This is a genomic window from Novosphingobium sp. FW305-C-111, from assembly GCF_058783565.1.
This window is the reverse complement of sequence record NZ_JBYSYP010000010.1, coordinates 1-57671: the sequence shown is the minus strand read 5'-3', so window position 1 is coordinate 57671 and position 57671 is coordinate 1. Positions and strand designations below refer to the sequence as shown.

The 57671-nt window shown below is 68.4% G+C and carries 40 protein-coding genes (1 of these 40 running past the window's edge); 19 read left to right on the top strand and 21 right to left on the bottom strand.

Annotated elements, in window-relative coordinates:
* On the bottom strand, positions 1-358 hold the 5' portion of the coding sequence (hppD, locus tag AC3WLD_RS12500; protein ID WP_492557294.1) for a 4-hydroxyphenylpyruvate dioxygenase. Its footprint begins 743 nt before the window's first position; only the first 358 of its 1101 coding nucleotides appear in the window; the start codon lies at positions 356-358; its stop codon lies off the left edge, out of view.
* Between the two features lie 135 nt (positions 359-493).
* On the opposite strand from hppD, the gene AC3WLD_RS12495 reads away from it, so the two are divergent.
* Both AC3WLD_RS12495 and AC3WLD_RS12490 read left to right on the top strand, forming a co-directional pair.
* A complete protein-coding gene (locus AC3WLD_RS12495; RefSeq protein ID WP_492557293.1) occupies positions 494-964 on the top strand; it encodes an Lrp/AsnC family transcriptional regulator in 471 nt (156 codons plus the stop codon).
* Between the two features lie 35 nt (positions 965-999).
* Positions 1000-2403: an FAD-binding oxidoreductase gene (locus AC3WLD_RS12490; protein WP_492557292.1), complete on the top strand. Its 1404-nt coding sequence runs from the start codon at positions 1000-1002 to the stop codon at positions 2401-2403.
* Positions 2404-2542: 139 nt separating this feature from the next.
* Here the strand turns inward: AC3WLD_RS12490 and AC3WLD_RS12485 are convergent, their stop codons facing one another.
* Genes AC3WLD_RS12485 through AC3WLD_RS12475 form a run of 3 tightly spaced genes read right to left on the bottom strand, consistent with a single transcriptional unit; the run spans position 2543 to position 13361 of the window.
* A complete protein-coding gene (locus tag AC3WLD_RS12485; protein WP_492557291.1) occupies positions 2543-4408 on the bottom strand; it encodes a ShlB/FhaC/HecB family hemolysin secretion/activation protein in 1866 nt (621 codons plus the stop codon).
* Positions 4405-10992, bottom strand: a complete 6588-nt coding sequence (locus tag AC3WLD_RS12480) for a two-partner secretion domain-containing protein (protein WP_492557290.1) — start codon at positions 10990-10992, stop codon at positions 4405-4407. Before AC3WLD_RS12480 ends, AC3WLD_RS12485 begins: the two co-directional genes overlap by 4 nt.
* Positions 10989-13361: a CHAT domain-containing protein gene (locus AC3WLD_RS12475; protein WP_492557289.1), complete on the bottom strand. Its 2373-nt coding sequence runs from the start codon at positions 13359-13361 to the stop codon at positions 10989-10991. Before AC3WLD_RS12475 ends, AC3WLD_RS12480 begins: the two co-directional genes overlap by 4 nt.
* A gap of 455 nt (positions 13362-13816) precedes the next feature.
* Between AC3WLD_RS12475 and AC3WLD_RS12470 the strand changes: the two genes are divergently transcribed.
* Entirely contained in the window at positions 13817-15862 is a 2046-nt protein-coding gene (locus AC3WLD_RS12470) for an oxidoreductase (RefSeq protein WP_492557288.1), read from the top strand.
* A gap of 114 nt (positions 15863-15976) precedes the next feature.
* On the opposite strand, the gene AC3WLD_RS12465 is transcribed toward AC3WLD_RS12470, so the two are convergent.
* The 8 genes from AC3WLD_RS12465 to AC3WLD_RS12430 all read right to left on the bottom strand — a co-directional run bounded on the left by AC3WLD_RS12465 (position 15977) and on the right by AC3WLD_RS12430 (position 28893).
* Positions 15977-16573 (bottom strand): TetR/AcrR family transcriptional regulator, encoded by a 597-nt coding sequence (locus AC3WLD_RS12465; RefSeq protein WP_492557287.1) that lies wholly within the window; start codon positions 16571-16573, stop codon positions 15977-15979.
* A gap of 31 nt (positions 16574-16604) precedes the next feature.
* Positions 16605-18092: a tryptophan halogenase family protein gene (locus AC3WLD_RS12460; protein ID WP_492557286.1), complete on the bottom strand. Its 1488-nt coding sequence runs from the start codon at positions 18090-18092 to the stop codon at positions 16605-16607.
* Entirely contained in the window at positions 18089-20119 is a 2031-nt protein-coding gene (locus AC3WLD_RS12455) for a glycoside hydrolase family 97 protein (RefSeq protein WP_492557285.1), read from the bottom strand. The genes AC3WLD_RS12460 and AC3WLD_RS12455 overlap by 4 nt, the downstream gene beginning before the upstream one ends.
* Entirely contained in the window at positions 20119-21747 is a 1629-nt protein-coding gene (locus AC3WLD_RS12450; protein ID WP_492557284.1) for an alpha-amylase family glycosyl hydrolase, read from the bottom strand. The genes AC3WLD_RS12455 and AC3WLD_RS12450 overlap by 1 nt, the downstream gene beginning before the upstream one ends.
* Positions 21744-23546: an alpha-amylase family glycosyl hydrolase gene (locus AC3WLD_RS12445; RefSeq protein ID WP_492557283.1), complete on the bottom strand. Its 1803-nt coding sequence runs from the start codon at positions 23544-23546 to the stop codon at positions 21744-21746. The genes AC3WLD_RS12450 and AC3WLD_RS12445 overlap by 4 nt, the downstream gene beginning before the upstream one ends.
* The gene (locus tag AC3WLD_RS12440) at positions 23543-25027 is read right to left on the bottom strand and encodes a tryptophan halogenase family protein (protein WP_492557282.1); all 1485 of its coding nucleotides are present in this window, start codon (positions 25025-25027) and stop codon (positions 23543-23545) included. The genes AC3WLD_RS12445 and AC3WLD_RS12440 overlap by 4 nt, the downstream gene beginning before the upstream one ends.
* Positions 25028-25165: 138 nt before the next feature.
* A complete protein-coding gene (locus AC3WLD_RS12435; RefSeq protein ID WP_492557281.1) occupies positions 25166-27973 on the bottom strand; it encodes a TonB-dependent receptor in 2808 nt (935 codons plus the stop codon).
* Between the two features lie 227 nt (positions 27974-28200).
* Complete coding sequence (locus AC3WLD_RS12430; RefSeq protein ID WP_492557280.1) at positions 28201-28893, bottom strand: DUF6445 family protein; 693 nt, start codon at positions 28891-28893, stop codon at positions 28201-28203.
* A 125-nt stretch (positions 28894-29018) separates the two neighbouring features.
* Between AC3WLD_RS12430 and AC3WLD_RS12425 the strand changes: the two genes are divergently transcribed.
* The 4 genes from AC3WLD_RS12425 to AC3WLD_RS12410 all read left to right on the top strand — a co-directional run bounded on the left by AC3WLD_RS12425 (position 29019) and on the right by AC3WLD_RS12410 (position 34592).
* The gene (locus AC3WLD_RS12425; protein ID WP_492557279.1) at positions 29019-30047 is read left to right on the top strand and encodes a LacI family DNA-binding transcriptional regulator; all 1029 of its coding nucleotides are present in this window, start codon (positions 29019-29021) and stop codon (positions 30045-30047) included.
* A 301-nt stretch (positions 30048-30348) separates the two neighbouring features.
* The gene (locus tag AC3WLD_RS12420) at positions 30349-31878 is read left to right on the top strand and encodes an MFS transporter (RefSeq protein ID WP_492557278.1); all 1530 of its coding nucleotides are present in this window, start codon (positions 30349-30351) and stop codon (positions 31876-31878) included.
* A complete protein-coding gene (locus tag AC3WLD_RS12415; RefSeq protein WP_492557277.1) occupies positions 31871-33247 on the top strand; it encodes an alpha-amylase family glycosyl hydrolase in 1377 nt (458 codons plus the stop codon). The genes AC3WLD_RS12420 and AC3WLD_RS12415 overlap by 8 nt, the downstream gene beginning before the upstream one ends.
* 22 nt (positions 33248-33269) lie before the next feature.
* Positions 33270-34592: a sugar porter family MFS transporter gene (locus AC3WLD_RS12410; RefSeq protein ID WP_492557276.1), complete on the top strand. Its 1323-nt coding sequence runs from the start codon at positions 33270-33272 to the stop codon at positions 34590-34592.
* Positions 34593-34628: 36 nt separating this feature from the next.
* On the opposite strand, the gene AC3WLD_RS12405 is transcribed toward AC3WLD_RS12410, so the two are convergent.
* Positions 34629-35252, bottom strand: a complete 624-nt coding sequence (locus tag AC3WLD_RS12405; RefSeq protein WP_492557275.1) for a hypothetical protein — start codon at positions 35250-35252, stop codon at positions 34629-34631.
* Between the two features lie 138 nt (positions 35253-35390).
* On the opposite strand from AC3WLD_RS12405, the gene AC3WLD_RS12400 reads away from it, so the two are divergent.
* Positions 35391-37049, top strand: a complete 1659-nt coding sequence (locus AC3WLD_RS12400; RefSeq protein WP_492557274.1) for a hypothetical protein — start codon at positions 35391-35393, stop codon at positions 37047-37049.
* Between the two features lie 58 nt (positions 37050-37107).
* Here AC3WLD_RS12400 and AC3WLD_RS12395 read toward each other — a convergent pair whose 3' ends face one another.
* The gene (locus AC3WLD_RS12395; RefSeq protein WP_492557273.1) at positions 37108-37557 is read right to left on the bottom strand and encodes a peptidylprolyl isomerase; all 450 of its coding nucleotides are present in this window, start codon (positions 37555-37557) and stop codon (positions 37108-37110) included.
* Positions 37558-37668: 111 nt separating this feature from the next.
* On the opposite strand from AC3WLD_RS12395, the gene mgtE reads away from it, so the two are divergent.
* Together mgtE and AC3WLD_RS12385 are read left to right on the top strand one after the other, a co-directional pair.
* Positions 37669-39111, top strand: coding sequence for a magnesium transporter (mgtE, locus tag AC3WLD_RS12390; protein WP_492557272.1), 1443 nt, complete (start codon positions 37669-37671; stop codon positions 39109-39111).
* Between the two features lie 123 nt (positions 39112-39234).
* Positions 39235-39630, top strand: coding sequence for a DUF1489 family protein (locus tag AC3WLD_RS12385; RefSeq protein WP_492557271.1), 396 nt, complete (start codon positions 39235-39237; stop codon positions 39628-39630).
* 124 nt (positions 39631-39754) lie between these two features.
* On the opposite strand, the gene AC3WLD_RS12380 is transcribed toward AC3WLD_RS12385, so the two are convergent.
* From AC3WLD_RS12380 to mutY, 4 genes are read right to left on the bottom strand one after another with little or no spacing between them, the layout of a single operon-like run.
* On the bottom strand, positions 39755-40441 hold the full coding sequence (locus AC3WLD_RS12380) for a DsbA family oxidoreductase (protein ID WP_492557270.1): 687 nt from the start codon (positions 40439-40441) through the stop codon (positions 39755-39757).
* Positions 40438-41319 (bottom strand): NAD(+) diphosphatase, encoded by an 882-nt coding sequence (gene nudC / locus AC3WLD_RS12375; RefSeq protein ID WP_492557406.1) that lies wholly within the window; start codon positions 41317-41319, stop codon positions 40438-40440. Before nudC ends, AC3WLD_RS12380 begins: the two co-directional genes overlap by 4 nt.
* Positions 41319-42623, bottom strand: coding sequence for a serine hydrolase domain-containing protein (locus AC3WLD_RS12370; RefSeq protein WP_492557269.1), 1305 nt, complete (start codon positions 42621-42623; stop codon positions 41319-41321). The genes nudC and AC3WLD_RS12370 overlap by 1 nt, the downstream gene beginning before the upstream one ends.
* A gap of 11 nt (positions 42624-42634) precedes the next feature.
* Positions 42635-43702, bottom strand: coding sequence for an A/G-specific adenine glycosylase (gene mutY / locus AC3WLD_RS12365; protein WP_492557268.1), 1068 nt, complete (start codon positions 43700-43702; stop codon positions 42635-42637).
* 29 nt (positions 43703-43731) lie between these two features.
* Here mutY and AC3WLD_RS12360 point away from each other — a divergent pair, with 29 nt between their 5' ends.
* The 4 genes from AC3WLD_RS12360 to AC3WLD_RS12345 all read left to right on the top strand — a co-directional run bounded on the left by AC3WLD_RS12360 (position 43732) and on the right by AC3WLD_RS12345 (position 49312).
* Positions 43732-44283: a DUF721 domain-containing protein gene (locus AC3WLD_RS12360; RefSeq protein ID WP_492557267.1), complete on the top strand. Its 552-nt coding sequence runs from the start codon at positions 43732-43734 to the stop codon at positions 44281-44283.
* Positions 44280-44990 (top strand): DsbA family protein, encoded by a 711-nt coding sequence (locus tag AC3WLD_RS12355; protein WP_492557266.1) that lies wholly within the window; start codon positions 44280-44282, stop codon positions 44988-44990. Before AC3WLD_RS12360 ends, AC3WLD_RS12355 begins: the two co-directional genes overlap by 4 nt.
* 95 nt (positions 44991-45085) lie before the next feature.
* Complete coding sequence (locus AC3WLD_RS12350) at positions 45086-45835, top strand: thioredoxin domain-containing protein (RefSeq protein ID WP_492557265.1); 750 nt, start codon at positions 45086-45088, stop codon at positions 45833-45835.
* A 39-nt stretch (positions 45836-45874) separates the two neighbouring features.
* Entirely contained in the window at positions 45875-49312 is a 3438-nt protein-coding gene (locus AC3WLD_RS12345) for a chromosome segregation SMC family protein (protein WP_492557264.1), read from the top strand.
* On the opposite strand, the gene soxR is transcribed toward AC3WLD_RS12345, so the two are convergent.
* The gene (gene soxR, locus AC3WLD_RS12340) at positions 49313-49753 is read right to left on the bottom strand and encodes a redox-sensitive transcriptional activator SoxR (protein ID WP_492557263.1); all 441 of its coding nucleotides are present in this window, start codon (positions 49751-49753) and stop codon (positions 49313-49315) included. It abuts the gene before it with no gap.
* A gap of 95 nt (positions 49754-49848) precedes the next feature.
* On the opposite strand from soxR, the gene AC3WLD_RS12335 reads away from it, so the two are divergent.
* A complete protein-coding gene (locus AC3WLD_RS12335; protein ID WP_492557262.1) occupies positions 49849-50220 on the top strand; it encodes a VOC family protein in 372 nt (123 codons plus the stop codon).
* 115 nt (positions 50221-50335) lie between these two features.
* A complete protein-coding gene (locus tag AC3WLD_RS12330; RefSeq protein ID WP_492557261.1) occupies positions 50336-52207 on the top strand; it encodes a caspase family protein in 1872 nt (623 codons plus the stop codon).
* Here the strand turns inward: AC3WLD_RS12330 and ubiA are convergent.
* Positions 52180-53094 (bottom strand): 4-hydroxybenzoate octaprenyltransferase, encoded by a 915-nt coding sequence (ubiA, locus tag AC3WLD_RS12325; protein WP_492557260.1) that lies wholly within the window; start codon positions 53092-53094, stop codon positions 52180-52182. The two genes, AC3WLD_RS12330 and ubiA, sit on opposite strands and share 28 nt — an antisense overlap.
* A 116-nt stretch (positions 53095-53210) precedes the next feature.
* A complete protein-coding gene (gene dapA / locus AC3WLD_RS12320; RefSeq protein ID WP_492557259.1) occupies positions 53211-54101 on the bottom strand; it encodes a 4-hydroxy-tetrahydrodipicolinate synthase in 891 nt (296 codons plus the stop codon).
* 101 nt (positions 54102-54202) lie between these two features.
* Here dapA and AC3WLD_RS12315 point away from each other — a divergent pair, with 101 nt between their 5' ends.
* From AC3WLD_RS12315 to AC3WLD_RS12305, 3 genes are all read left to right on the top strand, one after another.
* The gene (locus AC3WLD_RS12315; RefSeq protein ID WP_492557258.1) at positions 54203-56203 is read left to right on the top strand and encodes a lytic transglycosylase domain-containing protein; all 2001 of its coding nucleotides are present in this window, start codon (positions 54203-54205) and stop codon (positions 56201-56203) included.
* A 135-nt stretch (positions 56204-56338) separates the two neighbouring features.
* A complete protein-coding gene (locus AC3WLD_RS12310) occupies positions 56339-56824 on the top strand; it encodes a GreA/GreB family elongation factor (protein WP_492557257.1) in 486 nt (161 codons plus the stop codon).
* 66 nt (positions 56825-56890) lie between these two features.
* On the top strand, positions 56891-57394 hold the full coding sequence (locus AC3WLD_RS12305) for a YybH family protein (RefSeq protein WP_492557256.1): 504 nt from the start codon (positions 56891-56893) through the stop codon (positions 57392-57394).
* Positions 57395-57671: the final 277 nt, after the last annotated feature.

Below are 57671 nucleotides of genomic sequence, written 5' to 3'. Positions count from 1 at the left end.
TCCCGCGGATCGCGGGGAGGACCAGTTCCATCGGCCCGGCGCGGACCTCGACCGGCTCCGCCCCGCGCTCGACCGCCAAGGCATAGGCCTTGGCCGCGTCGCGCACCCGCCAGCCCATGCCGCACACCGAAATGCCGTGCTCGGCGGCGAAGTAGGCGGCCGGGCTGCGCGGTTCGTAATTGGCGACGAGGTTGATCGCCCCCTGCCGCCACAGCTCGACATCCTTCGAACGGTGGCGCGCGATCCGGGTGAAGCCCATCGCCGCGAACACCGGTTCGAGCTTGCCCTTCTCGGGCGAGGAAAACTCGATGAACTCGAACCCGTCGAGGCCGAGCGGGTTTTCGAACAGGTCGGTCATGTGGCGAGACTCCCGCAGCTGGCGTTTCCGCGATGATAGCGCATTCCGGCCTCACGGTGCGTGCATTGTTTGCCCATTGAGAACCCTCCCTGCACAGAATTTGCAGTATTCATCATTTCAGCGCATATTATACGCGTGCTGGACCGATACGACCTCAAGATCCTCGACACCTGGCAGGACCGCGGCGACATCGGGCCGGTGGAAATGGCCCAGGCCGTCGCGCTGTCGCCCTCGCAGTGTTCGCGGCGCATGCAGGCGCTGAAGAAGGCCGGGCTGGTCCGCGAGTTCCGTGCCGTGCTCGAGCCGGGCGCAGTCGGGGTCGGGATCATCGCCTATATCCTCCTCACCATGACCAGCCACGCGCCGCAGGCGGCCGAGCGGTTCCGTGCGATGGTCGCGGACCTCGACGAGGTGCTGGAATGCCAGAAGCTGACCGGCACCGCCGACATGATCCTCAAGGTCGCTACCCACGACCTCGCCTCGTTCAACGCGCTGCTCACCCACCGCATCCTCGCCGCACCCGAAGTGGCGACCGCGCAGTCGAGCATCATCCTCGAGGACATCAAGAGCACCTCGCGCCTGCCGCTGCGGTTTGCCGGGGGCTGATCGACAAGCGCCGCGCGGCGACTTAAGCCGGTGGCATGCCCGCGCTCCTGACCCCGGCGGACCGCCGCCCCATTCCCTCCGGCTTCCTCGACGATTTGCGCGCACGGTTCGGCGAGGCGCTGCAGACCAGCGCGGCGATCCTCGACCAGCATGGGGCGAGCGAGACGCATTTTTCGGGCATGGTCCCTGACGCAGTGGTTTTCGCGCAGTCCACCGAGGACGTGGTCGCGCTGGTCGAGCTCTGCGCCGAGGCGAGGGTGCCGATCGTACCGTGGGGCGCGGGCACCTCGATCGAGGGGAATGCCTGCCCGGTGGTCGGCGGGATCTCGCTCGACCTGACCCGGATGGACAAGGTCGTGGCGGTCAACGCCGGGGACTTCGACTGCCGCGTCCAGCCCGGCGTCCGGCGCGAGGCGCTCAACCTGCACTTGCGCGACCAGGGCTTGTTCTTCCCGATCGATCCGGGCGCGAATGCCACGCTGGGCGGCATGGCCTCGACCCGGGCGAGCGGGACCAACGCGGTCCGCTATGGCACGATGAAGGACGCGGTCATGGCGCTCGAGGTGGTGACGCCGCAGGGCAAGGTCATCCGCACTGCCCGCCGCGCGCGCAAGACCGCGGCCGGGTACGACCTCACCCGGCTCTACGTCGGGTCGGAAGGCACGCTTGGCATCATCACCGAGATCACCCTGCGCCTCCACCCCATTCCCGAGGCGATTTCCGCGGCGGTCTGCGGGTTCGAGACGCTCCACGGCGCGGTCGATACCGTGGTCCAGTCGATCCAGTGCGGCGTGCCGCTGGCCCGCGTCGAGATCCTCGACGAACTCCAGATCACCGCGGTCAACCGCTGGTCGAAGCTCGACCTCGCCGAAGTCCCGACGCTGTTCTTCGAATTTCACGGCAGCCCGGCCCACGTCGCCGAGCAGGTCGAGACCGTCCGCGCCATCGCCGAAGCCAACGGCGGCGGAGAGATGGCCTGGGCAACCCAGACCGAGGAGCGCAACCGCCTGTGGCGCGCGCGGCACGAGGCCTATTACGCCGCGGTCAACCTGCGGCAGGGCGCGATCGGCTGGTCGAGCGACGTCTGCGTCCCGCTCAGCCGGCTTGCCGAATGCATCGCCGAAACCCGCCGCGACCTCGATGGCGCGAAAGTGCCGGGGACGATCCTCGGCCACGTCGGCGACGGCAATTTCCATGTCGTGTTCTCGATCGATCCGAATGCGCCCGAGGAAATGGCCGAAGTCGAGGCGCTCAACGCCCGTCTCGTCGACCGGGCGCTGGCGATGGACGGGACCTGCACCGGCGAACACGGCATCGGGCTCGGCAAGCAGCACTGCCTCGTCGCCGAACTTGGCGAGGCGGTCGAACAGATGCGGATGATCAAGCGCAGCTTCGATCCCGACAACATCATGAACCCGGGGAAGATTTTCACGCTGTGAGCGCCCTCCCGGTCCGGCGCGGGTCGCGCACTGCCACCGCGATGCCGGACCCGTCAAATCGCGCTTGCCGATCTTTGTAACGGGTGTCCGGCAGGGCAGGACCAGTCGCGGGCGAGCGCGATGAACGACGCGGAACCGGCTAGTCCCTCAGCAGGTCGAGCGGCCGGAACACCACGCGGAACGCGACGCCGCGGTCTTGCAGGTCGCGGTTACCCGGCGCGGAGAACTCGCGCAGGGCCTTGCCATACGTCACCGTCGCGGTGATCGCAGGGGACGGGGTCCAGGCGAGTGTGCCGCCGACGCTGGCGATGGTATCGGGGACCGCGCCGGCCCCCTCCCGGTTGTGGAGGTAGGCCCCGTCGACGAACGCCGAGACCGCGAACGCGCCCCAGTCGAACCCCGGCCCGCGCGCCTTCCTGGGCGTCAGCGAAAAGCGCTGGACCAGCTCGACCGAGCCATTCACGCCGGTGTCGGCCAGCACCAGCGTTTCGCGGTAACCGCGCACCGTATCCGCGCCGCCGGCCGAGAACCGCTCGCCCGAATAGACGATCCCGTCGGTCCACTGCGCCGAAAGCCGGGCGCGCAGTTCCAGCCCGCGCGGATTGAGCCGGCGGGCGTAGCTGACCTGGCCACGCAGCGAGCGGAAGTCGGTATCCGGGGTCACCAGCCCGACGACATCGCTGCGGGTTCCGTCCAGCCCTTGCGTCGCGGTGAGCGAGGCGATCAGGACCGTGCCGATGTCGCGCTGGGCATAGTCGGCCGTGAAGCGCAGCGCGCTGTACTCGGTGCGGCCCTTGACCGCACCGGGGGCGAACGAGAACGGCTGGCCAAGCAGCCGGGTCAGCGAATAGCGGTGCGCATAGCCGAACCCCAGTCGCAGCGACCGCGCCGGCTTCCACCCCTTGCCGTCGCCACGCGGCATCAGCGGCTGCTGGACCACGACGCGGGCAAGCCCGGCCTCGACGTTCCAGTCCTCGGCGGTGATGTCGAGCGCGGCGAGCTGGGGATCGATCACCGCCGCCTCGTTGCGCCCGCCGCGCACCGTGAGCAGCGTGTCGCGCGACAGGAACGGCATCTCGTACCCGGCGGCAAAGTCGATCTTCCCCGCGGTCCGCCCGACCTCGCCGCTGAACAGGTCGCCCGGGGTCAGCGCGCTGCGGACCATTGCCCCTACCGCATAGCGCTCCCCGCCGATCGAGGGCGAGCGATTGTTCGCGGCGAGGAAATAGACGTCGAATTGCGGCTGCGGCTCGACTGTCAGGGTCAGCTGCGCCTCTCCCGGGCGGCCCCCGGGGCGCAGGTTGGCATCGACCGTGCGGATTGCCGGATTTTCCGCGAGCAGGCGGAACTGCCGCTCGATGGCCGAAGCATTGAGCGGCGTCTCGCGCGCCGCGGTCATCCGGTTGGCGATGAATGCCTCGCTCAGTCCGTTGCTGCCGGCCTTGCCCCACTCGACCGCCAGCCCTGGCGACCCGTCCGCGCCGCCCGCCAGCCGGCCGAGCACCAGCCGCAGTTGCAGCTCGCCGCCGTCGGTCGGAGCCGGCCCGCTCACCAATACCCCGGAGTTGATAAAGCCGTTGGCCGCAAAGGCGCGGTTGATCAGCTGGACCAGCGCCACCACCCGGTCCAGCCGGACCGGCGTGCCGACCATCCCGTTAGCCGCGAACTGCGCCTCGATCCAGGCCGGGTCCATCGCCTGGCCCCTGGCCAGCGCCAGGCGCAGGTCACCGGAGCGGGCCTCGACCGGCCAGTCGTAAGCCGCGCGGGCGGTACCGTCGTCCCCGCCCTCGACAACGATCCGGCCGATCGTCACGCTGGTCGCGATGACCGGCACCGGCGCCTCCCCGACCGGGGCGGCGGGGAACGTCGTCGGCGCGGGGAATTCGGGCGCGGCAGGTGCCGCGAGCGGGCCGACCCGCTCGGCCTTGGGATCGCCCGCGACCTGCGCATAAGCCGGTGCCGCCGCGCAAGCGAGGCCCGCTCCCAGGATCAGGCGCGCCTTCACGAGCAGGCCTCCAGCGTGCGGCTTTGCGAGAGCAGCGCGGTCGCCGCCGGGGACAGTGCCGGGGTGCCCAGCGCATATGGCCCGGTCACCTGCCGCACGAACCGGCTCGCCTTGCTCGAGCGCGAGCCCGCGCACTGTCCGCTGAGGATTCCGCCGGCATCGAGGAACGGCAGTTCGACCGTCTCGGTCCCGGTGATCTGGTCGCCGAACTGGCTGTCGAGCACCAGCGACCCGTCGACCGACACGAGGTTGATCCGGTCGGCCGAGCGGATGAAGAAGCTCGACCGGATCAGCACGTTGGCCCCGCCCTGCGCGCCAAGCGCGAGGATGTTCCCGCCGTCCGAGAGGATCAGGTAGGGGTTCGAGATCGTGATCCGCCCGCCGGTGTTCGCCCCCGAACTGGTCGTGATCACCCCGGGGACCTCGCCCTTCAGGAGCAGCGTGCCCTCGCTGGGCAGCGTCAGGTTGATGTTGCCCGCCGGGCCGCTCGCCGAGTTGGTGGTGATCTGGCTTCCGTTCAGCACGCTGATGTTGCCGGCCCTGATGCTGATCGCCCCCGCTGGGGAAGCCGTCGTCGAAACCGAATTGATCGCGCCGGTATCGAGCACGAGATTGCCCGCGGAAATGCGGATGTCGCCGGCGAGGCCGGTCCCCCCCGTCGCGGTCGAGACGACTGAATTGCCGATCAGCCCGAGGTCTCCGGTAATGGCGAGATCGACGGTTCCGGCATTGCCGGTCGATCCGGCGAGCGCCTGCGAGTTGATCGTCGCCTGTCCGCCGAGGAGAGCGCGACCGGCGGCGATCGAGACGCTCCCCGCCGCGCCGCCGCGGAAGGTTGCCGACGAAATCGCGCCCCCGTTCATCGTCAGCAGCGGGGTGGTGATCGAGACCGCGCCGCCGCTGCCGCCGAAAGTCGAGGAGGTGATGATGCTGCCCGGCTGCAGCGACAGGCGGGTGCTGGCCTCGATGGTCACGCCGCCCGCATTGCCGACCGGGGTGCCGATAGCGGGCAGCGCCTGCGAGCGGATGAACGCGCTGTCGATCAAGGCCGCGGCAGCGCCTGGCGATTGGCCGCCGGTCGCTGCCGTGGCCTGGCCCGACCGCGCCATGTCGATGGTCGTCGCCTTAACCACGACGTTGCCGCCATTGCCCGGTCCGCTGGTGGAGGAGGTGATGTCGCCGGCGACAAGGCGGAGCGCGCCCGTCGTCACCAGCACCGACCCGGCGTTGCCGATGCCGCTCGTCTCCGACGAGATCTCGCCGCCGTTCATCGTCAGTCCTGCGGAACGGACAGCCACCGCGCCGGCGTTGCCCGAGCCGGCGGTCGAGGCGCTGATCGCGGCGCTGTCGGCGATGTCGAACTGCCCCGCGACCACCACCGCGACCGTGCCGGCCGAACCGGAGCCGCGCGCCGTGGACGCGACAAGCGAATCCCCGGAAATGCTGGCGCGCCCCGCATCGATGCGGACGTCGCCGCCCTTTCCGCTGGCGAACGTGGACGAGGCAATGGCGCCGCCGGTCATGGTCAGGTCAGCGGTTGTCACCGAAACCACCCCGGCATCGCCGCGGTCGAAGGCCGACGAACTGATCTGTCCGCCGCCGATGACGAGCTGGCCGGCCCGGACATCGACGGAGCCGGCGGAACCAGGACCGAGGGTGGTTGCGGCAATCGCAGCCGGCCCGGTCAGGTCCAGCCGGCCGGCGATCGCGACGCTGACCGAGCCGGCCCGCCCGGTCGCACCGCCCGTCGCCTCGGAGGTAATCCCCGACTCGTGGACGATGCTCCCTGTCAGGATGGTCGATCCGATCTCGTTGTTGCTGCCAATGGCCGCGCTCTCCGCCCGCACCGAAACGTCGCCGGCATTGCCGGATCCGTTGGTCAGCGAGGTGATGATGGAGTCGGTCGTGACGATCAGCGACCTGGCGGTCACGTCCACTTTGCCCGCATCGCCCGGACCGGCCGTCGCCGCCGAGATCCGCGCCCCATTGGTGAGCCGCAAGGTGCCTCGCGAGACGTCCACGGAAACGGTCCCGGCATGGCCGGTCGCGCCGCGCTGCGCCTCGCTGACGAAGCTGGTGTCGAACGCGTCGATGCTGCCGGCGGTGATGCGCAGCTCGCCGGCGTTGCCACTGGAGCGGGTGGACGACGAGATCTGGCCGAACCTGCCGATGATGCGGCCGGCATCGACCCGGACCTGCCCGGCATTGCCGCCGCTGGCGGTCGAAGCAGCGATCGCGCCATTGCCGTCCAGCGTGAGCGTTCCGCCGACCGACACCCCGACAGAGCCGGCGTTGCCGAGCGTGAGCGTGTTGGAGCGGATGGCCGCATTGTCGAAAAGGGACAGGTCTTCCGTCACGCGGACCGATACCTCTCCCGCATGGCCGGTATCCGGGTCCGCACCGCTCCCGATGAGTGTCTGCGAGGAAATCAGGCCGTTGCCGCTGATCTTCGCCGCACGGGCCGTCACCGCTATGCGACCTGCATTGCCGGAACCCGAGGTGCCCGAGACGATGCTGCCCCCGCTCATCTCCAGTTCGTCGACCACGACGTTGATCACCCCGCCTGCACCGCTGGTCGATGTGTTGGAGGCGATTCCGCCTTGCGTCCCGCTCATCACCAGCCGGCGGCCGACGATGTCTATCGTGCCGGCATGACCCGTGCCGAATTCGCTCGAGGCCGAGATTCGTCCGCCGGATTGCAGGTTCAGCGTGTCGAAGCGGACGTCGACTGCACCTGCATTGCCCGAACCGACCGTGCCCGAGGTGATGATGCCGTCACCCGTGACGGTCGCCGTCCCGGCGATGACCTGGACCGAGCCTGCCGCACCGGCGGTCTGGGTCAGCGAGCGTATGTCGCCGTTCTCGAGCCGGAGATCCCCGACCCGGACCACGACGTTCCCGGCACTTCCGGTTCCATGGACGGGCGCGTTGCCGGCATCGACGGTCGAGGCAGAAATGGCGGCGCCGCTTCGCATCGTGAGCACGCCGGAAACCGATACGTCGACAAGCCCGCCGTCGCCGCTGGCCCCGATGCCCACGTCGCTGTTGATCGTCGCCCCTGACAGAAGGGCATTGTCGGCGACGACCCGGACATCGCCCGCATGGCCCGAACCGTTGGTGAACGAGGTGATCTGTCCGCCGACCGCCTCGATCGTCGTGGCACGGACATCGACCAGCCCGCCATCGCCGCTGCCGAGGGTGTAGGACGATATTTCACCGCCCCGCATGCGCAATAACGGCGCTTGCAGATCGACCACTCCGCCGCGCCCGCCGCCCGTTGCAAAGGCGGAGATCGAGCCGCGATTGCCAAGCGAAACCATGCCCCCGGCGCGGACCGTGACCGAACCCGCATCGCCGCTGCTCAGCGACTTCGAGGTGATCGCGGCTGCTCCGGCCAGCGAAAGGTCATTTGTGGCCCCCACCACAACCTGACCCGCGTTCCCGGCTCGCTGCCCAATCAGGAACAACCCCTCCGAGGCGGACGTGATCGCGGCGATTCCGCCCATCCTGATCGAACCGGCACTTATGTCGATGAGGCCGCCCTGTCCGGCCCCCTTGGTGCTGCTGGAAATCTCGCCCAGCGCCATGCTGAGGTCGCCGGTCCTGATCCGGATCGTTCCTGCATCCCCGCTGCCAAAGAAGCTCGTCGAAGAAATGGCGCCCTGCACCCGCAGCGAGTCCGCGACAATCGAGACCGACCCTGCCGCCCCGTCGCCGAAGGTATCGACACCCACCCGTCCCGATACGGACATCCGGCCGGCCCGGATCGTCACGCTGCCGGCATTGCCGGATCCGGCCGAGGTCCCCGTGATCGAACCCGGAGAAAGCAGGGTCACGTTATCGATGACGTTGAAATCGACCGGATCCTCGAATGCCGCTCCGACATCGAGGGTGCCCGACACGTTGACGGTCACGTCGCCGGCGTTCCCCGAAGATCCAGTCGCGGTCCGCGATCCGACCGGGAGGCGCAGGAAGGCGTCGGTGGCCGTGAGGCTGACATTGCCGGCATTGCCGGAGCCGCTCGTGGTCGAGCCGATCGCATCGACGCCGAAGAAATCCCCTGCCCCGTCGATCGTGCGAACCGCGATGCTGACGTTGCCCGCGTTGGCACTCCCCGAGGTGTTCGATTCGATCCGGGAATCGCGAACGATCAGGCTGTCCGCCGTGACCCGGACGTCGCCGCCCGCCCCGCTCCCGGCGGTACTGGCCGAAACTAGCGCCCCGTCTGTGACCTTGAGCTCGCCCGTGACCGCGATCGTGGCCGCGCCCGCCGCGCCGGTCGCCGCCGCACGCGAAGCGCCGGTGATCTGCGTCCCGCTCAGCGAGGCACTGCCGGCCGCGATGCGGACCAGTCCGGCATCGCCGGCGCCTTCGGTATAGCTGGCGATTTCACCGCCCGTCGCCTCGATCCGGCCCGCGGTGATCTCGATCGCCCCGGCGCTTCCGGACGACGTGGCGAACGCCGAAATCCCTGCGGTACCGGCGATGGTCAGCGTGCCCGCATCGATCGCGACCCTGCCGGCATCCCCGTTCGTGGCCGATTGCGCCCCGATCAGGGCAGCGCCGGCCAGCGCCAGCGTTCCGGTCACGCGCACCGTGACATCTCCGGCATTTCCGGAATCGAGACTGCCGCCCGAACCCGGTGCCGTCAGCGAAACGATCTTGGCCGAACCCGATAGGTCGGCGCTCTGCGCGGTCACGTTCACGGCCCCGGCGGTGCCGCCCCCCGCCGTGGATGACGAGATGACACCCCCGGCCATTCCCAGCTCGCCGGCCGCTACCGTCACTGCACCCGCAGCCCCGGTTCCGGCGGTGTTGGCGAGGATCGCGGAGGAGCCGCCCATCGCCAGCCGCCCGGTCGCTTCCACTCCGACTGCGCCCGCCGCCCCGGGACCGCTGGTCGATGACGAAATGACGCCGTCCGGCATCACGAGCTCGCCAGCCGAAACGCTGACTGTCCCGGCGTTTCCGGTCCCGAGCGTGTTGGCGGCTATCGCCGCTCCCCCGCCCAGCGACAGCTGCCCCGTCACCGTTACCGAAACCGCGCCTGAATTTCCGCCCGACCCGGCGCGGGCGGTGCTGGTGATCCGGGTGCCCGCGAGGCTCACGCCGCCTGCCACCAGCGAGACATTGCCGCCAGCGCCGGTCCCCCGCGTGTCGGAGCTGATCTCGCCACCGGTTCCGGTGACCGAGGTCGCGGCCACGCGTATATCGCCGCCCGCACCTCCCGCCGTGGCGGCCGCCGTGATCGCGCCGGAGTTCGCCAGGGTCAGCGTACCGGTGCGGATGTCGATCGCCCCGGCATTGCCGTTCGTGGCCGACCGCGTGGTGATCGCGCTCGACCCGCTGATCGACAGCGATTCGGACGCGCGCAGCACCACGCTCCCGGAATCGCCGGTCTGCAGGTTGCCGCCGACCGCCTGGGTCCGCGAGCCGATCGACGAGCCCCCGTCGAGCGAGACGGTCCGCGCCGTCACCGATACGTCCCCGCCCCTGGTCAGGCTGGTGGCGTCGGAGATGATCTTGCCGAAGCGGTGCAGCGCCAGGGTATCGACGTTGAGCCGGATGTCCCCGGTCAGGGTCTGGATCGCGCTGGTGTCGCCCGGAATCGCGGCGTCCCCGATGGTGAGCGAGCCGCCGGTGATCGCGATGGATCCGCCGCCGGTCGCCAGGCGCGAGTTGAAGGTGATCTCCATGCGGTTCGCCGCGATGTCGGCCCGGTCGCCGGCGCTGTCGCCGACGAACACCGATCCACCCACGAGCCAAACCCTGTTCGCCGCGGCCGCCAGGGAGTTCGCATCGATCGTTGCGGCCGCGACGAAGACCGTTCCATCGCCCTGCACCGTGAACGGATCCGCCAGCGACACGTTCGCCGCACCGCTGCCCACGGCCACGAGCCCCAGCCGCTGCCGCGGCCCGGTCATCACACCGCTCGAAAGGACCACGTCCGACCCGACCAGCGTGACGGAGCCCGCGCCCGCAAGGTTGAGCACGTTGCTCGCCTCGACCGCCCCTTGCCCGCCAAGGAAGCCGAACGATTCCGGCGCGGCGATCGAGAAGGTCGCGCCGGAAGGGGTCACTGCCGAGAACACCGGCCCGCTGGCGAAGCGCAGCTCCTGGCCCGTCGAGAAATACGCCGCGTTCGGCACGCTGACCGAGGAGAACCCGCCGAACACGACGCCGGCTGGGTTGATGAACCAGAAGTCGGCGTTCGGCATGTCCGACACGACCAGCCCGCCATCGATCTGCGAGGGACCGCCGCCGGTCACCCGGTTGATCACGTTCCGGATCGAGCCCGCGTCCGCCGCGCCGCGCTGCCACGCCGCGGTGTCGCGATAATCGAGGTTGAAGGTGGCGAAGCTGTGGAACAGGTTCGGGCCCGAAAGGGTGCCGCCGGTGATGGTGTGAGTCTGGTCGACCGTCGTCACCACCGTCCCGACGGCGAACGGGTTGCCCATGTCCGGCACAATCGCCGTGATGCTGGGTGCGTCGGGATCGGGCAGCTGGATGACCACCTGCGCCTGCGCGGTGCCCGCCGCGAGCGCGCCGAGCGCCAGTCCTGCCAGGAAATGCACGCCCCTCATCGCCAGCCCCCCAGCAGTGTAAATGCCGCCCATATCCGCGGGTCGGCGAACTCGGTCCCGCTGCCGATCATCGCAAGCTGCGCATCGCGCAGCGCTTCGGCCTTGCCCTCGCCGCGGGCGAAGCGCTGGTAGAACTGCTGCATCAGCTCGGCCGTCCCGGCATCGTCGACCTCCCACAGCGAGGCGAGCGCGCTTTCCGCGCCCGCCTGCACCGCAGTCCCGGCAAGTCCCATCGAGGCCTGGTCGTCGCCCAGCGCCGTCTCGCAGGCGCTGAGCACGATTAACGACAGCATCTCCCCGTTGCCGCGGTTAGCCGAGATGATCTCGCGCAGGTCGCTGAGCAGGATCGCGGAATCGTCGGAGACGATGAACGAACGGTCCGAGCGGCCGTTGAACGAGGCGTGCGTGGCAAGGTGCAGGACGTCCACGTTGCGCCCCTCGAACGCGGCTTTCAGCTCGCCGCGCTTGAAGTTGTCGATGTGCACGCCAAGCGGCCTGGCCGCGTCGCCGAGGCCGGAGGCCATCTGCGCTTCCTCCGAAGTCCCGGGCAGCGCGGCGAAGGAACCTGCGGGCAGGTCCACCGCTTCGGACAGCGAGACCGCGACCACCGCCGGGTTGCGCGCGAGCGCACCGCCAGGCTGGGTATAGGCCAGGGACGGCGCGACCGAAATGCGGGTCTTCTGGACGAGCAGGGTCCCGTCGGGCGCCCGCAGCGCCGCGAACGGCAGGCGGCGCAGCGCCCCGTCCGGTACGATGACCAGCGTCGAGCCGGGGCCGAGCAGCCCCTCGATCGGCTGGATCAGCAGGCGGTAAAGCTCGGCGGCGGGTGCCTCCCAGCTGTCGTCGTTGCCATAGCCGAGTTCGTAGGAGGTCTTCTTGACCAGCTGGCCGATGCGGTCCGCCCCGGCGTTGTCGGACTGGGTGACCCGGCGGTATTCGGCGGGCTTGCCGTCACCGGCATTGACTGCATAGATCAGCTCGACCCGGTCCTCGAGGAGGATCGGATAAAGCAGGATCTCGCCCGCGCGCAGTTCGCCGGGATCGACCGGCACGCGCGGCGGAACGCAGTCCGCGCCGAACACGTTCTGGATCTCGGCCTGGCGGAACGATTCGACCACCCGCTGCGCCTCGGCGATCTCCGCGCCCTCCTGCCCGGCGTCGTGGCGCGAAAGCCGGACATCGACCGCGGCGCTGAACACCGGCTGCATCCGCAAGGCGAAGTTGGACTCGCGGGTCAGCGGGTCGAACTGCGGAAGGAGCGTCCGCACCGCCTGCAGCGCCTCGTAGGCGTGCGTCACGTGCTCGTCGCGATGGGCCGGGTCGGCCTCGGCGAGCAGCAGGAACCAGTCTGCGAGCCGGAACGGCTGGGGCCGCTGGCTTTCATGAAAGATCGCGCTGCGGATCCGCGCTGCCGCCTGATCGGGCGAGCCGGCGGCGAGGAGCACCCGGCCGCGCAGCGCCTCGACCATCGCGCGTCGCCCCGGATCGCCCGCCTCGTCCTGCCCGAGCGCGACAAGCGCCTGGGTGAGCCGGGCATCGCCGCCGCCCCCGCCATCGAGCGCCGCTTCGGCAAGGCGCGAGGCGAGCTCGAATCGGCGCGCCGGGTCGGCCACGCCGAGCGCACGCGGCAGCCCGTCGAGCGCGGCGGCAGCGGCGAGCTTGCGCAGCTCTGCGCGCGCTTCGGGTCGGCGGTCGCTTTCGGTGAGGTGGAGCCGCGCCAGCTGGAGCTGGCCGAGTGCGGCGAGGCCGTCCGCATCCGGGCCGCTTGCCGCCGAAACAGCGCACTCGAGCGCAAGCCGCGACACGGACCATGTCGTGCGATCGTCGAGCCCGTCGCCCAGCAGGGCATCGCACTTGTCGCCCCCCGCCGGCGCGGCAGCCACCACCGCCTGGTCGCTGTTCAGCGAACGCTGCGCCGAACGGGCGTTGGGCCGGACAGCAAGATTGCGGGAGACCAGCGCCAGCCGGTAGAGGATCCGCGACCGCAGGCTGTCCGACTTCGCCAGGTCGGCCTGGCCCAGTGCCGACTGGAGATAGGCTCGGGCACGGTATTCGCTCCCGCTGCGGCCGATCAGCATCGCCTCCCCGGCGGCACTGCAATAGGCGGCAAGCGCGGCGGGCGAGACCGGCCCCGCCTTGTCGGCAACCGCCAGCCGCTCGAGCGCGGCATCGGCCAACAGGAAATCGGACTGCGCGCCGCGGAGCAGGTCTTCGGCCGCAGCGGTCGCGCGAACGAGCTCGGCCTCGTTGGTCAGCTGTCCGGCCGGCTGGGCCGAGGCAAGGCAGAGCTGCTGCGGCGTTGCCGCCCATGCCGGCGCGGCCAGGGCAACGCCCGCCGCCGCCGCCGCGAGAAGCGCGGGGATCCGCATCACGCGGCTCGGCCCGCCCGTGCCCGGTCCATTCGATCCCACCGATTGCCCCCCCGCGAAATCGCCGGCCCCGGGCGATCCACGCCGCGGACACCATCTTGTCTGCCCATTCACCCGTCAAACAGACTATTAGTCGCCTGCCCCGAGACGAGGTTGTGACCGGCGGCATTGGGCAAGTCAATTGGCAACGCATCCGATACTATACCCGCTCATTCTGGACAGACCTGCTGCTTCGGCACGATGACGCTGGACACGGGAGTTCGCGGATCAAACGTCCATTTTAGGTAATGGTTTTGATAAGTAACTGATTGCAATTGGGTTTGCTTAAGTCTTCGGTTTTGGCTGTTGCCGGGAAGGTCCTGCCGGCGTCACATCGTGCACATTCCCGATCAAGCCCGCTTGCGATACTAAACACCGTTCGCTATCCTTGCGCCGACAGTCAGGAGCGGATGAACATGACCGGAGCAAGCCAGCCGACCACCCGATACCCGCGCATGTTCTCGCCGCTGAAAATCGGCCGGCAGCAGGTCAAGAACCGCATCCTGATGGGTTCGATGCACACCGGGCTCGAGGATGTGCCCGATGCGGCCGAGCGCCTCTCGGCCTATTTCGTCGAGCGGGTGAAGGGCGGCGTCGGGATGATCATCACCGGCGGCATCACGCCGCACCACACCGGCGGGCGCGGGGCCAAGCTGTCCGAACCCTCGGAAGTGCCTATGCACCGGACGGTCACCGATGCGGTCCATGCTGCCGACCCTGACGTGAAGATCGTCATGCAGATCCTCCACACCGGCCCGCTCGCCGGGGTGCCGGAATGCGTCGCCCCCTCGCCGGTCCGCAGCCGGATCGGCGCCTACGTCCCCCGCGAACTCGACGAGGACGGGATCGAGGAGCAGATCGCCGCCTTTGCCAATTGCGCCGCGCTGGCGCAGCAGGCGGGCTATGACGGGGTCGAGATCATCGGTTCGGCCGGGTACCTGATCTCCACCTTCCTCGTCGAGAAAACCAACCTGCGCACCGATCGCTGGGGCGGTTCGTGGGAAAACCGGATGCGCTTCCCGATCGAAGTCGTGCGCCGGGTGCGCGCGGCGGTCGGGCCGGACTTCGTCGTGATCTTCCGCATCGCCGCCATGGACATGCTCCAGGGGGGGATGGCGTGGGAGGAAGTCGTCAGCCTCGCCAAGGCGCTCGAGGCGGAGGGCGTCGACGTCATCAGCACGCACTTCACCTGGCACGAAAGCCTGGTGCCGACGATCGCGACGATGGTCCCGCGTGCCGCATTCACGAGCGTGACCGGGCGGCTGCGCAAGGAATTGTCGATCCCCCTGATCACCAGCAACCGGATCAACATGCCCGAAGTCGCCGAAGAGGTGCTGGCGCGCGGCGATGCCGACCTCGTCTCGATGGCCCGGCCGATGCTGGCCGACCCGGACCTCGTCAACAAGGCGCGCGAGGGTCGCGAGGACGAGATCAACACCTGCATCGCCTGCAACCAGGCCTGCCTCGACCACACCTTTACCGGCAAGTTGACGAGCTGCCTCGTCAACGCCCGCGCCGGGAGGGAGACCGAGATCATCCTACGCCCGGCGGCTGCGGCCAAGCGCATCGCGGTCGTCGGCGCAGGGCCTGCCGGCATGGCCTTCGCCGTCCTCGCCGCAGAGCGCGGGCACACGGTCACCCTGTTCGATGCGGCGGACGAAATCGGCGGCCAGTTCAACCTCGCCAAGCGCGTCCCCGGCAAGGAGGAATTCCACGAAACGCTGCGCTATTTCAGGCGGATGATCGACGTCCGCGGCGTCGACCTGCGGCTGGGCACGCGGGTTTCGGCGGAGGACCTGGCGGCGGGCGGGTATGACGAGATCGTCGTCGCCACCGGGATCGAGCCGCGCCGTCCGGCGGTGCCCGGCATCGATCACCCCAAGGCGGTACGGTACATGGACGTCATCACCGGCAAGGCCGAAGTGGGGCAGAAGGTCGCGATCATGGGCGCGGGCGGGATCGGGTTCGATGTCGCCGAACTGATCACCCACGCCGGCACCTCCGCCGCGCTCGACGTCGATGTTTTCGCGCGCGAATGGGGCATCGACTTCAGCAACCACCCCCGCGGCGGCGTCACCGGGATCAAGCCCGAAGTCGCCAGCAACGGCCGCGAGGTCACCCTGCTCCAGCGCAAGGCAAGTTCGGTCGGCAAGGGACTCGGCCGGACCACCGGCTGGACCCACCGGCTCACCCTGCAGCGGCGCGGGGTGCAGATGATCGGCGGCGTCGAGTACGAGCGCATCGACGATGCCGGGCTGCACGTGCGGGTGGGCGGCGAGCCCCAGCTGATCGAGGCAGACACCGTCATCATCTGCGCGGGCCAGGAACCCTCGCGCGCGCTGCATGACGAGCTTGCCGCCAAGGGGATCGCGTCACACCTCATCGGCGGCGCGCTGGAAGCGGGCGAGCTCGATGCCAAGCGGGCGATTCTGCAGGCCACCGAGCTGGCGGTGGCGATCTAGGCCATCTTTAAACAACCGCTCGTCATTGCGAGGCCGCAGGCCGCGGCAATCCAGCGTCCCTGCGCTCTGATTGCTTCGTCGCTGCGCTCCTCGCAATGACGGCGATGGTTGGATTCAGCCGGTCGGCCGCGCCCCGCGGGTGATCAGCCGCGCCAGCGCGTGGCGTAATTCGTCGAACTCGTCCTCACGCACCCGTCCCGCCATGCGCAGTGTGATGAGGCCGTGGAGCGAGACCCAGAAGGCCCGGCCGAGGATGCGGGGGTCACCTTCCAGCAGCCCCGCATCGACCATGTCGGTGATGTAGTCGATTACCGTCCGGTCCGAACGGGCCTGCGCGGCGCGCAGTTCGGGCGGCGGGTCATCGGCCTGGCTGAAAGCGAACATCAGCTGGTAGGCGTGCGGCTCGTCGAAGGCAAAGTCGACATAGGCCTGCCCGACCGCGCGCGAGCGGTCCCACAGGTCGTCGGTCGAGGCATAGGCAGCCTCGATCCGCGCCGAAAAACGATGCAGCACCGCTGCCCGCGTAGCCGAAAGCAGTTCGTCCTTGCTCGGAAAATACCGGTACAGCGATGCTGCGGTCCAGCCCATCTCCCGCGCGATCGAGCGGAGCGAGGTCTCCTCCAGCCCGCGTTCGGCGAACTGGCGCTCGGCCACCGCGCAGATGCGGGCGCGCACGTCGCGGATCTCGTCGTCGGTCAGCGCCCTCGCCATGCCCCTCCGCTTAGCGGAAGCGGCGGGCGCGTCAAAGCGGCGCGAAGTTCAGGGCGCAGGCGGCCAGCATCCGCTCGGTCGCGGCAAGGTCGGCCGAGACCGCCCCGGCGGGCAGCGGCACCATCTTTCCGGGCGGCGGGAAGGTGCCGTAACCGGCGAACAGGCAGTGCCAGCTCATCGCCGAATAGTGCGGGTCGCCCTCATAGACCGCCATGTTGGCGGCGGCGACGTCCTCCTGCCGGAACCACGCGGTCATCATCGCACGCAACGAATCCGGCAGCGCCTGGTTGGCGGCGTTCTCGCGCCAGTAGGCGGTGTCGCTGCGCTGGTTCATCCGGTAGTGCGCGACGATGTAGTCGCGAATTGCCTCGTAGCGGGTCGCCGCCTTGGCGTTGAACGCGTCGCGGTGCTGCGCGGTGTAGCCGCCCTGCTCCATCGCCCGGACCCATTCGAGCGCGGTGTTGATGACGATATGCAGCGCGGTCGCCTCGAGCGGCTCGATGAACCCCTGCGAGAGCCCGGCGGCGAGGCAGTTGTGCGCCCAGCTCTGCTCGACCCGGCCGACGTTCATCCGCAGGAACCGCGCCGGCTGGTCGCTGTCCGTCATGCCGATCGCCGCGCGCAGCTCCGCCTCGGCGTCCTCGTCGGAGATGTGGCGCGAGGAATAGACGTAGCCGTTGCCGATCCGCGTGGTCAGCGGAATCGACCAGCGCCACCCGGCGCGCGTCGCAACGCTGTCGGTCTGCGGCTTGTATGGCCCGCTGTGCGGCGTCGGCATGACAACGGCGCGATCGTTGAACAGGTTCTCGGCAAACGGGCGGAACGGCACGCCGAGCGCCTGCTGGACCAGCACGCTGCGAAAGCCGGAACAGTCGACGAAATACTCGCCGCCAATCCGCTCCCCGCCTTCGCAAAGCAGTGCGGCGATGCCGCCGTCGGCGCTGCGCTCGACGTCGAGAACCTTGGCCTCGCGGTGCTCGACACCCCGCGCCGTGGCCCAGCCGCGCATGAACGCGCCAAGCTTGTAGGCGTCGAAATGGTAGCCGTAGCTCGGCGGGAACGGAAAGTTTTCGGCCGCCTGCGGGCCTTTTCCCGCCTCGGCGAGAACACTCGCCAGGAACCACGGGTCGGGGTGCGCGGGCACGGCGAAACCGCGCCGGGCAAGCTGGCAGTTGTGAAAGAACCCGCCCTCGCTGTGGAGGTCGGTCGGGCCGGGGAACGGGTGGAAATAGCTTTCGAAGCCGAGGCGCTCGCTCCACCCAGTGAAGCGGATGCCGAGCTTGTACGTGGCATCGCAGGCGGGCATCCATTCGACTTCGGCGATGCCGAGGTGGTCAAACAGCGCCTTCAGCTGCGGAGTCGACCCCTCGCCCACCCCGATGATCCCGATCTCCGGGCTCTCGACGACGGTGACACGGCCGCCCTTCGCGCTCCATTCCTTGTGGATCAGGCAGGCGGTGATCCACCCGGCGCTCCCCCCGCCGAGAACGACGACATGGGGCGGGCGGGGCTCGCTCACTTGCCGATCGGCTCCAGCGAGACCGCGAAGCCCCCGGCCCGGGCCATTGGGACGGAGAGGACGTCGCTGGCGGTCACCACGTGGGTTTCGTGGACGATGCGGTGCTTGGCGCTTTGCTCGCCCAGTCCGTCGGCGCCGTCGCCGTCGCGGTGGATGGTCGCGCGGTAACGCTTGCCCGGCGTCAGGAAGCCGAGCTTGACCGCGGCGGTGCGCGGCTTGTCGTCGGTCACCCCGCCGACGTACCACGCCTCCGACGCCCGGTCCTTGCGGGCGATCACCGCAAACTCGCCGATCGCGCCATCCAGCAGCGTGCTCTCCGCCCAGTCCGCCGGGACCTTGGCGGTGAAGGCCAGTTCGGCCGGGTACTTTTCGAGGTTCTCGGGCAGGTCGGCGACCATCTGGATCGGCGAATAGACCACGACGTAATAGGCCAGCTGCCGCGCCAGCGTCGACGGGATCGGCGAGCCGCCGCGCCCTTCCAGCGAGAAGATACCGGGGGTGAAGTCCATCGGCCCCGCCAGCAGCCGCGTGAACACCAGGTTCGGCACGTGGCTCGGCAGGTTCTTGGGATCGCCCCAGGCATCGTATTCCACCCCGCGCGCGCCCTCTCGGGCGACCCAGTTGGGGTATGTGCGCCGCAGGCCCGTGTCCTTGACCGGCTCGTGCGGATTGACCGCGATGTGGTGCCGCGCGGCGGTTTCGACGACCTTGAGGTGATGCTGCACCATCCGCTGCCCGTCGTGCCATTCGCGCACCGTTCCCTGCCCGTCCGGCGCGGGCGCGATCGCTCCGCCGGCGTCGGCGACGTAGCCGGTCTTGACCAGCGGGATCCCCAGCCGCTCATAAAGCGCCATCGCGTCTTCGAGCTGCGCTTCGTAATTGGCGATGTTGCCGGCGGTCTCGTGGTGTCCGATCAGGTGGACGCGCTTCTTCTTTGCGTACGCGGCGAGCGCGGCGATGTCGAAATCGGGATAAGCCTCGGTGAAGCTGAACTCGCGGCCGTTGCCGAACCAGTTGCCGTCCCAGCCCTTGTTCCAGCCTTCCACGAGGACGCCGGTGAAGCCGTGCTTCGCCGCAAAGTCGATGTAGCGCTTCGTGTTCTCCGTGGTCGCGCCGTGTTTCGGTCCGCTCGCCCAGCTGGTCTTGTCGAGGTGCATTTCCCACCACACCCCGATGTACTTTTCCGGCTTGAACCAGCTGACGTCGCCAAGCTTGTTGGGCTCGTTGAGGTTCAATTCGAGGTCGTTGGCAAACAGGCCGGCGGGATTGTCGGCGATCAGGATCGTCCGCCACGGCGTATCGAACGCGCCGGCGCGGGTGACCTTGGCCCCCTGCGAGGAGGGCGAAAGCTGCGAGCGGAAGCGCAAGCCTTCCATCCGCCGCAGCCACATCCCCGAATAATCGACCAGCGCCGCCTCGTGAAAGCTGAGGTAGGTGCGGTCGTCGAGCTTCATCGTGATCGGCGTGTGCGCGGTGGCGACGGCGCTGATCGGGGTGCGGCTGTACAGATATTCGTAGCGGTTCCAGTCCCCGCCCGGGATCCACCAGGCTTCGCCGTCGCGGGCGATGGTAAATTCCGTCAGCTCCTCGGCGATGTGCGCGACCGGCAGCGTGTCCTGCCTGGGAAATTCATAGCGGAAGCCGATCCCCCCGTCGAACGCGCGGACCCGCACGGTAAAGCGGCGCGGGCCGCGCTCGTTCTGGACGAACGTGATGGCAAGCTCGTTGTGCTTGTCGGTGACGAAACGCCGTTCACCCCAGGGCTGCTCCCAGCGGCTGTCCGCGCTGGCGCGGCTTTCGCTCTCCACCGCGAGGCCCCGACGCATCGGGTCGGCATCGGTAAAGTTGAAACCGAGCTCGGACCTGGCGATCAGCGGCTGGCCGTCGCGGGTCACCGTGTAATAGGGCACGCCCTCGCCGGTCACGTCGAGCGTGACGACGATGCGCCCGTCAGGGGAACTGACGCTCGCAGCGTGGGCGAGCGCCGGAAGCAGCAGCGCCGCAAGCACGATGGCGAGGCGGCGCATCACCGCCGCACGACCAGCGCGCCAAAGGGCGGGAGCGATGCGGGCGCCGCCTCGTTCACCCGCATCAGGATGTCTCCGGCGGCATCGACGCCCGGCAGGGCCAGCGTCTTCTCGCCCAGATTGAACAGGCAGCGCACGCGTTCGCCGGAAGTCTCGCGGTCGATGACCAGCAGGTCGCCTTCGGCCCGGCAGGCCGCGACCTTGCCGACCGCGAGCGCCGGGTGCGCCTTGCGCAAGGCGATCGCGGCGCGGGTCAGAGCGAGCAGCGAAGCCTCATCCACCTCCTGTACGTCGACAGCCTTGGCGCGGTTGGCGTCGCCCACCGGTAGCCACGGGGTGGCGGAGCCGAAGCCGGCGTCCGGCGCGTCCGCACTCCAGGGCATCGGCGTGCGCGCACCGTCGCGCGAGAGGGTCAGCGGCCAGTTGGCGATTGCCTCGGGGTCCTGGAGCATCTCGAACGGGATCTCGACCTGCTCCAGCCCCAGCTCCTCGCCCTGATAGACGATCGCATTGCCGCGCAAGCACATCAGCAGCAGCGCCTTGAGCCGCGAGAATGCCTCGCGGTGCTGCGGGCCGATCCAACGCGAGTTGGCGCGCGGCGCATCGTGGTTCTCGAACGCCCAGCTCGGCCAGCCGACGCCCTCGCCGTCTGGCCAACTGGCGAGCGCGGCCTTGACCAGCCCGGGCGTCAGGCGCTCGGCATAGAGGAAGTCGAAGCCGTAGGCGGAGTTCAGCCGGTTGTCCCCGGCGGTGAACAGCTTCATCTCGCGGTCAGCCTCGTCCCCGCCGACCTCGGCAACGGTAAACACCGCGTCGTAGCGGTCGAGCAGTGTCCGGATCCGCTCGATGAACGCAGGGATGTCGGCATGCGACTGGTTATAAAGCTTGAGCTGGAAGTCGAACGGACGGGTCCGCGGCTTGTCCGTCGCCGGGGCAGGCGGATTGTCGGTCAGCGCCGGGTCGTGCATCGTGAAGTTCAGCGCGTCGATGCGGAACCCGTCGACCCCGCGGTCCAGCCAGAACTTCGCTACGCCGAGCAGCGCGTCCTGCACCGCCGGATTGTGACCGTTGAGCTGCGGCTGGCTGGCAAGGAAGTTGTGGAGGTAATACTGCCGGCGCCGGGCATCCCACCGCCAGGCGGGACCCCCGAACACCGACTGCCAGTTCGATGGCGGCGACCCGTCGGGCCTGGCGTCGGCCCACACGTACCAGTCCGCCTTGTCGTTGTGGCGGGATGACCGGCTCTCGACGAACCACGGGTGCTCGTCGGAGGTGTGGGCATAGACCTGGTCGATCAGGACCTTGATCCCCAGCGCGTGGGCGCGGGCGACAAGTGCGTCGAAATCGGCGAGCGTCCCGAAAATCGGATCGACGTCGCAGTAGTCGGATACGTCATACCCGAAATCGTTCATCGGCGACTTGAAGAAGGGCGAGATCCAGATCGCGTCCGCGCCGAGCCGCGCGACATGCTCGAGGCGCGCCGTGATCCCCGGCAGATCGCCGATCCCGTCGCCGTTCGCGTCCATGAAGCTGCGCGGATAGATCTGGTAGATCACCGCGCCGCGCCACCACGGATCGGCGGCAGCTTTTGCGGCAAGGGCCGGCTGGATGAGCTGGTGCGTGTTCATTGTTCTGTTCCGGAGACCCGGCAAACCATCCAGCCGAACGCCGGCAGCGAAACCCGCACGCTGCCCGGAGCGGCAACGGCGGCCGGGCAGGTCCCGGCGAGGCTTTCGAGCTGGCGCGCGCTCGTCCCGATCGTGCTGAGCAGGTCGATCGGATGGTCGGCGGTGTTGAAGGCGATGAAGTATTCCGCGTTGGTCACGGGATCGAAGCGCGATACCGAGAACAGCCCGGGCGCCTGCGCGTAATCGCGAACGACCTGCCGCCCCCGGGTCAGCGCGGGGTGGGCGCGGCGCAACGCGGACAAAGTGGCCACTTCGCGGAACAGCGGGTGGCTCTCGTCGAAGTTGCTGGCGGCGGTGGTCGCACTCGTGCCGATGAGCGTGTTGTCGTTGTAGGACGCGGTCTTCGACGGGAACATGTCCTCACGCGCGGCCTGGTCGCCGCCGTCGCCGACGAAGCCTTGCTCGTCGCCGTAGTAGATCACCGGCGCGCCGCGCAGGGTCATCAGCATGGCATGGCCGAGCGTGACGCGGGCGAGCAGCTCGTCCTCGCCGATGCCGGGCCGGTCCGCCTTCACCAGCGTCGAGAACCGCCCCATGTCGTGATTCCCAAGGAACGTCGGCAGGTTCAGCGCCGCTGCCTCGCCACCTTCGTAGAGGACGTCCCCGGCATACATCTCGGCCAGCACGTTGGTCCCCTTGCCCTTGCCCAGAACCTCGCGCGCCGCCGACTGGAACGCGAAGTCAAGCACCGACGGCAAGTGATCGCGCCGGGTGTACTGGGCGATGTAGCCGCTGTCCGGGACGTCCTTGAAGACCTCGCCGAACATGGTGAAGTTGGGTACCCCCTGCGCCTTGGCTTCGGCAAGGATCGCGCAAACGAATTCATTCCAGAAGCCGGGGTCGACATGGCGGGCGGTGTCGATGCGGAATCCGTCGACCTTGTACCGATCGATCCAGCCCTTGAAGATCTCGATCATGCCCGCACGAACCGCCGGATCCTCGGTAAAGAGGTCGTCGAGGCCGGAGAAATCACCGAAGCGGCTGTCCTCGCCGGTGAAGGTGGAATCGCCGCGATTGTGATAGTGGACGGGATCGTTGAGCCAGGCCGGCACCTTCACGTTGCGCTCCGCTTCGGGAACGTAAGGCGTGTAGGCATAGGCCGGATCGGTCAGCTTGGCGAAGTTCGCCGCGCTGCTGTCCTCGTCGCCGGCGAACCCCGGATTGATCGGCGCGCCATCGACCCCGCCCTTGCGCGAATAGGGAAAGTCGGCGCGGCTGCGGTAGGCGTACTTGGTCGCATCGCCCTCGCGGTACTTGATGACGTCGGCGGTGTGATTGGTGATGATGTCCATGTAGACCTTCATCCCCATGCCGTGGGCCGTTTCCACGAACTTCGCGAACTCGGCCTCGGTCCCGAAATGGGGATCGGGCCGGTTGAAGTCAGTCACCCAGTAGCCGTGATAGCCCGCGCTTTCCTGCCCGGGAGGGCCCTGCACCGGCTTGTTCTGGAAGATCGGCGCGACCCAGATCGCGGTGATCCCCAGCCGCTGGAGGTACGGCAACCGCACGGTCAGGCCCTTGAGGTCGCCGCCGTGGTAGAAGCCCTTGTCGGCAGGATCATAACCGGTCTTGAGCCGGTCGCCCTTGATCCCGCCCTTGTCGTTCTTCGCGTCGCCGTTCTCGAAGCGGTCGGGCAGGACGAAATAGACGACCTCGTCCGCCGGGGTGCGCGCACGATAATCCTGCGCCACCGCCGGAAGCGGCAGCAATGCGGCAATGACAGCAAGAGCCAGTTTCATGCCGCTACGCTCCGCACCATCTGTTCTACAACCTCGATATGCCGCGGCATCTGCCGCACTTCCTCGACCAGCGCCGCCTCTGTCCCGCCGAGGAGGTCGCGCAGGTTCGCTTCGGGCAGCGCGTCCGCCATCGGGTTGTAGCCCCGCGCCTCGACCCCCTGCCCGGCCAGCACCTGGAACCAGCCCACTTCGGTGAACAGCTCCTCGTGCTCGCGGTGGATGAAACCGCTGGCCTGCCACTGGGCGATCTTGGCAGTGAGCGTCGCGGGCAGGTCCATGCTCCGGACCGCGTCCCAGAACGGCTGCCCCTCGCGCTGGTTGGCCCAGTAGTGAAGCACGATGAAGTCGCGGATCCGGGTCCACTCGAACTCGGCCTGGGCGTTGAACTGGTCGACCATCGCCGGATCGGGGCGGCCGCCGGGGAGCATTGCGAGGAACCGGCTGATGGCGCTCTGGACGAGATGGATGCTGGTCGATTCCAGCGGCTCCATGAACCCTGCTGCCAGCCCGATGGCGAGACAGTTGCGGTTCCAGTGCTTGCGCCGCTTGCCGGTGGTGAAGCGCAGCGGGCGCGGGTCGCCGAGCGCCTCGCCGTCGAGATTGGCGAGCAGCGTCGACGCCGCCTCGTCGTCCGAAATCAGCGCGCTCTGGTAGACATAGCCATTGCCGATGCGGTGCTGAAGCGGAATGCGCCACTGCCAGCCGAACTCGAGGGCGGTCGAGCGGGTGTAGGGCGTGAAGTCCCCGCCGCCCGCGCAAGGCACGGCCAGCGCGCGGTCGCAGGGCAGGTAGCGGGTCCAGTCGTCAAAGCCGGTTTCCAGCGCACCTTCGATGAGCAGCCCGCGAAAACCTGTGCAGTCGATGAAGAAATCACCCTCGATCCGGCGGTCGCCGTCGAGGCGCAGCGCGGCGATATCGCCGTCCTCGCCGTCTTTCTCCACCGCCTCGATCAGCCCCTCGTGGCGGACCACGCCGCGCGCCTCGGACAGGCGGCGCAGGTAAGCAGCATAGAGCCCGGCGTCGAAATGATAGGCATAGGGCATTTCGGGCGATTGCGGCGTGCGACGGCCGCGCTGCATCCGCATCGTCCGCGCCGCCAGCTCGTTCAGCGAATAGCGCTGGAGCGGCTTGGCAAAGGCCAGCGCCTTGGCCCGCAGCCAGTAGTGCTGGAACGGCAGCAGGCCCACCGCCTGGCCGATCGCCCCGAAGGCGTGCATGTAGCTGTGACCTTCGCGCAACCAGCCGGCGAACTCGATGCCGAGCTTGAAGCTGCCCTTGGTCTCGCGAAGGAACTCCGCCTCGTCGATGCCGAGCGCGGCGTTGAACAGGTGGATCTGCGGGATCGTCGCCTCGCCGACGCCGACCGTGCCGATTGCCTCGCTCTCAACCAGGTCGATGCGGGTTCCAGGCGGCGCGAAGCGCGACAGCGCCGCCGCGGCCATCCACCCGGCGGTCCCGCCGCCGGCGATGACATAACGCATTGGGCGCATGCTGCTGCGATCAGACATGGGCTCAACCTCTCCCGCCAGTTTGCGGCATGATGGCGGGACCGGAGAAAGGATCAAGACCGCTGCGGCGAGGCCGGGAATGACCGGCCCCGCCGCTTCGGGGAGGGATCGTCAGAACCGGTAGGAAACGCCCACCAGGTAAGTCCGGCCATAGCTTTCGTAGTCGATGACGTGGGTCTTGTCGCCATCGGCATAGTTGATGAACGGCTCGTCGGTCAGGTTCAGCGCCTGGACGGTGAAGCCAAGGCCGGCAAGCTTGCTGTCATCCGGGAAGCGATAGCCGATCTGCGCGTCGAAGATCGATTCCGGATAGGTCTGGCGGAAGTCGCGGCTGGCCGAGATACCGATGAACTCGGCCAGGTAGGACGAGCGGTAGCGGTGGCTGACGCGCGCCTCGAAGCCCGAGTTCTCGAAGTACACGGTCGAGTTCACCACCCACTTCGACAGGCCAGGGACCGTCGCGGTGAAGGTGTTGCCGGTGCCGCGGTCGGTGATCGTCAGCTTGCTGTCGGTGTAGGACACGCTGGTCTGGAAACCGAAGCCTTCGAGCGCCGGGGTGATCGTCCGCAGCGGCAGGGCCAGCGTCGCTTCGATACCGGCGATGTGCCCTTCGGCGGTGTTGTCCGGACCGGAGACGAAGCCCTGGGTCTGGCTGTTGGTCGCGAGGAACACCGCACGCTGGGCCGGGGTAAGCGCCGACACCAGGTAGCTGAAGTCACGCTGCACCGAGGCGTTCGGGTTCACGAAGTCCTTCAGCCACTTGTAGTAGCCGGCGACCGCGAAGTAGCCCTCGCCCCCGAAGTACCATTCGTAGCTCAGGTCCACGCCGTCGGCGATGTAGGGCTTGAGCTTCGGATTGCCGCCGCTGCCGCTGAAGATCGTGTTGAGCGGCTGGAGCGGGGTGTTCGAGATGCTGGCGTTCTGCGACGCGTTGAGCTGGTCCATGCGGGCCCGGGCCAGGGTGCGGGCAGCGCCGAAGCGCAGCTTCATCTGGTCGTTGAGCGAAAGGTTCAGCGTCACGCTCGGCAGGACGTTCCAGTACTTGCGCCCGTCGGTGACCGGGATCTTGGCCGCGCCGATGCCGCCCGGCGAGTTGAAGCCGTCCGACGACTGGTCGGTGTGGACGACCTGCACGCCGAAGTTGCCGGTCAGGTCCATCGTGCCGAGCTGCGACTTGATGTCGGCGCGGGCGAAGCCGGTCCAGACCTTCTCCTTCACGGTCCAGTCGCCGGGGAACGGCAAGCTGGAGCTTTCGACGCTGGTCAGCACGTACGTGCCGTTGTTGATCAGCGTGAACGGATCGTAGGCAACCTGCGGGCCGAAGCCGAGGAACGACAGCGCGTCGACCGTGCCGATCAGCGCGTCTGCCGGGATCGGCTTGCGCAGGATCGCACCCTGGCCGGCGATCACCGAAGTGCCGCCCGCGAGGCTCAGGTAGTTCTGGGTAATGTCGCGCTTCTTGGTGCGATCGGCATAGGCGACGCCGGCGACGAGCTTGTCGATGAAGCCGCTCTCGACCTTGAGGGTCGCGTCGAGCTTGCCTTCCCACAGTTCGTCGTTGGTCTTGGTGTCGTTGATGAAGCCGGCCTGCACGATGTTGCCCGGCCCGCCGCCCCAACCGCGCGGGTCGGTCAGCTGGATGAGGTTGGTGTCGCCATAGTTGATGACGTTGGTGAAGGTGAACGGCACGCCGCCGTTGTTGCGGGTATAGGTCACCGTGTCAGACGGAGCCGCCGGGTTCGCGCCATAGCTGAGGCCCGAGTAGCTCTCGATCTGCTGCAGCCGGCGGTCGGACTTCGAGTACGACAGGTCCGCGTTGAGCAGGATGTCGTCGTTCTCGTACTTGGTGTTCCACCCGGCCGCGAAGGTCGTGGTGTCCTTGCGGTCATAGTCGTTGCGAACGACCGGCTGGACCCCGGTGAAGGTCACCTTGTCAGGAAAGCTGCCCGAGGAATGCGAGGTGATCGTGGTGCCCGCGCCCCAGCCCGGGTTCAGCGGGAATTCGATGCCGCGCTGCGGCTGCTTTTCCTTGTAGTCGGCATAGAACACGTCGAGCGTCGAGTTCCACTCCGCGCTCGGCTGCCATTCCAGCGTGCCGAACGCGCCGAGGCGGTCGAGCAGCACCGACTTGGCGAACGGCTTCATGCCGCCGAGGACGGTGTAACCGGCGTCGTTGGGATAACCCCAGGCGCGGAAGCGTTCGACCTGGCTCGGGCTCGACTGGTACGACAGGCCGAGCGCGAGGCCGAGCGTGTCGTCGGCGAACTGGTCGACATAGGTGCCGGTGGCGCGATAGCCGTAGCCGCGGATGTCGGGGTTGAGCGAACCGCCCTCGTTGAATTCGGCGCGGGCCGACAGCGCGACGATGCGATCCTTCTTGGACAGCGGACGGATCGTGCGCAGGTCGACGGTGCCGGCGAGGCCCTGGCCGATGAGGCCGGCGTAGGGGGTCTTGTAGACGACGCCCTGGTCGATCAGTTCCGAAGGATACTGGTCGTATTCGACGGCGCGGTTGTCGCCCGAGGAAACCACTTCGCGGCCATTGAGCAGCGAAGTCGAGTAATCCGGGCCGAGGCCGCGGACCGAAAGGCTCTGGGCGCGGCCGTCGATGCGCTGCACGGCGAGGCCGGGCAGGCGGCCGAGAGTTTCGGCGATCGACACGTCGGGCAGCTTGCCGATGTCTTCCGAGGAGAACGCCTCGGCGATGACCGCCTGGTCCCGCTTCAGTTCGACCGCAGTCTCGAGCGCGCGGCGGAAGCCGGTCACGACGATCGCGTTTTCGCCGGCCGGAGCCTCTTCGGCCTGTGCGCCGTCGGCCGGCGCGGCGTCCTGAGCCTGCGCAGCGGTGGGCAGCGCCATGGCAAGCGCAAGGCCCAGCGCGGCGAAGCTGACGCCCGAAACGTGCTTACGGTATGCCATCGAAATACCTCCCCAAACGGCCGGAATCCGCTGTGCGGCCGGCCTGATCCTGTCCCTGGTCGTTTTGGCGGCGTGCACCCCTGCATCGCCGCTCAATGCATCATCGTGATACGCTCCGCCCTCGCCGCTCAGGAAGATGGCATACGTATACGCATAGTTTGCAATGAAACCTGGTGCGACATTCTCACACCATCGTTTACTCATGAAATCAGTATTTTACTTCAAATTTATCGAAGGAACAGGTTCAGTGTCAGGCGGCCGCGGCGAGGGTCGGCAACGGGCATGAACCGGTCCGGCAGGTCTGCGCAGTGCAGCGCATTGCCCCGGTATATCGCCATCCGGTTGAACCGTCCGGCAATGCGGTGGACTTGCTCGAACAGTCCCGAGTCGCCGCCGATGTAGGCCGCACCGGGCAGGCCGCCGGCGGACACGGCCTTGTCCAGATCGGCGCGGTATTCATCGAACCGGGCGGCGTCCACGCTTTCGAACCCGGTCGTACGCTGGCGGTAGAACGCGGTGCCGCCGGTTTCCGCGGCATCGAGGTAGAGCAGTGCGGCCAGCCGCTCGGGCTCCAGCCCGTCGAAATGCGGGAAACGCTGGATCGGCGCGAGCGCGTCGGCCGGGGTGGTCACCAGGCTGAGATAGCATTCGAGGAACCGCGGCGGGCGGGGCAGCGCGAACTCGCGTTCCAGAAACGGCAGCAGCGGCGCAACGAGCGGCATGGCGATCCGCTCAGACACTGCCGCGCGTACGCCCGGGTAGAACGGCCCGATCGGTTGGTACGCATGACGCGCGGCGATCTCCACCACCGCGCCGGGATCGACCAGCGCGCCATCAACGAGCACCAGCGGCTGGCGCTCGCGGCCGAAGCGCTCTGCGGCGACGGTCGCATCGGGGGACAAGGCAAGCGGTCCGCTCATGCGCGCACGATAGGACCTCGCCGGTATCTACCGCAACCGATTGCCAGTGCGCCCCCGCCCCGCTAGGTTTCGCATTCGGGGACCGGCACCAGACCATATCCAAGGCCCCGCCGCAGGAGAGGGTCATGGGCCGCAAGCGCTCGCAAAAGCCGACGAGCTTCGACATCGCCTATCTTGCGGGCGTGTCGCAGCCGACCGTCAGCCGGGCGCTGAGGGGCGACCGTTCGGTCAGCGCGGCGACGCGCGAGAAGATCCGCCGCATCGCCAACGACCTTCACTACACAGTCGACAAGAATGCCTCGTCGCTGCGCTCGCAGCGGTCGAACACCATCGCCCTGCTGTTCTTCGAGGATGAAACGCCAGACGAAAGCATGATCAACCCGTTCTTCCTGGCGATGCTCGGCTCGATCACCCGTGCCTGCGCCAGCCGGGGACTCGACCTGCTGATCTCGTTCCAGAAGATGGAAGACGACTGGCACGTCACCTACCAGGACAGCAACAAGGCCGACGGGCTGATCCTGCTCGGCTACGGCGACTACACGCTCTATGCCGACCGCCATGCCCAGCTGGTCGAGCAAGGCACCCACTTTGCCCGCTGGGGCTCGGTCACCGATGACACCAGCGGCGGCACGGTGGGTTCGGACAACGTCGGCGCGGGGCGGCTCGCGGGCGAGCACCTCGTGGCACGCGGGCGCAAGCAGGTGGCGTTCCTCGGCCATGCCGACGAGCACTATCCCGAGTTCGCCGCGCGCTATCGCGGGCTGTGCGAAGTGCTGCGCGAAAACGGCCTCGACTGCGGTCCCGAGCTCCAGCGCGATGCGATCACCACCGAACAGGCCGGCCATGCCGCAGCCGCCGACCTGATTGCCAGCGGCAGGAGTTTTGACGCGATCTTTGCCGCGAGCGACCTCATTGCGATCGGCGCGATGCGCGCGCTGGCCGAGGCCGGGCTTTCGGTGCCCGGCCAAGTTGCGATCGTCGGGTTCGACGACATTCCCGCGGCCAGTCTCGCCAATCCGCCCCTCACCACGATCATGCAGGACATGCGCGGTGCAGGCGAACGCCTGCTCGAAACGCTGATCGCCAAGATCGAGGACAAGCCCCTGCCCGAACCCATGCTGCCGACGCGGCTGATCGAGCGTGGGAGCAGCTAGGGCCGCGCGACTTCACCATCAAAAGTGCCGTCACCCTGAACTTGTTTCAGGGTCCAACTTGCGGCGTTGTTAGCCATCCGCGGTAGTTGCGCCACTTCGCCGAACTGCCGCTTGCGTCACAACCCTTCGCCGACGCTGGCAGACTGGACCCTGAAACGAGTTCAGGGTGACGAAGTCTGTGAGGACGGGACCCGCCTCGCCCTCCTACATTCGTATACGTTGTTGAGGCCCGCTGCTTTTCCTGCCAGCCGTGCGTGACGATCCGCGGACAGGCGCGGGCGACGGGACAGGATTTCAGCGGATGGACAAACCACGCCTGGGCTTTGCCGGCCTGTGGAACATCAGCTTCGGCTTCTTCGGCATCCAGGTCGGTTTCGCCCTGCAGAACGCCAACATGAGCCGGGTCTTCCAGACACTCGGCGCGAGCATGGACGATCTGCCCGCACTGTGGGTCGCCGCGCCGCTCACCGGCCTGCTGGTCCAGCCGATCATCGGTCACCTTTCCGACCGCACCTGGTCGAGGCTCGGGCGGCGGCGGCCCTACTTCCTGACGGGCGCCGTCCTCTCGGCGCTCGCCCTGTTCCTGATGCCGCTGGCTCCGACGGTCGGCCCCGCGCTGCTGTTCGCGGCGTGCATGCTGTGGCTGCTGGATGCCTCGCTCAACGTCTCGATGGAGCCGTTCCGCGCCTTCGTCGGCGACATGCTGCGGACCGACCAGCACGCCGCCGGATACGCCGTGCAGACTGCCTTCATCGGCGCGGGCGCGGTGGCGGGTTCGATCTTCCCGTGGCTGCTCGAACACCTCGGCGTCGCCAACGTCGCCGCGCCCGGCGAGCTGCCCGCGACCGTGCGATGGAGTTTCTGGGCAGGCGCGCTCGCAGTGCTCGGCGCTGTGCTGTGGACGGTCCTGACCACCCGCGAATACAGCCCGGACGAACAGGCCGCGTTCGGCGGCGAGGACGCGGGCTCGCATGACCAGCCGGTCCGGGCGCTGGCCGCCAAGTCCTATGCCTCGAGCGCCCTGTGGGCCGGCGCAGGGCTGGTCGTCGCGGCGCTGGTCGGCGAGTTCGCGCTCGAGAAGGAAGTCCTGCTGCTCGGCGCGCTCCTCTTCGCGTACGGCCTGCTCAGCGCCATCGCCATCTCGCTCGCCCGCAAGGGCCGGACCAGCGGAATGCTGGCGAGCATCGTCGGCGACTTTGCCGGGATGCCGCCGGTGATGAAGCGGCTGGCGGTGGTCCAGTTCTTTTCGTGGTCGGCGCTGTTCATCATGTGGATCAACACGACGCCGGTCGTGACCCAGTACGTCTTCGGCAGCAGCGACCCGGCGAGCGAGGCCTACAACGAGGGCGCGAACTGGGTCAACGTGCTGTTCACCGTCTACAACGGCGTCGCCGCGGTCGCCGCGCTGGCGCTGCTGCCCTGGCTGTCGCGCAAGCTCGGCCAGGTAACGACGCACTCGCTGTGCCTCGGCATCGGCGCGCTGGGCTTTCTCGGCTTTTTCGTGCTGCGCAATCCCGTGGCGCTGCTGCTGTGCGAGGTCGCCATCGGCATCGCCTGGGCGAGCATCCTCGCCATGCCTTACGCCATCCTCGCCTCGAACCTGCCGCAGGCGAAGCTCGGCATCTACATGGGGCTGTTCAACGTGTTCGTGGTCGTGCCCCAGCTTCTCGTGGCAACGGTGATGGGCTCGCTGATGAAGGCGTTCTTCCCCGGCGAACCGGTGTGGACGATGCTGTTCGCCGCCGCCTCGTGGGGCGTGGCCGCGCTCGCCATGCGGCGGGTCGCCGCGACCATCCAACCCTCGCGTCCGCTGGAGACGACCTTTGCGTAAATTCGCCCTCGCCCTTTCGGCGGCGCTCCTTGCCGCCTCGCCGGTCGCCGCCAAGAGCCCCTGGCAGCCCAAGCCTTATGTCGAACTCAAGCACCCGGCGTGGTCGAAGGACGCCGTGCTCTACCAGATCAACACCCGCCAGTTCACGCAGGAAGGCACCTTCCGCGCCGCCGAGAAGGAGCTGCCCCGGCTCAAGGCGCTGGGCGTCGACATCCTCTGGCTGATGCCGATCCATCCGATCGGCAAGGAAAACCGCAAGGGCAGCCTCGGTTCGCCCTACTCGGTCCAAGACTACTACGGCGTCAATCCGGAGTTCGGGACCAAGGACGACCTCAGGCACTTCGTCGACGCTGCCCACGCGATGGGCTTCCACGTCATCCTGGACCTCGTCGCCAACCACACCGCCTGGGACAACGCGCTCGCGAAGCAGCACCCCGACTGGTACGAAAAGGACTGGCAAGGTCATTTCCGTCCGACCCCGTGGTGGGACTGGTCCGACGTCATCGACCTCGACTGGTCGAAGCCGGGCGTGCGCGAGCACGTCGGCAAGGCGATGGAATACTGGGTTCGCGACTTCGCCATCGACGGCTTCCGTGCCGATGTCGCCGGCTATGTCCCGCTCGACTTCTGGGAAACCGAGCGCGCCCGGCTCGACCGCATCCGTCCGGTGTTCATGATCGCCGAGTGGAAGAGCTCGGAACTGACCCGCCGCGCCTTCGACGGGGTCTATGCCTGGGACTGGCACGTTTCGGTCAAGAAGATCGCCGCGGGCAAGGCCGATGCGACAGAGCTGTTCGGCTATTACGCCGAGAACGAGAGCGCCTGGCCGCGCGAGGCGATGCGCCTGACCTATATCGAGAACCACGACAGCAACGCCTGGGAAGGCACGACAGCCGAAAACTTCGGCCCGGCACTGCCCGCCTTCACCGCGCTGGCCTTTGCCGGCGAGGGCCTGTCGATGGTCTACAACGGGCAGGAAGCCTGTAACGAAAAGCGCCTTGCGTTTTTCGAGAAGGACCCGATTGACTGGTCGCAGGGCAAGGACTGCGCGAACGGCGCGCTGATCCGCGATCTCATCGCCTTCCGCAAGGCCAACCCCGCGCTCGCCAACGGTCAGTGGGGCGCGCGGATGCAGCAGGTGGTGAACGACCAGCCCAAACAGCTCTTCGCGTGGGTCCGCCAGAAGGACGGCAACAAGGTCGTCGGTCTGTTCAACCTGTCCGCGCAGCCGGTGACTGCCAAGCTGGCCGATGGCCTCGCGGCGGGGAGCTACCGCGAGTTCGGCAGCGGCGCAGCCGTGACCGTGGCCGCCGGAGACACGGTGACCCTGCCGCCATGGGGCTGGCGCCTGCTCTCGCGGACCAACTGACGACGTACCTGGGGGGGTAAACATGACGGGCAAGAGTGGCAGCTGGGCGGCAACCGCCGCGCTCGCCGGATTTCTGTTCGGGTTCGACACCGCGGTCATTTCCGGTGCCGAACAGGCTGTGCAGAAGGTCTGGTCGATGTCCGACGCGCTGCACGGGCTCGCCATCTCGTCGGCGCTGTGGGGCACGGTCATCGGCGCGCTCGGCGGGGGCTGGCCATCCGATCGCTTCGGACGGCGGCCCACCCTGATCGCCATCGGCGTGTTCTACGCGGTGTCGGCGATCGGTTCGGCCCTCGCATGGGGTCCGGCGTCGTTCATCGTATTCCGGGTGCTCGGCGGGCTCGCCATCGGGGTCAGTTCGGTCACCGCGCCCACCTATATCGCCGAGATCGCGCCCAAGGCGCAGCGCGGGCGGCTGGTCGCGCTGTTCCAGACGATGATCGTGCTCGGCATCCTCGTAGCGTTCCTCTCCAACTGGCTGATCGGCGGGCGCGGCGAGCATGACTGGCGGTGGATGCTCGGTGTCGTCGCGCTGCCCTCGCTGGCTTACCTCGCTGCCACGCTGACGATCCCGGAAAGCCCGCGCTGGCTGATGGTTCACGAGGGTAACGAGGCGAAGGCTCGCGCAATCCTCGCCGCGATCAATCCCGCGACGGTCGACGAGGTCATGGCGGCGATCAAGGCCGAGGCCGCCGAAGAGGCGCGCTCGATCGGCTGGGGGCGGTTCCTCTCGGGCGAATACCGCCGCCCCATCGCGCACGCCTTCCTGATCGCGATGTTCAACCAGCTCTCGGGCATCAACGCGGTGATCTATTACGCGCCGCGGATCTTCGAGCTGACCGGCGCAGGCGCATCGACCGCGCTGCTGGCGACGGTCGGCATCGGCCTCGTCAACATGGTCTTCACGCTCGCAGGCCTGCTGCTGATCGACCGCAGTGGGCGGCGGTTCCTGATGTACGTCGGCAGCTTCGGCTACATCATCTCGCTGGGCATGACAGCGTGGGGGTTTGCCAGCGGCCAGTTCGAGCTGGTCCTGCCGTTCGTGTTCGCCTTCATCGCCGCCCACGCGATCGGGCAGGGCGCGGTGATCTGGGTCTATATCAGCGAGATTTTCCCCAGCGTCGCGCGCGGCAAGGGACAGTCGCTGGGTGCCGGTACGCACTGGGTCTTTGCTGCGGGCCTGACGCTGGTCATGCCGGCGATCCTCGCGACGGTGCCCCCGGCCACGATCTTCACCGCATTTGCCGCGATGATGGTGCTGCAACTGCTGTGGGTCCGCTTCGCGATGATCGAGACGCGCGGGCGCAGCCTGGAGGACCTGGCGCAGGAAATGACCGCGCACTGAGCGACCGGCACCGCCCCGGCCAACGACACAAGGACGTCAACCCACGACGTGCGGCTTGAGGAAATCGGCCACTGTGCTGTCCGGCGGGGTGGCGTAACCGTCGACTGTCTGGTTGTCGCCGTCGAAGTTCTGGAACATCGGACAGTCGCTGTTGGTGGCTTCTACGGTGGTCTCCGCGAGCTTCCTGCCGGTCCTCGCTTCCATCACCGACAGCGCATAGGTCGCGGTGTGCCAGCGGACCTTGTTGTTGGTTGGTTTGTCGTCTGCCTTGTAGCCGTCGCAGACCTTGACCTCCTTTGCCGCAGTCCGGCGCGCGCAGGCGACAAGGTCGACCGCGGCATAGGCGTCGCCGTCGGCAGTGAACTGGACGGTCCAGTCGGGCGGCAGCGAGGTCGAGCTGTCGGTCAGATCGTCTTTCCAGCTCTCGAAATAGACAGCCTTGTGCGGTTTCTTTGCCGGGTCATAGGCCGCCGCGCGCGAAACCCCCGCGCCCGAGCAGACACCCTTGAAGTCGTCGGGGAACAGCTGCGCCTTGGGGGCGGATGCGGCACCGGCGGGCGCATCGCCGCCCGCGTCCTTGCCCTTGTCGCACGCGGCGAGGCTGGCGAGCGCGACGGCAACCACCGGCGTGAGGGCGAAATGCGTTTTGAGACAGGCCACGTCGAGATCTCCCCTTCCCGATGCTGGTGAAGCGCAGGAGATTCCTCTCCGCCACGCGAGTCAAGCGCGATCGGTGATCCGCAACGGCTGCAAAACGGCTGGCGCGTACCCCGTCGCCGGGCCTATGCTGGTGGTATCATGGGAAACTATCGCGCCTTGGTTCGAGTCGAGCGGCAATCCTCGGCATCCTCCCCCGTCTCGCGCCGCCGGGCGCTGCTGATGCTTTCGTCGAGCGCGGTGCTCACCGCGTGCGGCGGCGGAGGCGGTAGCGGCGGCTCGCCGGTTCCCCTGCCCTCGCCGACTCCGACCCCGACGCCGGTGCCGACCCCCACGCCCACCCCGACGGCTGCACCCATCTGGTCAGGCTATGGCCAGAATGCGCAGCACACGGGTTTCAGCCCGGTGGCCTCGCAAGACCTCGGCCGGATCGCATGGACGACACCGATCGACCTCGCCCCGGCCTATACCGCCAGCGGCGCGCTGCTCGCGCACTACGGCTCCCCTGCGGTGACGGCGGCGAACACCGTGGTGATCCCGGTCAAGACCACCAGCGCCGGCGGATACCGGGTCGAGGGACGGGCGGGCGCAACCGGCTCGCTGATCTGGTCGGTCGATACCGACTACGTCACCCCGCCGCACAACTGGTTCCCGCCGTACAACGTAGCCATATCGCTCCAGAACAAGGTCTACGCACCGGGCGCAGGCGGCAAGCTGCTGATGCGCGCCAGTGCCGACGCCGCGAGCGGTGGCTTCACCCCGCAGGTGTTTTTCGGTGCCAGCACCTACAACGCCAATCCCGCCGCTTACGATACCACGGTGTTCATCAACACTCCGCTGACGGTGGACGCCCAAGGCAACGTGTTCTTCGGTTTCCAGGTGGTCGGGAGCAATCCTGCCGGCGTGGTTGGCGGCATCGCCCGGGTCGCTCCGGACGGGACCGGGACCTGGGTCAGCGCCGCGACCGCCGCCGGCGATTCCGCGATCGACAAGGCGGCGCTGAACTGCGCCCCGGCGCTCTCCAACGACGGGACGCTGGTCTACATCGCGGTCAACACCGCTCCGGTTTCCGGCACCGTCCAGCGCGGCTACCTGCTCGCGCTGGATGCAACCACACTCGCGGTGCGCGGCCGGGCGCAACTGATCGATCCCAACCTGCTGACACCCGCGCGCGTCAGCGACAACAGCACCGCCGCCCCGGTAGTCGCGCCCGACGACCGGGTGTTCTACGGCGTCCTCGAAGCCGTTTTCCCGACCCACAACGCACGCGGCTGGCTGCTTCAGTTCGACCGGCTGCTCAGCCCCGTGGGCGTCCCCGGCAGCTTCGGCTGGGACGTTTCGCCGAGCGTCATCCCGGCGTCGATGGTCCCGTCATACAGCGGCTCGTCCAGCTACCTGCTGGCGCTGAAGTACAACAACTACGAGGACGTCGGCACTGGCGACGGGCTCAACCGCCTCGCTGTGCTCGATCCCAAGTCGAGCCAGGCCGATCCGATCACCCCCAGCGTGACGGTCATGCGCGAGATCCTGACCATCCTCGGCCCCACCTTCGACGCCGGCTCGACCACCGCGCGGCGCGAGTGGTGCATCAACACGATGGCGGCCGACCCGGCGCGCAAGTCGATCCTCGCCAACAACGAGGACGGGGTGATGTACCGCTGGGACCTGACCAACAACACCCTGTCGCAGGCGCTGCGCCTCAATTCAGGTCTGGGCCAGGCCTACACCCCGACGCTGGTTGGCGCCGACGGCGGCGTCTACGCGATCAGCAACGCGACGCTCTACGCGATCCGGGGCTGAACGAAAAAGGGCGGAGCCATCCGGCCCCGCCCTTCCTGTCTCGAACCTCGGCTGAAGATCAGCTCACCGTCGCCTTGTTGATCACGCCCGGCTTGGCCGGCGGCTCGCCCTTCGGGAGAGCGTCGATGTGTTCCATGCCGCTCTCGACCTGGCCCCACACGGTGTACTGCCGGTCGAGGAAGCGCGCGTCGTCGAAGCAGATGAAGAACTGGCTGTTCGCCGAGTGCGGGTAGCTTGTGCGGGCCATCGAGCAGACGCCGCGGACGTGCGGCTCGTCGTTGAACTCGGCCTGGAGGTCGGGCTTGTCCGATCCGCCCATGCCGGTGCCCTGCGGGCAGCCGCCCTGCGCCATGAAGCCCGGGATCACGCGGTGGAACTTCACCCCGTCATAGAAACCTTCGCTCACCAGCTCCTTGATGCGGGCGACATGGCCCGGGGCAAGGTCGGGGCGCAGCTTGATCACCACGTCGCCGGAATCGAGGGAAAGGGTCAGCTTTTCGTCGGCCATTGAAACAAATCCTCTGGTTGCGGCGCCGATATAGGGGCTCCGGAAAGAAAGTCACGCAGGGGCCGCCGAACCCGGTTGCTTTTGCCGTCTCCCGGCCTATCCCCGGCCCCGATGGAGCGCGACGAGGGCCTTGATCCGGACCGCATCGGCGAGGCTGTGGAGCTTTCGCCGGTCGAGGCTGCGCGCCTGTCGGATTCGCTCGACGAGGAGAATCGGCTCAAGGGTTCGTTCGTGCGCAAGGTGGTCGAGGCACTCGACGCCGACGACCGCGACACCGTGTACGAACTGGTCGAGCCGCTCCACCCGGCCGACATCGCCGACCTGTTCGAGCTGATCGACGAGGACGACCGTCCGCGCCTGGTTCGCGCGATTTCCGACCTCATGGGCGGCGACGTGCTCGCCGAGCTCAACGACCATGTCCGCGAGCTGCTGGTCGAGGCGCTGCCGCCCGAAGACGTCGCCGATCTCGCCGAGCAGATGGAGACCGACGACGCGGTCGCCCTGATCGAGGATCTCGACGAGGAGGACCAGCAGGCCGTCCTCGCCGAGATGGAGCCGGAAGACCGCGCCGCCATCGAATCGGCGCTGCTCTATCCGGAAGAAACCGCCGGCCGCCTGATGAGCCGCGAGTTCATCGCGGTGCCCGAGCACATGACGGTCGGCAACCTGATCGACTATCTGCGCGAAAACCCCGACCTCGCGAACGAGTTCTGGGAAGTGTTCATCGTCGACGTGAAGCATCGCCCGGTCGGGACCTGCATGCTTTCGTGGATCCTGCGCACCCCGCGTTCCATCTCGCTCGCCGACGTGATGAAGCGCGACCAGACGCTGATCCCGGTTGGCATGGACCAGGAAGAGGTCGCGCTGCGCTTCCAGAAGTACGCGCTGATCTCGGCGGCAGTCGTCGACGAGGACGGGCGGCTGGTCGGCCAGATCACCGTCGACGACGTCGTCCACATCATCCAGGAAGAGGCGAGCGAAGACATCCTGCGGCTGTCGGGCGCGGGTGACGGCGACATTAACGAGCCGATCCGCCTGACCGTCCGGACCCGCCTGTCATGGCTGGTCGTCAACCTCGGCACCGCCATCATCGCCAGCTCGGTCGTCGGGCTGTTCCAGGGCGCGATCGCCAAGTTCGCCTTGCTCGCCGTGCTCATGCCGATCGTCTCGGGCATGGGCGGGAACGCCGGAACCCAGACGCTGGCGGTCGTGGTCCGCGCCATCGCCACCAACCAGCTGACCAGCACCAACACCTGGCGCATGATCGGCCGCGAGTTCCGTATCGCGCTCGCCAACGGGGTGTCGCTCGGGCTGCTGATCGGACTGTCGACCGCGGCGATCTTCGGCAACCCGCTGCTCGGCGCGGTGATTGGCTCCGCGATGGTGATCAACAACCTCACCGCGGGGCTTGCCGGGATCCTCGTGCCGGTGACGCTCGACCGGTTGCGGATCGATCCGGCGGTGTCCTCGGCAGTGTTCGTGACCACTGCGACCGACGTGATGGGCTTCTTTTCGTTCCTCGGCCTTGCCGTGGTGACGGGGCTGGCAGGATGATCAACCTTTCTGCGGCCGTCATTGCGAGCGGCGCAGCCGCGCGGCAATCCAGCGTCGAGAGTGCCACCCTGGATTGCTTCCCCCCGCCTTCGCGGGGGTCGCAATGACGAAGTTAGATCATCAATGCCGCTGCACATGACCAAGGTCGCCTTCGGGGCGAAGTCGCTGGAAGAGATGCACGGCTGGTGGGCAAACCGGGGTGCGGAGGGCTTCCTCACCACGCGCTACCTTCCCAAGCGCCATGCCGAAATGGTCGGCGGATCCCTGTTCTGGATTCTCAAGCATCAGCTCGTCGCCCGGTCCGAGATCCTCCGGTTCGAGGAAACCGAGGGCGGGCGGCACCATATCGTGGTGTCGACGCGGCTGGTTGACGTCCACCCGGTGGCCCGCCGCGCGCACCAGGGCTGGCGCTATCTCGAAGACAAGGACGCGCCGCGGGACCTGCTGGTGGGCGAGGAGCTGGGCGAGACGATGCCGGGAAAGCTCGCGGCGGATCTGGCAAGGCTGGGGCTGGTTTAGGTCTCCTTCAAATCTTTACTCAAGCAGCGTCCCCGCGAAGGCGGGGACCTCGTGCCGCAATCGGTCCGCTCGATTGATGGAGGTCCCCGCCTGCGCGGGGACGCCGTAAACCCGAAGGGTAAAGCTACCCCTCCGCCCGCGCTTCCTTCTCCAGAACCCTGCGGATCGCGTTGGCGTAAGTCTCCGGCTCCTGCGCGCCGGGGATCAGGTACTTGCCGTTGACCACCATCGCCGGCACGCCGCTGATATTGAGGTCGTAGGCCAGCTCCTCCTCCCCGCGCACGTACTGGTCGAGCGCTTCGTCGGACAGCGCCTTCTCCGCCCGCGCCCGGTCCATGCCGGCGGCCTCGGCGAGGTCCAGCAGCACCGCCGGGTCCGACACGTTCCGCCGCTGCTGGAAATGGGCATCGAACAGCGACAGCTTGAGCCGGGTCTGGACCGCCGCCCCGTAACCCGCCAGCGCATGGGACAGCAGCTTGTGCGCGAGGAAGGTGTTCCACATCCACGCCGGCGGCGCTTCGCCTTCGCCGGTGTAGTCGAATGAATAGCCCGCCTCCGCCGCGATCCCGGCAATCTGCTTGCGCCCGGCCGCCGCCTGCTCCGCGGTGCGGCCGTACTTGCGCATGACGTGCCCGGCCGAATCCTCGCCCTCCGGCGGCATCTGCGGATTAAGCTCGAACGGCCGCCAGCGAATTTCCGCCGAAACCTCGTCGCCGAGCAGGGCAAGGCCCTTCTCCAGCTTGCAGTAGCCGATCACGCACCACGGGCACATGACGTCGGACCAGATGTCGATCTGGACGGGCGCGGTCATTGTTCGAGCCACCACTTGAGCAGGTGGTGCGCGACCGCGTGCGGCGGCGGGGCGATGAACGCGCCGTCCTCGGTGCCGGGCTGCATGGCGTAAGCGACCTCCTCGCGGGTGAACCAGCGCGCCTCGTCAAGCTCGGTCGTGTCGACGACGAGTTCGTCGCCCTCGGCCACGGCGTGGCACCCGATCATCAGCGAAGAGGGGAACGGCCACGGCTGGCTGGCGACATAGCGGACCTCGCGCACCCGCACGCCGGCCTCCTCGTGAACCTCGCGCGCGACCGCCTCCTCGATCGATTCGCCCGGTTCGACGAATCCGGCGAGCGCGGAGAACCGCCGCGGCGGGAAGCGCGGCTGGCGGCCGAGAAGCAGGCGGCCTTCGAATTCCACCAGCATGATCGTGACCGGATCGACGCGGGGGAAATGCTCGCCCTTGCACCCCTCGTTGGTGCAGTTGCGCTGCCAGCCGCCCTTGGTCAGCACCGTCGGCGCGCCGCAGCGGGCGCAGTGGCGGTGGCGGGCGTGCCAGTCGACCAGGCTGCGCGCGCCGCCGTAGGTGGCAAGGTCCTCATGCGCCATCATCGAAAGCGCGCGCCACAGGCCGGGGCTCGGCGGCCCTGCCCCGATCGAGCCGGCGGCGGGAACCGCGGCGAAGCAGCCCTTGCCGTCCATCAGGCCGAGGAAGACCAGCTCGGCGTCCGCGGGCGCATCGGCCAGCGTGCCCCATTCGAGCCCGCCGTCATGCGCCAGCGCCGGGTCGAGCCCTTCGAGCTTCAGCAGCCGCGCGCGCCAGTCCATCAGCGCGGCCAGCTTGTCCGGGTCCGAGCGGATGTGATCGGCCCGGTCGAGCCGCGCGCCGGCAAAGGCTATGCCGGAGCGGATCACGGCCGTGCCCCCGCCATCAGGTCCGCGATCACCGCCTTGGGGAACTCCTCGTGGATCGGGTAGGCGTCGGACGGCATGTACTGGGTGTAGAGCGACGCCCGGTTGCCGACCTTGTAGTTGACGAACGCCACCGTGCCCGCAGCGCCGCCCCAGCCGTAGGTGCCCTCAAGCATTCCCAGTCCGACCCGGCCGCCCGCGCCGAAGCCGGCACCGTCGATCATGCTGCCCTTGGTATCGACACCGGCCGGGAGCAGGTTGCTGGTGCCCATCCGCACCGCCGACTCGCTCATCACCCGCTTGCCGCCGATCTGCCCGAAACCGAGCAGCATAGTGAGGAACCGGTCGTAGTCGCGCGGCGAGGACACCAGCCCCGCCCCGCCCATCGGGAACGGCGGCTTGTCGAGATAGATCGACTTTGCCGCCGGATCGATCGGCAGGACCATACCGCCGAGGATGCCGTAGTTCGTGGTGAGCCGGTGGGCCTCGCTTTCCGGAACCTGGAACCAGGTGCTGCTCATGCCGGTGGGGGCGAGGATCCGCTCGGTCATGAATTCGTCGAACGGCTGGCCCGATACCTGCTGGATCACATAGCCCATCAGGTCGAGCCCGACCGAATAGGACCAGCGCGTGCCGGGTTCATAGACCAGCGGCAATTTGGCGAGCGCGGTGGCGAACGCCTCGAGGCTCTGCACCGGCTTGCCGCGGTCGAGCCCGGGGATCGGAGTGCGGCTGACCTGCCCGGGGATGACCCCCGCATCCTCGAATGCGGTCTTGAGCGGTCCCTTCTGGATGATCGAATAACCGAGCCCGGCCGTGTGGGTCAGCAGGTGGCGGATGGTGATCGCAGTCTTCGCGGGCTTGAGCTCGGTGATCGAGCCGTCGGGGGTGACCTGCACCTGCATCTTCGCAAACGCGGGCACGATCTCCGCCAGCGGCATGTCGAGGCTGAGCTTGCCTTCGTCGACGAGGATCATCGCCGACATGCCGGTGATGGGCTTGGTCATCGAATAGATGCGGAAAAGGCTGTCCGCCCCGACCGCGTCGGAATCGCCTTCGCCTTCCGTGCCGCGTTCGATCTCCAGCGCCGGCCCGCTGCCCCAGCCGAGCGCGGCGATCATGCCCGGCACCTTCTTCGCCGAGACGTAGCGGTCGATCATCGCCGCGACATTGGGCCACTTGGCCTCAGCCGCAGCGCTGGCGAAAGCGGCGCGCGGCAGCAGCGATGCCCCGGCGAGCAGGGCACCGCCGCCCAGAAGGCGGCGGCGTGAAACCGTGTTTGCGTGGAAATCCAGTGACGTCACCGACGAACCTCTCAATCGTTCTCGTTGTCCCGCGCCAGCGCGAGCAGGGCCGCCCGCGCGAACAGCGTTGGCAACCCGGCCGCCGCAAGGTCGGCAACGGGCCACCATTCTCCTGCCGGCAGCGTAGCGAAATCAGCGTCCTGAGCCAGCATCAATTGCAAATCGAGATCGAAATGCGTGAACCCGTGGCGGACGGTGCCGAGGCTGCGCCAGTCTGCCGCGACGGGGGGCATGCCCGCACCATCGCCGCGCGACGACCAGCCGTCGTCAGGCAGCGCGCGCATTCCGCCGAGCATCCCCTTGCCCTCCCGGCGGACAAGCCGGACCGCGCCGTCTCGCTCGATCCAGAAGGCCCGCCCCGTGCGCTGCGGCTTGGCCTTCTTCGGCGCCTTGGCGGGAAACCTCTCAGGTTCGCCGGTCGCGCGCGCCGCGCAGGGACCGGCCAGCGGGCAGATCAGGCAACGCGGATTGCGCACCGCGCAGACCGTCGCGCCAAGGTCCATCATCGCCTGGGCAAAATCCCCGGGCCGCTGGCCGGGCGTGACCGTCTCGGCGGCCAGGCGGATGGCGGGGCGCGAACCAGGGAGCGGCTCGGCGATGGCGAAGAGCCGCGAGACGACACGCTCGACGTTGGCGTCCACCACCACGGCGCGCTGGTCGAAGGCAATCGCCGCCACCGCGGCGGCGGTATAGGCGCCAAGGCCCGGAAGCGCTCGCAAGCCCGCCTCGTCATCGGGAAACGCGCCGCCCATGCCCGCCACCGCGCGCGCACAGGCCAGCAGGTTGCGGGCGCGGGCGTAGTAACCGAGCCCCGCCCACGCCGCCATGACCTCGGCGTCGTCGGCCGCCGCCAGCGCCTCGACGCTGGGCCAGCGCTCGAGGAATCTCGCGTAATACGCCCCGACCGCCGCCACCGTCGTCTGCTGGAGCATGACTTCTGACAGCCACACGCGGTACGGATCCTGCCGTCCCTCCCCCGGCCGCATGCGCCAGGGCAGCGACCGGCCATGGACATCGTACCAATCGAGCAGGAGCGGGGCGATTTCGGTGGGGTCGAGGGTCGGGGCACTGGCCTGCATCGCGCCGCTATGGCATGGGCGGAGGTGCAATGGAACGCGACAGCAAGCCCCCTTCGAAAGCCGGACCCAAGGCCGCGCAGCCGCGCCCCTACGAGCGTCCGCGCGGCGGCGCGGCCAAAGCGATCGCCGACCTCATGCCCGAAATCGGCCGCACCGCATTCCGCCGCTTCGGGTTCGTCCAGAGCAGCGTCGTCACCCGCTGGCCGGAGATCGTCGGGGAGCGCCACGCCCGCCACTGCACGCCCGAGGCGATCCGTTTTCCGCCCGGCGAGAAGAGCGAAGGGATCCTCCAGCTCGTGGTCACGCCCAGCCACGCGACCATGCTCCAGCACGTGATCCCGGAGATCATCGAGCGGGTGAACCGCTTCTTCGGATACAAGGCCGTGGCGCGGGTCAAGCTTCGGCAAGGTCAGGTTCAGGCGCCACCGGCTGAAAAGCGCACCGCGCCGCCATCGCTGCGGCCGATCCCGATGGAACTGGGCGAGAGCCTGCGCGACATCGGCGATCCGGAACTGCGCACGGTGCTCGAATCGCTCGCCCGCAGCCTCGGCGGGCCGGACAAGGATGGGGGAAGAAAGTGACGTCCAAGCCGCTCGGCAGGGTGATGATGGTCCTGATGGCGCTGCTCGGCGGCGCGGCGCTGGTTGCGGCGGCCAAGCCGGCCCGCGCGCCCAACTGGAACCAGACCGTCGCCCAGACCGATCACGAAAGCTTCCTCCTCGGCAATCCCGACGCCAAGGTGAAGCTGGTCGAATACATCAGCTACACCTGCCCGCACTGCTCGCATTTCGAGCAGCAGTCCGCCGACCAGCTCCGCCTCGGCTTCATCGCCCAAGGCAAGGGTTCGATAGAGGTGCGCAGCTTCGTGCGCGACCCCATCGACATGACCGTCGCCGTGCTCACCCGCTGCGGACCGCCGGCGCGGTTCTTCACGCGGCACTCGGTGTTCCTGCGCACGCAGGACACCTGGATGGCACCACTTTCCGACGGCGTCTCCCCGACCGAGAACCAGCGCTGGTTCAAGGCCGATCTCGCGACGCGGATGCGCTACATCGCCAGCGACTTCCACTTCTACGAGATCATGGGCACGCTCGGCGTCGATCGCACCACCACCGACAAGTGCCTCGCCAACACCGCGCTCGCCCAGCGTCTCGCCGATCTGACCCAGCAGGCCGAGGAAAAGCAGTTCATTCATGGCACCCCGGCCTTCATGATCGACGGCGCGTTGCTCGCCGGAACGACCGAATGGTCGATGCTCCGCCCCCAGCTCGACGCGCGCCTGCGCTGATTCACCTGTGGAGAAGCGTCGGGGCACGCCCCGCGCCCTTCAAACACCTTGAACGATACGCTAGCCTTCCCCCAAACCCACGACGAGGAACCACGATGGCCTTCGCCAAGACCGCCCGCCTTCTCCTGATCGCCGCCCCGCTCGCGCTCGGCCTCGCCGCCTGCTCGCAGAGCGAGGATGCCAAGCCGGAAAGCTCCGGCCCGATCGCCAGGATCGCGCCCCCGGCCGGAACGGCGTGGGCCGACAAGGTCACCATCACCCCTGACGGCGGCTACCTGATGGGCAACCCCGATGCGCCGATCAAGCTGACCGAGTTCGGCGCGCTGTCGTGCTCGCACTGCGCCGAGTTCGCGGAGAAGAGCTTCACCAAGCTGCGCGACGACTACGTCGCCAGCGGCCGGGTCAGCTATGAGCTGCGCTACTTCATGCTCAATGCGCTCGACGTGCCGGCCACCTTGCTTGCCACCTGTGGCGCGCCAGAGGGGACGATCGCGCGGAGCGAGGCGTTCTGGGGCTGGCAGCGCAACATGTTCGAAAACCTCCAGAAGGCCGGGGATGACCAGTTCAAGGCCGCGTCCTCGATGCCGCCGGCGCAGCGCTTCGCCGCCATCGCCCGGATCGGCGGGATGGACGAGTTCTTCGCCCAGCGCGGCATCGCTGCCGACCAGGGGGCGAAGTGCCTGGCCGACACCGCCAAGGCCGAAGCGCTGGTCAAGCAGACCGAGACGGCGAGCACCGACTACGAAGTGACCGGCACCCCGACCTTCCTGCTCAACGGCAAGAAGGTGGAGGGAAACACCTGGGAAGCGATCGAACCGCTGCTCCAGAACGCCGGGGCGCGCTGATGACAGCGCTCCGGTAAGGCAGGGCGCGGGGGGCGGCCGGTGCAGATCAAGCGACTGAAACTGTCCGGTTTCAAGAGCTTCGTCGAGCCTGCCGAACTGCGCATCGAACCCGGCCTGACCGGCGTCGTCGGCCCCAACGGCTGCGGCAAGTCCAACCTGCTCGAAGCGATCCGCTGGGTCATGGGCGAAAGCTCGGCCAAGTCGATGCGCGGCGGCGGGATGGAGGACGTGATCTTCGCCGGCACCGCGCAGCGCCCGGCACGCGACTTTGCCGAAGTCATGCTTACCGCCGAGACCGCGGCCGACGGGCCGTTCGGCGGAGACCTTGAAGTCGTCCGCAGGATCGAGCGCGGTGCGGGCAGCGCGTACCGCGTCAACGGCAAGGACGTCCGCGCCAAGGATGTCGCGCTGGTTTTCGCCGACGCCGCGACCGGCGCGCACAGCCCCGCGCTGGTCAGCCAGGGCCGCATCGCCGCGGTCATCGCCGCCAAACCCGCCCAGCGCCGCGAGATGCTGGAAGAGGCCGCCGGGATCGCCGGTCTCCACGTCCGCCGCAAGGATGCCGAAACCAAGCTTCGGGCGACCGAGACCAACCTCGCCCGGCTGACCGACCTGCTCTCCGGCCTCGAAGGCCAGATCGCGACGCTGCGCCGCCAGGCCCGCGCCGCCGAGCGCTACAAGGCGGTCAGCGAAAAGATCCGGCTGGCGGAGGCCCGTCTCGTCTTCGCCCGCTGGCGCGATGCCGCCGCCGCTGCCGACGCCGCCCGCGCCGAGGCGAAGGCGGCGGACGAGGCGGTGCTCATGGCCCAGGCGCTCGCCGCCGAGGCCCAGAAGCAGCAGCACGCCGCCGCCGCGGCACTGGCCGAAGTGCGCGAAGAGCTGTTCGACCGCCGCCAGGACGCCGCCGCCCACGGCCAGCGCATGGCTTCGCTCACCGCGCAGCTCGAAGCGGCCGAGGAGCGGGTCAAGGACATCGACCGTCAGCTTGCCCGCCTCGACGCCGACCGCGGCCATGCCGACAAGCTGACCGAAGACGCCGCCGCCGCCCTCGCCCGGCTGGAGGGCGACGTTGCCGCCGCCGAAGCGGCCCTGACCGCAGAGGAAGCGCGCCGCGCGCCGGTCGCTACCGCGCTTGACGACGCCGAACGTGCCGCCCGCGCCGCCGAAGTGGCGCTCGCCCAGCGGGTCGCCGAACAGGCCGGCATCGACGCCGACTGGCGCGTGGCGGAGGCGGCGCTCGCCTCGGCCCGGCAACGTCTGGCGCGGCTTGACCAGGATGCGCAGCGGCTGGCGGCGCAAGTCGAGGCGCTGGACCGCGAGCCCGATCCCGCCGCGCTGATGGCCGAGGCGGAGACCCGCCGCGATGCGGCGGCGGCCGCACTGGCAGCGGCGCAGGCGGCCCGCGCCGAACTCTCGGCGGAACGCGAAACGCTGATTGCAGCGCGCGATGCCGCCGGCTCGGCCTTTGCTGCCACCCGCGCCGAACTCGCCGGGATCGAGCGCGAGGCCGACGCGCTGGCCCGCGACAAGGCGGCGCGCGACAAGCAGGCCGCCGCCAAGGGGCGCGGCAAGGCGGCGATCGCGGCGGTGCAGGTCGCCAAGGGTTACGAACGCGCGCTGGCGGCGGTGCTCGGGCGCGACTCCATCGCCCCGCTCGGGCCCGCGCCCGCGAATGCCGAAGGCCGGTTCTGGACCGGCGCCGAAGCCCCGGCTCCGCTCGCGGACTCGCTCGCCCTCAAAGTCACGCAGTGCCCGCCCGAACTGGCCGCGCGTCTCGCGCTGGTGCGCGTGGCGGAGGCCGACGAAGGCCAGCCGCTCGCCCCCGGCGAATGGCTGGTGACCCGCGCCGGGCACTTGCGCCGCTGGGACGGGTTCGTGGCGCGCGGCGAAGGCGCGGCCGAGGCGGCCCGGCTCGAGGCGGAGAACCGCCTGGCCGAACTCGAGGCCGCGCTTCCCGAACGCCGCAAGGCCGTCGCCGAGGCCGACGCCGCCATGCAGGCGGCGCAAGCCGGGTTGGCCGGGGTCCAGCAGCGCATGGTCCAGGCCGAGCGGGATCTCAACACCACCTCGGACGCCGAACGCACCGCCCTGCGCGCGCTCGACCAGGCCGAGGCGGCGCGCACCCGGATGGCCGGACGGCGCGAGGAACTCGCCGCCGCGCAGGCTGACCTCGCCGACCAGCGCAAGGCCGCTGCCGACGAAGAATCCGCCGCCGAGGCGCGCAAGACCGCGCTCCCCGATCCTGAAGCCGGCCGCGCCGCGCTCGATGCCGCGCGCGCCCGCAACGAGGCCGCCAGGGTCGCGCTCCAGTCCGCCAGCGCCGCGACCGCCGCGCTCGAACAGGCGCTGGCCGTTGGGCGCGAGCGCCTCAATGCCCTGCGCGGTGACATCCGCAATTGGCAATCCCGTGCCGGCGACGCCGCCCGGCGCCTCGCCGAGATGTCGGGGCGGCGCGAGGAGCTCGAGGCCGATCGCGCCGTCGTCGCCGCCAAGCCCGAAGGCCTGATGCGCGAGATCGAGCAGGGCGATACAATCCGGACGCGGCTGGGCGAGGAACTGGCGAAGGCGGAAGCCGCGCTGGCCGAGGCCGAAGCCGCGGGCAAGCGCAGCGACGCCGCGCTCACCGCCGCCAACGAAACGCTCGCCCTCGCCCGCGAGACCCGGGCCGGAGCCTCGGCCCGCGCCGACAACGAAGACCAGCGCCGGCAGGAAATGGCAGCGATCTCCGGCGAGCGATTTCAGTGCCCGCCGCCGCTGCTGCCCGAACGCTTCTCTTTCGTTTCCGCCGAAGTGGGCGGCGCAGGCGAGGAATCGGCCGCGATGGACCGCCTGACCGCCGAGCGCGAGCGGATCGGCCCGGTCAACCTCGTCGCCGCCGACGAACTCGCCGAGGCCGAAGCACGCCACGGCTCCAGCGCTGCCGAACAGGCCGAACTGACCGAGGCGATCCACCGCCTGCGCGGGTCGATCGGCAATCTCAACCGCGAGGGGCGCGAGCGACTGCGCGCCGCGTTCGAGGCGGTCGACGGACATTTCCGCCGACTGTTCAGCCGCCTGTTCGGCGGCGGCGAGGCCCACCTCGCGCTGGTCGACAGCGACGATCCGCTGGAAGCGGGGCTCGAAATCTTCGCGCAGCCACCGGGCAAGCGGCTGCAATCGCTCACCCTGCTCTCGGGCGGCGAACAGGCCCTGACCGCGGTCGCGCTGATCTTCGCCCTGTTCCTCACCAATCCCGCCCCGATCTGCGTGCTCGATGAAGTCGACGCGCCGCTGGACGACGCCAACATCGAACGCTTCTGCGACCTCCTCGACGCGATGGTGGGGGAGACGAAGACCCGCTACCTGATCGTCACCCACAATGCCGTGACGATGAGCCGCATGCACCGCCTATTCGGCGTGACGATGGTCGAGCGCGGGGTCAGCCGCCTGGTCAGCGTGGACTTGGGCGGCGCGGAGGCATTGCTGGCGGCGGAATAGTCACTCCAGCACGAACCGCGGCCCCGGCCCGGCCGCGCCGGCGCGGTCGTCCTTGTTGTAGAGTTCGCAGCGCTGCAGGCTCAGGCAGCCGCAGCCGATGCACTGGTCGAGCTTGGCGCGGGTTCGGGTGAGGAGCTGGATCCTGGCGTCCAGCGCGGCGCGCATTGAGCGGCTGATCTTCTGCCAGTCGGCCAGCGTCGGGGTGCGGCCCTGCGGCAGGGTGGAAAGCTCCGCCTCGATCTCGGCGAGGCCCAGCCCCAGCCGCTGCGCGATCAGGATGAAGCTCAGCCGGCGGATGTCGGAGCGCAGGAAACGGCGCTGGTTGCCCATCGTCCGGAACGAGGAAATCAGCCCGCGTTCCTCGTAGTAGCGGATCGCCGAGACAGCGAGGCCGGTGCGCTGCGCGAGAACGCCGATGGGGACGAGATCGTTGCGATTCACCGGCCATTCTCCCGTTTGGGCTTGACCTCAAGTTAGCTTGAGGTTGCATCAAGGCAAGCATCGATACGCTTTTTCTTCGGAAAGGACCTGAACAGATGCCTGCAACCCTCGAACACGCCAACATGACCGTCAGCGATCCAGAGCGCTCTGCCGCGCTGCTCGAAAAGCTGTGCGGCTGGCATGAACGCTGGCGCGGGCCGTCGCAGCTTGGCGGGTGGACGATCCATGTCGGCTCGGAGAGCGACTACCTCGCGCTGTGGACTCCGGGCGAGGCGCAGCAGGAGCGTTTCGCCAAGGGCGTTCCGCTCAACCATATCGGCCTGCTGGTCGACGACCTGGACGCCGCGGAGCGGGTGGTGATCGAAGCGGGGCTCGAGCCCTTCAACCACGCGGACTACGAACCGGGACGGCGTTTCTATTTCTTCGACTGGGACGGGATCGAGTTTGAAGTGGTCAGCTATGCCTAGACGCGGGTGCCGGCACATTGCACGATGCGCCCGTTCATTCGGGAGGAATTGCAAGGTGTTGTCCAGATCGCATGCTCTGGGATGGCTGGCGGGGGCGGCCTGTGCACTTTTCGCAGTGCCTGCCGCAGCCCAGGACGACGCAGCCGCCCCTGCCTGCATCCCCCGCGCCGCGGCACCCGGCAGCCCCAAGCAGGCGCTCGTCATCGCCAATGCCGCCTATGGCAACGGCTGGTCGCCTCTGCAGAGCCCGGCGGCAGACTCCGTCGTGCTGGAGGCCGCGCTTCGAGCGAGCGGCTTTTCGGTCGCGGTCGTCTGCGACGGCAGCGCCGCGACCATGCGTGCCGCGATTGCCGACCTCGGCAGAAGGGCGCAGGGTGCAGAGGTGGCGCTGGTGTACATTGCCGGCCATGGCTTCGAGTACGCCGGGCGCAGCTTCTATGTGCCGATCGGCGCGCCGGCCCGCACCGATCGCGAGGCGCTGGCATCGACCTATATCGATGGCGACGAGCTCAAGCAGGCCCTCGCCGGAGCGGGTGCCAAGGTGCTGCTACTCGATGCGTGCCGCACCGCCTTCGTGCCAACCGGCACTGGCGGGCAAGCAGCGTCGCTCCTCGGCGATGCCTATGTCCTGCAGGTGCCCCGCGGTGCCCTGGTCTTTTCGACCGGGCGCGGCCAGCCGGCCTTCGATGCCTCGCCGCCCACCTATCGCACGAGCCCGTTCGCGGCGAGCCTGGCAGAATACCTTCCCATTCACGGCCTCGAACTGGCCGACCTGTTCCGGGCGGTCGATCTCGACGTTCGTCGGCGGACAAAGATCTATACCAACGGGCCGCAAAAGCCGTGGATGTTGAGCGAACTCGACAAGCCGCTCTACATCAACCGGCCCGACACCACGCCGACGCTCGATCGGAAGGCTTGGGCGGGGAAGCAGCCCTCGCTCGACGTCGATATGCAGCAACTCGAGGTGGGGGAGGATTTTGCGACCGCCGCCCGCCTGCTGCGCGATATCGGTGTCGCCGACCTGCTTGCACGTGCCGAGCGCAACGACGCGATGGCCCAGTACTTCGTTGCCTATCTCTACCAGACGGGGCTCGCACTCGAGCGTGACGAGGTCGAAGCCGACAAGTGGCTCCAGCGCAGCGCGGCCCGTGGCAATCCGGCGGCGCAGGCCGCTCTCGGGCTGACCGGGGTGATGCATGCCCAGGACGAACAAGCTGAGGTTCGCGGGCGCCGCCTGCTCGAAGCCTCGGCCCGGCAGGGCTTTGCGCGGGCGAACTACTACCTTGCCGTCGTCAGCACCGACCCCGCCGAGCGCAAGCGCTACCTGAGCCTCGCGGCCGAAGACGGCGACCCTTACGCAGCGTTCCAGCTTGCCAGTTCCGATGAGCCCGACCGCGCCATCGACCTGCTCCAGGGGATCTACGACAGCGGCGACGAAGGCGCCGCCGTGTGGCTTTGCGAGCTCTCGGCCATTCTAGGCCGGATGGACAGCGCCGTCACCGCCTGCGAAGCAGCCGCACAAGCCGGCGTCCCCAGTGCGCAAGCCCATCTCGCCACCCTCTACGCCGTCGGACGGGGCAAGGTTCGCTCACCGGCAGAGGCGAGGCACTGGGGCGTCCTGGGCACTCCGGCGGTCTATTTCGAACTCGACCGTGGCGATCCGGTCGCGTTCAACGCCGCCGCGGTGATCGGCGATCTGGTCGAAGTGAACAAGGTGCGTCCGATCCGCTCGATCTCGGTCGAGGCGCATCTCGACGGCATCTATTCGCGCGAATACGCCATCTCACTGGGGTCGCGCATGGCCTCGCGGGTTGTCGACGGGCTGACCGAGGCAGGCTTTTCTCCCGCGATCGTCAGTTCCATTTCCTATGGGCGGGAGCGTCCGCGCAACAAGGGCTTCGGCATCCAGCCGCTCGAACGACGCGTGGATGTCGTCGTCCGCTATGCCGACGAGCCCGTTCAGGACCCGGCGTTGCCGACGACATAGCACGCCGCCGCCATCAGCAGCCCGGCAAAGCGGTTGCTGCGAAACCGGGCGAGCGCATTGCCGCCATCGTCGGGGCGCAGGGAGAGCACTTGCCACGCAAGGTGCGCGACGACCGGAGCGAGCGCGAGCAGAGCCACCCAGTCCGCCCGCAGCAGCCAGAACGCCAGCGCCCAGAGCGCGACCGCGCCGCCATAGCACAGCCCGACGCCGCCCTTGACGTGGCGCCCCATCGCCAGCGCACTCGAACGGATGCCGACCAGCGCGTCGTCCTCGCGGTCCTGCAGCGCGTAGATCGTGTCGTAGCCGATCACCCACAGGATCGACCCGGCATAGGCGGCGAGCATCACCGGCAGGCGCTCGGGCGTGATCGCGGTCCACGCCACCGGAAGGCCCCACGAGAACACGATCCCCAGCCACGCCTGCGGCCACCAAGTGATCCGCTTCATGAACGGGTAGGCGGCGACCGGGAGGATGCTTCCCAGTGCGACGAGCTGCGCGGCGCGCGGCAGTTGCAGCAGCACGACAAGGCCGATCCCGCACAGGAACAGCAGCCACGTCCAGGCCTGCGTCTTCGACACAGCTCCGCTCGCGACGGGCCGCGCGGCGGTGCGGGCAACCTGGCGGTCGAGATCGGCATCGACGATGTCGTTATAGACGCACCCCGCCCCGCGCATCGCGATCGCGCCGAGCAACAGCCACGCGACCAGGTCCCATCGGGTGCCGCCGCCCGCGAGCATTACCCCCCACGCACAGGGCCAGAACAGCAGCCACCAGCCGATCGGCCGGTCGAACCGGGCGAGCAGGGCATAGTTGCGCAGCGTGGCAGGGAGCCGGCCGACGAGGCCCTTGTGCTCGCTGTCGGGGACGATGGCGGCCGGGTCGGTCATGTCACATCCCACTCATCGTCATTGCGAGCAGCTGCAGGCTGCGCGGCAATCCACGCGCCGGGCACAACCGCTGGATTGCTTCGGTCTGCCGCCTCGCAATGACGGAGCGGGGCTGGTTACGCCGCGCACACCAGCCCGGCATGCTCCAGCGCCGCGTCGACCGCCTTTCGCGCGGCCTCGCTGCACGGGACCATCGGCAGGCGCAGCTCCTCGCTGATGTCGGGAAACAGGCGGCTCAGGGCATACTTGACCGGCCCCGGCGAGGCGTCTTCGAACATTGCGTAATGCAGCGGATAGAGCCGGTCGTTGAGCTCGCGCGCCTTCTCGAAGTCGTTGGCGGCACAGGCAGCCTGGAAATCCGAGCACAGTTTCGGCGCGACGTTGGCGGTCACCGAGATGCAGCCCACGGAGCCCGCCGCATTAGCGGGAAGCGACAGTTCGTCGTCGCCCGACAGCTGGCAGAAGTGCTTGCCGATGCCCATGCGGTGGTCGGTCACGCGGGAAAGGTCCCCGCTCGCGTCCTTGATGCCGACGACCCGGTCCGGATAGCGCTTGGCCAGCTCGCACACGGTTTCGGGCAGGATGTCCGTCACCGTGCGGCCGGGCACGTTGTAGAGGATCATCGGCAGGTCGTTGTGCTCGGCGAGGTAGCTGAAGTGGGCGATGATCCCCGCCTGGCTCGGGCGGTTGTAGTACGGCGCGACGAGCAGCGCCGCCTTGGCCCCGCACTTGCGCGAAAAGTTCATGTGGAGCAGCGCGTTCATCGTGTCGTTGCTGCCGCAGCCGGCGATCACCGGGACCCGGCCAGCGGCCTGTTCGACGCAGACTTCGATGACGCGGTGGTGCTCGGCGTTCGACAGGGTCGAGGCCTCGCCGGTGGTCCCGCAAGGCACCAACGCCGCTGATCCGTTCTCGATCTGCCAGTCGACGAGTCGCCGGAAAGCCTTCTCGTCGAACGTTCCGTCGCGAAAAGGAGTCACCAGAGCCGGGATCGAGCCGGAAAACATGGACTTTTTCCTTCAGTTTTGTGCATTGTCCGCAGGTCAGCGCCGAACGGCGCTGCACGACGGGGTCTCATTCAGCGCCTGATAAGGAGCCGAACCGCACGATGTCCAGCATGGACGGTTCTAGGATACGCAATCGCTTCGCCGCCGCCGCACTGATCGTGCCGGCGCTGCTGGCCTCTGTCGCCTGCCACGCCAACGACGGCAGCGAATGGGACCAGGCGCGCGCCTCGCTCGTCGCCAGCCAGCCGACCGGCATGGCCGCGGCGGTCGACAAGTGGCGGCTGCTGTCGGCGTCCGACCGGTTCTCCTTCTCCGACTATGCCGGTTTCCTCCTCGCCTACCCGGGTTTCCCGGACGAGGAGAAGGTGCGGCGCTATGCCGAAAAGTCGCTCGGCACAAGTTATGTGGAGCCGGCGCGGCTGGTCGCCTATTTCGACAAGGTTGCACCGCTGACCAATCCCGGGCGGGCCGAATATGCGCTCGCGCTGAAGGCGATGGGCCGGCCGGAAGCCGCCAGCGTGGCGCGGCAGGCCTGGCGCGGCGGGGCGATGAGCGACGCCGACGAAAGCGCGATCCTGTCAGCCTGGGGTTCCGGCTTCACCGCCGAGGACCACGACGCGCGGATGGACGCGCTGCTCTGGGCGAGCGCGACGGCGCAGGCGGAGCGGCAGCTGGCGTGGGTTTCCCCGGCGCGCAAGGGCGTCGATGCCGCACGCCTTGCAGCCTTGAAGGGGACGGACCTGGGTGCGGCGGGCTTCTACGCGACCGCCACGACGCTGGCCGATCCCGGCTATGTGTTCCAGCAGGCGCGGTACTTGCGCAAGACCGGCCAGGGCGGCGCGGCGCGCGCCTTGCTCGCCGGCCGTCCGCTGCTGGCGAAGAAGCCGCTTGATCGTGACAAGTGGGTCGAGGAACTGCTGGTCAACGCCAAGGGCGCGGCGACTTCCGGCGACCCGCGCAGCGCCGTACGGATTGCCCAAGGGATCGACGATGCCTTCGATCCGGGCGAGGATATCCGGGGTCTCAGCTTCGGCCTGCGCGACGATTACACCTCGCTGATGTGGCTGGGCGGGACGGAGGCGCTGTGGGATCTCGGCGCCCCGCGCGAGGCGGCGCCGCTGTTCTGGCGTTTCGGCAACGCGGCCAAGACCCCGGGCACCCGCTCCAAGGGCTTCTACTGGGCCGGCCTTGCCGCCACGCGTGCCGGCGACGCGAACGAAGCTAGGCGCTATTTCGAGCTCGCCGCGCAATATGCCGACCAGTTCTATGGCCTGCTCTCGCTCGAGCGGCTGGGACGACCGGTCCCGAACTTCGCGGTGGATTCCATCGCGGTCCCCACCCCGCAGGAGCGCACCGCGTTCCAGTCCGCCCCGCTGACGCTGGCGGTGCGCGAGGTGGCCCGCGGCGGCGACTGGAAGACCACGGTGCGCTTCTTCAAGGAAATCGCCGACCAGCAGGACACCGAAGGCCAGCACATGCTGGTCGCGGAACTGGCCCGCAACACCGGGCGGCGCGATCTCGGCGTGATCCTCGGCATGGCAGCGGGCAGCCACGGGTTCCTCGACTTCCAGCACATCGGCTTCCCGCTGATCCCGGTTCCCGCGGGCTATGACAGCAAGTGGACGATGATCCATGCGATCAGCCGGCAGGAAAGCCAGTTTGCCCAGAACGCGCTGAGCCACGCCGGGGCACGCGGGCTGATGCAGCTGATGCCCGGCACAGCCAAGGAGCAGGCGGGCAAGATGGCGCTCGCCTATTCCCCCGCCGCGCTGACCGATGATCCGAACTACAACATCCAGCTCGGCGCGGGCTATTTCCAGCGGATGCTCGACTACTACGGCGGTTCGTGGCCGCTGGCGGTCGCGGCTTACAACGCCGGCGCGGGCAACGTGAACAAGTGGCTGCGCGCCAACGGCGATCCCCGGAACGGCGGGATCAGCTGGGTCGAATGGATCGAGCGCATCCCGCTTTACGAAACCCGCAACTACGTGACCAAGGTGCTGGAAAACGCCGTGGTCTATGAAGCGATGAACCCCGGCAAGGCCAGCTACCGCGGGCCCAACCCGCTGAGCCACTTCCTCGGGAAGAGTTCGCCGGGGTAACGCGCTCAACAATCAATCACCGCGTCCCCGCGCAGGCGGGGACCTCGTGCCGCATACGGTCCGCCAGATTGATGGAGGTCCCCGCCTCCGCGGGGACGCGCTTGTTTTTGTGACGAAGCGCGCTACCCCGCCGCCATGAAACCCGACGGCCCGCCCATCACCCCTGCCGGCTTTGCCGTGCTGCGCGCGCGCTACGACCACCTGCTCGGCACCGAGCGGCCGCAGATCGTCGAGATCGTCAGCTGGGCGGCGGGCAACGGCGACCGCAGCGAGAACGGCGACTACCTCTATGGCCGCAAGCGGATGCGCGAGATCGATCGCGAGCTTGCCCACCTGGCCCGGCGGATGAAGGCCGCCCGCGTGGTCGACCCGGCGCGCCAGCCGGACAAGAGCAAGGCCTTCTTCGGCGCGACCGTCACCATCGCGGATGAGGACGACAACCACCGCACCGTCACCCTCGTCGGCGACGACGAACAGGACGCAAGCGCCGGCCGCATCGGCTGGTCGAGCCCGCTGGCCCGTGCGCTGCGCGGCGCGGCAGTGGGGGACTTGCGCCGGGTCAGGCTGCCGGGCGGGGAGAAGGAATGGGAGGTTTTGCGGGTGACGTACCCGGACGGGTAAGCCTTGCGGGAGTGCACCCCGCGGGTGTACTTTCCGAGCAGGATTGCGATCCTGGGGAGGCTCACCATGAAAGTCCACCTGATCCTGATTGCGACCAGCGCTTTGCTCATCTCGTCATGCGACACCAAGAAAGCGGATGCGGTAGCCGCTTCGCCGGCAGCGGAAGCAAGTTCCGACACCGCCGCCGACGAAACCGCCATTCGCGCGCAGGTCGCCAAGTGGCTCGATCTGATCAAGGCCAAGGACGCAGCGGCGATTTCCGGGATGTATGCGCCAGACGGCGCGTTCATGCCGCCCAACGCGGCCATCGCCAAGGGAGCCCCTGCCATCCAGCAGAGCTGGGCTGGGTTGATGGCCACGCCCGGCTTCGCCCTGACGTTCGGACCGGAACAGATCATCGTGTCGTCGTCGGGCGACATGGCGCTCGATCGGGGAACCTACCGCCTGACGGTCGCGCCCAACGGCACCGAGCAGGTCGATACGGGCAAGTACGTGGTCGTCTGGCGCAAGATCGACGGCGAATGGAAGGCCGCTGCTGACATCATCAACAGCGACCTGCCCGCGGGGTAAGCCATCGGCGGAGCGCGGAAAACCTGGGCCGGCCGTTGCATGACTTGGCCGGACTCGCTCATTTTTCCGTCGTCACGACCGATGGTCCGGCTTTTGCATTTGCGTAGTCCGCTTCTGCCTGGGTCATCTGCGCCCGGCCGACTTCGATGCGCTTGACCGCAGCTTCGCGCGTGGACGACGCATCGATGATTTTCTGCTCGGCCGGGACTGTCAGGATTTCCGTGTGCGGCCGGGCGGTTGATCATCAGGCCGCCATGGCTCTGATGAAACGTTCGCC

Bases quoted from the DNA above. Each gene is read 5' to 3' on its own strand.
- AC3WLD_RS12490 (WP_492557292.1), top strand. From the start codon at position 1,000: ATGCCCGCGCTCCTGACCCCGGCGGACCGCCGCCCCATTCCCTCCGGC.
- AC3WLD_RS12480 (WP_492557290.1), bottom strand. From the start codon at position 10,992: ATGAGGGGCGTGCATTTCCTGGCAGGACTGGCGCTCGGCGCGCTCGCG.
- AC3WLD_RS12475 (WP_492557289.1), bottom strand. From the start codon at position 13,361: ATGCGGATCCCCGCGCTTCTCGCGGCGGCGGCGGCGGGCGTTGCCCTG.
- AC3WLD_RS12470 (WP_492557288.1), top strand. From the start codon at position 13,817: ATGACCGGAGCAAGCCAGCCGACCACCCGATACCCGCGCATGTTCTCG.
- AC3WLD_RS12465 (WP_492557287.1), bottom strand. From the start codon at position 16,573: ATGGCGAGGGCGCTGACCGACGACGAGATCCGCGACGTGCGCGCCCGC.
- AC3WLD_RS12455 (WP_492557285.1), bottom strand. From the start codon at position 20,119: ATGCGCCGCCTCGCCATCGTGCTTGCGGCGCTGCTGCTTCCGGCGCTC.
- AC3WLD_RS12450 (WP_492557284.1), bottom strand. From the start codon at position 21,747: ATGAACACGCACCAGCTCATCCAGCCGGCCCTTGCCGCAAAAGCTGCC.
- AC3WLD_RS12445 (WP_492557283.1), bottom strand. From the start codon at position 23,546: ATGAAACTGGCTCTTGCTGTCATTGCCGCATTGCTGCCGCTTCCGGCG.
- AC3WLD_RS12440 (WP_492557282.1), bottom strand. From the start codon at position 25,027: ATGCGTTATGTCATCGCCGGCGGCGGGACCGCCGGGTGGATGGCCGCG.
- AC3WLD_RS12435 (WP_492557281.1), bottom strand. From the start codon at position 27,973: ATGGCATACCGTAAGCACGTTTCGGGCGTCAGCTTCGCCGCGCTGGGC.
- AC3WLD_RS12430 (WP_492557280.1), bottom strand. From the start codon at position 28,893: ATGAGCGGACCGCTTGCCTTGTCCCCCGATGCGACCGTCGCCGCAGAG.
- AC3WLD_RS12425 (WP_492557279.1), top strand. From the start codon at position 29,019: ATGGGCCGCAAGCGCTCGCAAAAGCCGACGAGCTTCGACATCGCCTAT.
- AC3WLD_RS12420 (WP_492557278.1), top strand. From the start codon at position 30,349: ATGGACAAACCACGCCTGGGCTTTGCCGGCCTGTGGAACATCAGCTTC.
- AC3WLD_RS12410 (WP_492557276.1), top strand. From the start codon at position 33,270: ATGACGGGCAAGAGTGGCAGCTGGGCGGCAACCGCCGCGCTCGCCGGA.
- AC3WLD_RS12400 (WP_492557274.1), top strand. From the start codon at position 35,391: ATGGGAAACTATCGCGCCTTGGTTCGAGTCGAGCGGCAATCCTCGGCA.
- AC3WLD_RS12395 (WP_492557273.1), bottom strand. From the start codon at position 37,557: ATGGCCGACGAAAAGCTGACCCTTTCCCTCGATTCCGGCGACGTGGTG.
- mgtE (WP_492557272.1), top strand. From the start codon at position 37,669: ATGGAGCGCGACGAGGGCCTTGATCCGGACCGCATCGGCGAGGCTGTG.
- AC3WLD_RS12385 (WP_492557271.1), top strand. From the start codon at position 39,235: ATGCCGCTGCACATGACCAAGGTCGCCTTCGGGGCGAAGTCGCTGGAA.
- AC3WLD_RS12380 (WP_492557270.1), bottom strand. From the start codon at position 40,441: ATGACCGCGCCCGTCCAGATCGACATCTGGTCCGACGTCATGTGCCCG.
- mutY (WP_492557268.1), bottom strand. From the start codon at position 43,702: ATGCAGGCCAGTGCCCCGACCCTCGACCCCACCGAAATCGCCCCGCTC.
- AC3WLD_RS12360 (WP_492557267.1), top strand. From the start codon at position 43,732: ATGGAACGCGACAGCAAGCCCCCTTCGAAAGCCGGACCCAAGGCCGCG.
- AC3WLD_RS12350 (WP_492557265.1), top strand. From the start codon at position 45,086: ATGGCCTTCGCCAAGACCGCCCGCCTTCTCCTGATCGCCGCCCCGCTC.
- AC3WLD_RS12335 (WP_492557262.1), top strand. From the start codon at position 49,849: ATGCCTGCAACCCTCGAACACGCCAACATGACCGTCAGCGATCCAGAG.
- ubiA (WP_492557260.1), bottom strand. From the start codon at position 53,094: ATGACCGACCCGGCCGCCATCGTCCCCGACAGCGAGCACAAGGGCCTC.
- dapA (WP_492557259.1), bottom strand. From the start codon at position 54,101: ATGTTTTCCGGCTCGATCCCGGCTCTGGTGACTCCTTTTCGCGACGGA.
- AC3WLD_RS12315 (WP_492557258.1), top strand. From the start codon at position 54,203: ATGTCCAGCATGGACGGTTCTAGGATACGCAATCGCTTCGCCGCCGCC.
- AC3WLD_RS12310 (WP_492557257.1), top strand. From the start codon at position 56,339: ATGAAACCCGACGGCCCGCCCATCACCCCTGCCGGCTTTGCCGTGCTG.
- AC3WLD_RS12305 (WP_492557256.1), top strand. From the start codon at position 56,891: ATGAAAGTCCACCTGATCCTGATTGCGACCAGCGCTTTGCTCATCTCG.